We start from the raw sequence: 56764 nt of genomic DNA, 5'->3' as shown, positions 1-56764 counted from the left end.
GCCTGGGAGGAGGCCCAGCAGATCGCCCAGCAGGCGGTGGCCGCCAAGCAGGCCGCCGAGTCCGAGCGCGACCGCGTCACCGCCCGCGAGGGCGAGCTGCTGTCGGCGCTGGAGTCCAGCCGCGCCGAGCTGGTCTCCCTGCACGCCAAGCTGGCCGAGGCCGAGGCCGCGGTGGAGGCGCAGCGCGCCGAGGCCGCCGCCGCCCGCAAGAGCGCAGATGACCTGCGGGCGGTCATGCGGGAGGCCGAGGCGCAGCGGGCCCAGGCCGTCCAGGCGGCCACCAAGGCCGAGGAGGAGCGCAACGCCGCCCGCCGGGCCCAGGCCGAAGCCGAAGCCGAGGCCGCCCGGGCCAAGGCCCGCTGCGAGGAGGCGCTCAAGGAGCGCGACGCCGCGCTGGTCCAGGCCCAGCAGGCCCAGGCCGAACGCGACCAGCTCAGCGCCCGCCTGGCCGAGCAGGCCGGGCAGACCCAGCAGCTGGCCCAGACGGTCACCGAGCTGCAGGCGGCGCTGACGGCGCTGGCCGCCGAGCGGGACGCCGCCCGCGCCGAGGCCGACCGGGCCCGCCGCCAGATCGACCAGCTCACCCAGAACGTCTCCTCCGGCGTGCAGAACGTCGCGCAGGGGGTGCTGTCGTCGGTGACCCCGGCCGCGCCCCCCGTGCCCGGCGGCGCCCCCTCCGCGCCGGCCGCACCGCCGGCCTCCGGCGGGCCGGGCGCTCCGGTGCCACCCTCCCCCGGCACCCAGAGCACGCCTTCGCCCACCCCCGGCGCTCAGGGGGGCGAGAACAGGCCGATCGGCGGAGGGGTGTATGAGGCCCCCGCCGCCGGTTACAACGCCTCCTCCGGCACCTTCGCCCCGCTGCCGTCCCCCTACGCCCCTCCCGCCGCCAACGGCCAGGAGGGAAACGGCCGCGGCCCCAACGGGGAGGCGGACCGGGAGGACCCGCTCTTCGCCCGGCCCTGACCGGCCTTCGTGACGCGTCCGCTGCCCGGATCCGGCCTTCAGGAGGGCAGCGGACGCGGGTCGCGGCGCAGCGGATGGTCGGCGGGCACCTCCACCAGCGCGATCCGCACCCCATCGGGGTCGGCGATCCACATCTCGATCAGCCCCCACGGCTCCTGCCGCGGCTCGCGCAGCACGGTGACCCCCGCCTCGCGCAGCCGCCGGTGCTCGGCGTGCACATCGCGCACCTGCAGCCACAGCATCAGCGCCGCGCCCGGCCCTTCGGCGGAGCGTCCGGAGACCTCCAGCAGGCCCTGCCCGAGGAAGTAGACCACCCCGGGTTCCTCCGGCGGCCCGAACTCCCGGTAGACGGCCAGGCCGAGCACGTCCCGGTAGAAGCGGTGGCTGCGCGCCGGATCGGCCGGACGCAGCAGGATCCGGCTGCTCAGCACGTCCATGGCGACCTCACCGAAAAGAAGGCGACGGCGCCCGGGGCCCGCCTCGGGGGCGCCTGCGGCGGTGCGGCGATCGGCATCGAATGTCCTCCTGCGTCCGTGCGGCGACCTCAAGGTCCATCCAGGTGGCCGGCCTGCTCCGGCCGCGCGGCGCCGCTGTAGGGGGCGGCGAAGACCTCCAGCGTCCGGTCCAGGTGCGCCGTCCACCAGGTCACCAGCGCCGCGTCCGCCGGCGGCGGGCCCTGGCGGTCCCGGCGGCGTTCCAGGTAGTGGCGGCGCAGCGGGCCCAGATCGCACAGCTGCTCCCACCACAGCCGGTGCACCGCCGAGCAGATCTGCCCGGCGTCCAGCGGGAAGGCCGCACGGTGGCCGTCCACGAACGCCTCCACCCGGTCCAGGTCCAGCCCGCGCTCCTCGCCGTACCCGGCGAACAGCGCCACCGCCGCGCGCACCAGGTCCTCGGCGAACGGCGCCACGCGCAGCCCGCCCCATCCGACGACCGCGCTCACCTGGCGGGTCCGGCCGTACAGCAGGTTGCGGGCGTGAAAGCCGCCGTGGATGTAGCCGACCGTGAACGCCTCCGCCTCCGGCGGCTGGTGGTCGGCCAGCTCCCGCAGCAGCTCCCGCCGCTCGCGCAGCCGCCGGCCGGCCAGCGCGGCGAAGTCGTCGCCGTCCTGCGGCAGCGCCGCCAGCAGCCGGTCCGCGGCGGCGATGGCGTCGGCGGCGCGGGGAGTGGGCACCAGCAGGCTCTGCTGCACCGGAGGGGCCAGGCGGTCCAGTTCGGCGTGCAGCCGCCCCAGCAGCCCTCCGAGCTGGCGGCACTGGCCCAGCGACAGCTCCAGGCCGTCGCGCCGCGCCCCCTCGATCCAGGGGTAGACGGCATAGGCCCGGCCCTCGGCCTGCACCAGGGTGCGGCCGGCGCGGGCGGGCAGGGGGGCGGGCACCGGCAGCCCGGCCGCATCCAGCGCCGTGGTCACCGAGTGCTGAAACAGCACCCGTTTGCGGTCGATCTGCCCGTACCGCTTGAGCAGGACGGTCCTGCCGGTGCCGGTCTCCACCCGCCATGCCCGGTGCGGGCCGTCCACCGGCAGCGGGACGAACCGCCGGGCCTCGCCCAGCTCCCAGCGGCGCAGCAGCCGTGGCGGCGGCTCGGCGTCAGGCTCGCGGTCGCGCACGTGGGCACCTCGCTGGCGTCGCGCTGACGAAAACTTCGCACTTGCTCGAACTGGTGTTCAGCCGACGCTACACGCGCCGCTCGGCCGCGTAAAACCCCGGCGCGCCCAGGGCATCGGCGGCATCCCGCCCGATGCAGACCGCGATGAACCTTTTTCCTGGTTCGCCGTCTGCGCAGGCGCTGCGATCTGGGACGGAAAAGGGCTGCCGCGGGGCGGTCTTCGACCGCGGAGCGGGAACAGCTCAGGCGGAACCTTCGGCGGCGCGCCGTCTCCGCCTTCAGGAGGCGGGCCGCAGTGACGACAGTGAGGAGTCGCGATGGACAAGCTCAGCGAGGACGCCAAGGCGCTGCTCCGCCGTCCCCTGCACGGCTGGGCCACCACGGTGCGCCCGGACGGCTCCCTGCACAACACCGTGGTCTGGGTGGATGTGGACGGCGACGACGTCATCATCAACACCGCGGTCGGCCGGGCCAAGGAAAAGCACCTCAAGGCCGACCCGCGGATGGCGGTGAGCGTCAAGGACCCCGACAACGACTACCACTACCTCAGCGTGTCCGGGACGGCCCGCCTGGAGACCGAGGGCGCCGACGCCGTCATCGACCGCCTGGCCAAGAAATATCTGGGCGCCGATCGCTACCCTTTCCGGCAGCCGGGTGAGAAGCGCGTCACAGTTCGGCTGACGCCGGAAAAAGTGATTTACAGCACGGGTGCCTGAGCTGGGCGAACGCAGGACGTGACGGAACTCTCTCCGATTTTTGCGAACGTCGTGCCGCTGATTCTTGTCCCATAGATGTGAGCAGGCGGGCGGGGCCGGACGCCCGCTGTGGATTCATGTTTTTGGGGGATCAGGAAATGCACGACGGAAAGGACCGTGAACCGCTGGTGCAGACGGTGACCTCGGGCCGGGTCGCCGAGGACGACGTGGCGCGCGCCGAGCGCGCGGTGCGCTCGGTGCTGGCCGGGGTGCCGGGCCGGACCGCCTCGGCGCGGGTGACGCTGACGGTGCTGGGCGAGCCGGCGCCGCCGCGGCCCGCGCTGGCCCAGGCGATCGTCGAGCTCGACGGCCGCCGGCTGCGCGCCCAGGCCGCCGCGCGAAGCCTGCCGGAGGCCATCGAGCTGATGCAGCACCGCCTCGCCCACAAGGCCTCCTGGGCCGCCTGAGGCGCCCCGGCATGAGCGCCTGCGAAACGGGCGGCGTGTTCCCCCGGCTTTAGGAACACGCCGCCCGTCTGCGGTCGGTTCGGTGCGCTCAGCCTTTCTCCTCCTGTTGCCCGCCCATTTCCCGGACGATCACGCTCTCATAAGGGCGTGAGGGGTCGGGCCAGTAAGTCAGTGTCGCCAGCGCGGTGCCGTTCTCACCGCGGATCTCGAATCGGTAGCCGTTTTCGGGCTGCTCCAACGCTGCGGCGGCCTGGTCATGGCGGAGCCGGCACATGGTGTCGACCTTGTCGAGCGCCCCTTGGAGGGTCTCGGCGTCGGTGACGAACCTGGCGGGCTCTCCGCTCTCCCAAATCTGGAACATCGGTGCGTCCTGTCGACGGTTGCGGACAACGGTGTGGAAGGGACCGTGCACCCCCGCCTTCGCACAGGGGACAGCTTGCGCCTATTTGCTCCGGTTTTCAACTTCTCTCAGAGCAGTGGTTCCGCGGCCCCGGTCTCATCCACGGCGCCGCCCGGTGACATGGACGGTCCGAAGGGGCGCGGTCACAATCGGTCGATCATCTCCTCCAGCAGCGCGCGGGTCTGGAAGGCGGGGCAGGCGTCCACCGACAGCCGGTCCATGACCTGGCGGTAGCGGTCCACGTCGGCGGGCTTGTCCAGGTACAGCGAGCTGGTGAGCTGCTCCAGGTAGATCACATCCGACAGGGTCTGCTCGCCGAAGCGCAGGATGGAGAACGGGCCGCCGGCCGCGGCGTGCCCGCCGGCCGAGAACGGCACGATCTGCAGCGTGATGTGGTCCAGCTCGGTCATCCGGATCAGGTGGCGCAGCTGGTCGCGCATCACCTCCGGGCCGCCGAGGGGGCGGCGCAGCGCCGCCTCGTCCACCACCGCCCACAGCCGGAGCGGATCCGGGCCGTGCAGCCGGCCCTGCCGGGTCATCCGCAGCCGTACCCGGCGCTCGATCTCCTCTTCCGGGGCGTGGGGGTGGCCCAGCCGGACCACGGCCCGGGCGTAGTCCTCGGTCTGCAGCAGCCCCGGCACGAACTGCACCTCATAGGTGCGGATCAGCGTGGCCGCCTGCTCCAGGCCGATGTAGACCAGGAACCAGTCCGGCAGCACGTCGCCGTACTGGTGCCACCAGCCGGGGGTGTTGGACTGGCGGGCCATCGCCAGCAGGCTTTCGCGCAGCTCGCCGTCCGTCACCCCGTACAGGGTCAGCAGGTCGGCCACGTCCCGTTCCTTGAAGCCGACCCGGCCGTTCTCCATCCGGCTGATCTTGGAGTGGGAGCCGCGGATGGCGTACCCGGCCTCCTCGGTGGACAGCCCGCGTTCCTCGCGCAGCCTGCGCAGCTGGGCGCCGAGCGCGATGCGCAGCGCGGTTGGACCGTTCCGAGGGTAGGCGATCACGTTGGCCGGCGGCTCGTCTGCGGCGTGAGCTGGGCTCATGAGCGCTCCCGGGGGGTCATGCCGGCCGGGCGGGGCGCAGCGGGCCCCGTTGCCGGCAGGCGGGGTCTGATGTCCATGCTGCCACGACACCTCCCATATGAGATGGGCAACGAGCCGGGCCCCGGCGGGTTACGTGTGATCTTTTGATGAAATGCACGTGCATCAGACCTTGCACCTGCACAATGAACGGAGCAGGATAGCCCGCAGGCCCCCCGGCGTGACCCCCCGGAGATCGCGATGAACGCACACCTGACCGACAGCGATCGTGAAGCCCTGTGGTTGGCGCATGAGCTCCGCGAAGAGATGCGGCAGGCGCTTGAGCGGAGAGGGGTGACCAGCGCTCCCGGCGTATCCCCCTTCGTCGACTCCACAGGATGTCCCAGCGTGATCGTGCGCATGGACGCCGAGGCCGCCCGTGCCCTGACGGGCATGCTCGGCGAGCAGCGCGCGATGTCCTCCGTGGCCTCCCCCATGGCGCCGCCCGCGACGGCTCCCGCGGCGCCGCCCCCGGTGCCGCCTCCCGCGCAGCGCCGTGACGACGGCTCGCACGTGTTCCCCGCACGCGAGCCGGTCGGCTACCCCCAGCTTTGATCGCGGCCCGGCGCGTTCGCAGGGACGGCGTGTTCCCCGCTCACGCGTCGCCCCCGCAGATGAGCGCCCGCACCGCCGGCGCTCGTCCTGCGGGCATCGAGCCCTTGCCCGAGGGAGCGGCCCGCCATCGCGCCGGCCGCTCCCCGGAAAGTTCCGCGGCTTCGCCCCAGTGAGCCTTTCCGCCACGGCGCTCCCACCGGCCGCATATTGGGGACGGTGTCATGACCTGCGCCGTCGCGACCTCAGAGCCGTCTCGGCCCCCTGACCACGTCGTGAGAAGGCTCACTCATAAGCGTTCTTCGGCTTTTTGATCCTGCGCAGGCTCTGCCCGTACAGGTCGTGCATGCCCGTGGCCGGCCTGCGGGTCTTCGGCGGCCGGTAGACGCCGACCACCTGGACCCAGGTGCCGTCGGCGGGCTTGTCCAGCCCGTGCACGATCACCTGGAACGGGACGGCGTCACCGGCGCAGCAGGTCATCTTCAGCCGGGTCAGGTACCAGCCGTCGCCCTCTTTGCGGGAGCGCACGAAGCCGGTCAGCCGCACCTGCACGTCCGTCAGTCCGTTGGGCATCCCGGTCTGCGTCTCGAACGAACGGCCGATGAACTCGCCCAGCGTCATGTCGATCGGCTCGCCGGTGGGGACGAGCCGCCGGTAGCCCTCGGCGGGCGGGGAGGGCGGCGCGGCCGGACGGTCGGTGCCGCGGGCGGCGGTGAAGGACCCCAGCGCGGGCGGCGCGATCACGAAGATCGCCAGCGCGGGCAGGCACAGCAGCCACGCCACCCGCGGTCCGTGCCCGTGATCGTGCCCGTGGCCATGGCCGTGGGCGCCGTCGGGGGAGGCGCCGGGGGAGTCGTGCCAGTCGCGACGCAGCCCGGCGGCGCCGAGCGCGGCCATCGCCACCGCCGCGGCGACCAGCAGCGGCCGGAAGCCGGGTTTGACATAGTTGAGGTACTCGTCGGTCGCCAGCGTGATCCACAGCACCGCCGCGCCGAGCGTGATCAGCAGCAGGTTCTGCGCCGGCCTGCTCACTGCAGCACCCCTCCCACGACCAGGCTGACCGTCACCGCGAGCGTGAACGTCAGCGGGACGAAGCGCAGCGCGAAGCGGCGCCCGAAGAACCCGGCCTGCAACGCGATCAGCTTCAGGTCCACCATCGGCCCCACCACCAGGAAGGCCAGCTTGGCGGTGGGGGAGAACTGCGTCAGGCTGGCGGCCACGAAGGCGTCGGCCTCCGAGCAGATCGACATCAGCACCGCCAGCAGCGCCAGCGTCAGCACCGACACCACCGGCACCCCGGCCAGGCCGTCCACCCAGGAGGCGGGCACCACCACGTTGATGGTGGCCGCCGCCATGCCGCCGACCACCAAAAAGCCCCCGGCGTGCATGAGGTCGTGCCGCATCGCCTGCCGGAAGGACTCCCAGCGCGCCGCGGCCCCGGCGGCGGCGAGCGGGCGGGACGGCACGCGCAGCCACTCGCCCCGCCCCAGCAGCAGCCACGCCCAGCCGGCCAGCACGGCCACGATCAGCGAGGCGGCGAACCGGCCGAGCACCATCTGCGGCGAGTCCGGGAAGGCCACCGCGGTGGCCACCAGCACCACGGGGTTGATGGCGGGGGCGGCCAGCAGGAAGGTCAGCGCGGCGGCGGGCGCGACCCCGCGCGCCATCAGCCCTCCGGCCACCGGCACCGAAGCGCACTCGCAGCCCGGCAGCACCGCTCCCATCACCCCGGCCACCGGCACCGCGGCGCCGGAGCGGCGGGGCAGCACCCGCCGCCACACCGCCGGCGGCACGAACGCGGTGATGGCCGCCGACAGCATCACCCCGAAGACCAAAAAGGGCAGGGCCTGCACGCAGATCGCCACGAAGACGGTGGTCCAGGTCTCCAGGGCCGCCGCCTCGATTCGCGGCGCCACCCAGATCCGGCCCGCCGCCATTGCGGCCGCCAGTGCCACGAAGGCCCACAGTGCGCGGGTCCCCGGGCTCATCGTCGTGCCCGGAGCCCACTCCGGCGGCGGAAGCAACTCCTCGTCGTAGGGATCGGCTGTGTTCAGGCCGCTGCGGTCGGTCATGGCGGCCATGCTGCCAGAGCCTTCCCGGCCCGGGGGCCGAATCCCTCCTTGCGGACCGTCCCAAAAGATCTACCTGGACGGCTGAATAAACCCCCGCGTTCGGTCTGTTCTTGGTAACGGCTCCCCCAGTCGCGGTACGGCGGCGGTCAACAGGCCGTCAAGTCCGGCCGCATGACGACAAAGCCGCATAAATCGGGGCCTGCCGCCCGCCAGGTGGCGGCCCGCACCGCCGGCACCGCCGCTGAGCCGCGGCGCCCCGGTCCCTGAGACCCGTGCGGTGATCTTCCCGACTTCTCCTCGGGCCGTGAGGCCGGCGATCGCATGCCCATGCGGGCTTTTTGCGGCGAGTTCGCCCAGCCGTCCACGCGAAAGGAAATCCATTGCGCACGTCCGCCAAGCACATCGCCCTGACCGGTGTCGCCGGAGCCGTCCTGGTCACCGGGGTCACCGCCGGGACGATCGCCAAGGTGAACGCCGCCTCCGCCGCCGGCGGTCAGAGCACGGCGAGCGCCCGGCAGGACTCGGCGGACGCCCGGCGGGCCGCCCCGGGCGATTCGGGTGAGGTGCTGCTGACCGGCACCACCACCGCCTCCTACTTCTGGGACGACGGCTCTGGCATCAGGGGCGACACCGGCGCCCCCGCCAGCGGCAAACCCATGCAGAAGGGCATGTTCGCCAGCCCGAGCTGGCCGATGCTGACCAAGGTCCGCGTCACCTACGGCGGCCGCAGCGTCACCGGTTTCATCGGCGACCGCGGGCCCGGTGAGCCCTCGCACCGGGGCATCATGCTCGACCTGGACACCCACTCGTTCCGCTACCTGCTGGACGGCGGCAAGCCCAAGGACGACTACCACGCCGGCGGTGGCACGGGTCACCTCAAGGGCGTCAAGTACGAGGTCCTGGAGTGGGGACCGGGGCCGGGGGAGAAGGGCGCCCCCAAGCCGTTCGGTTCCTGACCGGAGGACCCCCGCGAGGCGGGCGGCCACGATGGCCGCCCGCCTCGCGCCGTCTCCGCCCCGCTCGGATGATCTTGAACACGGTGTCTTGTGACGCGAAGCGCGGAAAGGTTAGGCTCACCTTCGTTAGGCGAGGCTAACCTAACTGTCGTCGCCTTGGTGGGGATCTCCCCGGACGACTCGCGCGGAAAGGACACCCATGCCCCTCCCCCCGACCTGCGACTCGGCCGATCACGTGCACGATGTGGTGGGCATCGGTTTCGGCCCCTCCAACCTGGCGCTGGCCATCGCGCTGCGTGAGCACAACGCGACGGCGGCCGAAGGGGACCGGATCGAAGCGGTGTTCTTCGAACGGCAGCCGGCCTTCGGCTGGCACCGGGGAATGCTCATCGACGGCGCCACCATGCAGGTGTCCTTTCTGAAGGACCTGGTGACGATGCGCAACCCGACCAGCGAGTTCAGCTTCCTGAACTACCTGCGGGAGCGCGGCCGGCTGGCCGACTTCATCAACCACAAGACGCTCTTCCCCTCCCGCGCGGAATTCCACGACTACCTCGAATGGGCCGCCGGGCACTTCGACGGCCAGGTCGAATACGGCGCCGAGGTGGTGACGGTCCGCCCGGTGCCCGAACAGGGGCCCGCCACGGCCCTGGATGTGGTGGTCCGCCGCGGCGGCTCGGCCGACGAACTGGTCACCCACCGCACCCGCAACCTGGTGATCGCCATCGGGCTGGAGCCGGTGCTGCCGCCGGAGGCCCCGGCCGGCGAGCGCGTATGGCACAGCCACGAGCTGCTGCACCGCACCCCCGCCCTGCACGACCCCAAACGGCTGCTGGTGGTCGGAGCCGGCCAGAGCGCCGCCGAGGTCACCGAGTACCTGCACCGCACCTTCCCGGCCGCCGAGATCTGCGCGGTCTTCGCCAGGTACGGCTACACCCCCGCCGACGACAGCTCCTTCGCCAACCGCATCTTCGACCCGGAGGCGGTGGACCACTTCTACGCCGCCCCCGAGGACGTCAAGCGGATGCTGCTGGACTACCACCACTCCACCAACTACTCGGCGGTGGACATGGACCTCATCGACGAGCTGTACCGGCGCCTCTACCAGGAGAAGGTCACCGGCCGGCGGCGGCTGCGCCTGTTCAACGTCTCGCGCATCGCCGATGTGGAGGCCACCGGCTCCGCCGTCCGCGCCTGCGTGGAGTTCCTGCCGACCGGCGAGCGCACCGAGCTGGAGGCCGACGCGCTGATCTACGCCACCGGCTACCGCGTCGGCGACCCGTCCGCACTGCTGGGCGAAGTGGGGGAGCACTGCCTGCGCCGGCCCGACGGCACGCTGCGGGTGGAACGCGACTACCGGATCGCCACCACCGATGCGCTGCGCTGCGGCATCTACGTCCAGGGCGCCACCGAGCACACCCACGGCATCGCCTCGACACTGCTGTCGGTCACCGCGATCCGGGTCGGCGAGATCGTCCAATCCCTCACCGCCGCCCGCTCCGCGGCCCCCAACCCGCCTTATGCGCTCTCCCGGTGACCCGGACGGCTCCCGGCAGGGAGTGATCATCGGCCTGAGCTGAACCCCCGGCCCGCTATCGCGCCGCCTCCGAAGGCTCCTCGGAGGCGGCGATCGCTTTGGCGGCCGGAGAGCTCGTGCCCTCCGCGGACGCCTCGGCCCTGGAGGAGGCGGCCTCGGCGGCCTGCGCCCGGCCGGTGCTCGCCGGCGGATCCTCCGCCGTCACCTTGCTGCCGTCCGGTGCGATCGGCGCGGTCACCTGGGTGCGCAGGTACAGGGCGAGCACCGCGGTCAGCAGGGCGCCCGCCGCGGCGATCTGCTCCTGGGTGATGTCCCAGCCGAAGGACACGCCCAGCTGCAGCACCGCCGCCAGCAGCCCGGCGGCCGCCGGGATCGCCTTCTCCCTGGCGACGACCCAGGAGACGGCCAGGCCCATCGCCATGGTGGCCACGGCGTTGATGCCCGCCTGCTGCTCTTCGGTCAGCTCCACGCCCCAGGCGACGAGGAACTGCACGGTGATGGCGACCAGGGCCAGCCAGGCGGCCGGATCCCTGCCGAGGAGAACCTTCACTGCCCACCTCCGGGAGGGCTCGGGAGCAAGGACGCCAGGCCCGGTCACTGGGGAAATCGCTACACCGCCCGAATCGTTACGTTCGGTGATCATTCATCTGCGCTTCGTTTCCGCGAGGTGCACGCGAAGGCGAACGGCGCGGCATCCGGCCCCGTGCCAGGAGGCCGCGTGGAAATCAGCCGGGCGCCCGTCCGGGGCGGGTTTCAGGAGGCGATGATGCGCCGGGCCCTGTCGAACAGCGCGAGCGTGATGGAGTGCAGCAGGTCGCCGGTCTCCCGGGGCGCCTTGCCCGCACAGGCCCGCGCGTGCGTGCCCTCCAGCACGATGCCCAGCTTGAAACAGGCCAGCACGGTGTACCAGTCGATGGCCGTCAGATCCCGGCCCGCGACCGCCTCCGGCCGCTCGGCGTAGGCGGCCACCAGCTCGGCGGGGGAGGGCAGGCCGCCCGCCAGCCCCAGCGGCCCGGCGATCTGCGCGCTGCCGTCGCGCTCGTCCGGCCAGGTGGCCAGCAGCCAGCCCAGGTCCAGCAGCGGGTCGCCGATCGTGCACATCTCCCAGTCCACGATCGCCGCCACCTGCGGCCCGTCGTAGCGGAACATCAAGTTGGCCAGGTGGTAATCGCCGTGCATGATCCCCGGCCGCCAGTGCAGCGGCCGGTTCCGCTCCAGCCAGCCGGCCACCTCCGCAAGCCCCGGGATCTGCGGGCCGGGGTAGCCCTCCAGCGCCGAGTACGAATCCAGCTCCGACAGCCACCGGCTGACCTGCCGCTCCAGGAAACCCTCCGGCCTGCCGAAGTCGCCCAGCCCGACCGCCTCGTGGTCGACCGCCCCCAGCGCGGCCAGCGCCCGCGCCGCCTCCAGCCCCATGCGGTGCCGCACGGCCGGGTCGCCGGCGTGCAGGGCGGGCAGCTCGGTGGTGGCGTTGAAGCCCTCCACCGGCGTCATCAGGTAGAACACCGCGCCGTGCATCACCTGCTCGTCCGTGCAGGCGGCGATGACGCGCGGGGCGGGCACGTCGGTGCCGTCCAGGGCCGTCAGCACCCGCGCCTCCCGGCGCAGCACGTCGTTGGTGCGCGCCCGCAGGTGCTTGGGGCCGCGCCGCAGCACGTACTCCCGTCCCCCGCGGCGCAGCCTGACCAGCACGTTCTGGGTGCCGCCGGACAGCGGCCGCACATCCTCCAGCGGCCCGCCGGGCAGGCCCTGGCCGTCCATCCACGCGGCCAGGACCTTCAGGTCCACCACGTCCGGATCGATCTGCGCGCTCACCCCACGGAGGCTAACAGCCGGCCGGTCACGGCGCGTGCAGAGCCGTCCGCCGGGGCATCCGCGATCCCGGCCGCCGGGATATCACCGGCCGGGACCCATTACGTCCTGGTAGATCAATTTTTGATCGACTTTTCCCAGGTGGGGTGTTTCTTGTAGCGTTCGAGCGCTTTCACTGTGCCGCGCCGGTCAGGCGCGCAGGGCTTGGACCAGGAAGGACGCCCACACGGCGTGAGGACATGAGCGTGCTTTTGGCATTCGTCGTGATGCTCGCGACGTGGTTCGTCACCGCGGTATGCCGCTCCGGCAGGAGGCAGGACGGTGGCGGTGGCCACCCCGAGTCCATGACCAAGGTGCTCGAACCCGAGGACGAGGAATACCTGGCCTGGCTGGCCGACCGGCACTGGCCGGCCGACGAGTACCTGGACCTGGAACGGCAATGGCGGGCCGAGCTGGCCATCGAGGGCATGCCCGACCCGCACCCGTGCCCGGGCTGCCGGCGCCGGGAGGAGGACGTGTGGCCGTGCCGGATGTGCGGGCTGCTGCTGCACGCCGGCTGCGGCCACGGCATGCGCAAGCGGCGCGTCGTACGTCCCTACCGGACCCGCGACATGCAGGCCGAGGCGGTCATCGCCGAGTGGATCTGCGTCAACTGCTCCTCGGTCGTCGCCTTGGACCTCGACCAGGAACCCGAAGAGGACTGACCTCCTCCCGGAGGAGACGCGCCGGCCCGCCCCGCGGGCGAGGCGGGCCGGAAGGCCTCAGCGGCGGGGCTGCCCGGGCAGGCCCTTGTCGAGCCCGGCCCGTCGCAGCGCGTCGGCCATCGCGCCGCCCATCAGCGGGCCGCTCTGCCCGCGGCCGCCCCGCGGACCGCCGCGTCCCTGCCTGCCGTCGCGGCGCCCGCCGCCCCGGCCCTGCCCGGAGCGCTGCCGGTCGGCCGGGTCGTCGTCCAGCCGCAGCGTCAGCGAGATCCGCTTGCGCGGGATGTCCACATCCAGCACCCGCACCTTGACGATGTCGCCGGGCTTGACCACCTCGCGCGGGTCGCTGACGTAGTTCTTGGACATCGCCGAGATGTGCACCAGCCCGTCCTGGTGCACGCCCACGTCCACGAACGCCCCGAACGCGGCCACGTTGGTGACCACGCCCTCCAGCACCATGCCGGGCTTGAGGTCCTCCAGCGTCTCCACCCCGTCGGCGAACGCCGCGGTCTTGAACGCCGGGCGCGGGTCCCGGCCGGGTTTTTCCAGCTCGGCCAGGATGTCGGTCACCGTGGGCAGCCCGAAGGTGTCATCGACGAAGTCGGCGGGCTTCAGCGACCGCAGCACCTTGGTGTTGCCGATCAGCGAGCGGATGTCGGTGCCGGTGGCGTCCAGGATCCGCCGCACCACCGGGTAGGCCTCCGGGTGCACCGCCGAGGCGTCCAGCGGGTCGTCCCCGCCGGGGATGCGCAGGAACCCGGCGCACTGCTCGAACGCCTTGGGCCCCAGCCGCGGCACCTCCTTGAGCGCCTGCCGGGTGCGGAAGGGGCCGTTGGCCTCCCGGTGGGCCACGATGTTGGCCGCCAGGCTCTCCCCGATGCCCGACACCCGGGTCAGCAGCGGCACCGAAGCGGTGTTGACGTCCACCCCGACGGCGTTCACGCAGTCTTCCACCACCGCGTCCAGCGACCGCGACAGCTTGGTCTCCGACACGTCGTGCTGGTACTGGCCCACCCCGATCGACTTGGGGTCGATCTTGACCAGCTCGGCCAGCGGGTCCTGCAGCCGGCGGGCGATGGAGACCGCACCGCGCAGCGACACGTCCAGATCCGGCAGCTCCTGGGCGGCGTAGGCGGAGGCCGAGTACACCGACGCGCCCGCCTCCGAGACCACCACCTTGGTCAGCTTCAGCTCCGGGTGCCGCTTGATCAGCTCCCCGGCCAGGCGGTCGGTCTCCCGGGAGGCGGTGCCGTTGCCGATGGCCACCAGCTCCACCGCGTGCTTCTTGGCGAGGGCGGCCAGCACCGCGATCGACTCGTCCCAGCGGCGCTGCGGCTCGTGCGGGTAGATGGTCGCGGTGTCGACGACCTTGCCGGTGCCGTCCACCACCGCCACCTTCACCCCGGTGCGCAGCCCCGGGTCCAGCCCCATGGTGGGACGGGTGCCGGCCGGCGCGGCCAGCAGCAGATCCCGCAGATTGGCGGCGAACACCCGCACCGCCTCGTCCTCGGCCTCGGTGCGCAGCCGGGTCCGCAGGTCGATGCCCAAATGCACCAGGATGCGGGTGCGCCAGGCCCAGCGCACCGTCTCGGTCAGCCACCGGTCGGCGGGCCGCCCCCGGTCGGCGATGCCGAACGTCTCGGCGATCTTGCGCTCGTACCAGGACGGGCCGGGCGCGGCGGCGGCCTCATCGTCGGCCTCCGGCGACAGCTCCAGGTCGAGGATCTCCTCCTTCTCCCCGCGGAACATCGCCAGGATCCGGTGCGAGGGCAGCTCGGTGAACGGCTCGGAGAAGTCGAAGTAGTCGGCGAACTTGGCGCCGGCCTCCTCCTTGCCCTCCCGCACCCGCGAGATCAGCCGCCCGTGCGTCCACATCCGCTCCCGCAGCGCCCCGATCAGGTCGGCGTGCTCGGCGAACCGCTCCACCAGGATCGCCCGCGCCCCCTCCAGCGCCGCGTTCGCGTCGGCCACGCCCTTGTCGGGGTCCACGAACGCCGCGGCGGCGGTCTGCGGGTCCTGGGCGGGGTCGCTCAAGAGCCCGTCGGCCAGCGGCTCCAGCCCCGCCTCCCGGGCGATCTGTGCCTTGGTGCGCCGCTTGGGCTTGTACGGCAGGTAGATGTCCTCCAGCCGGGCCTTGGAGTCGGCCTGGCGGATCTGCTGCTCCAGCTCCTCGGTGAGCTTGCCCTGGGAGCGGATCGACTCCAGGATCGCCTCTTTGCGTTCCTCCAGCTCGCGCAGGTAGCGCAGCCGTTCTTCCAGCCGGCGCAGCTGGGTGTCGTCCAGCCCGCCGGTCGCCTCCTTGCGGTAGCGGGCGATGAACGGCACCGTGGCGCCGCCGTCCAGCAGTTCCACGGCCACCCGGACCTGGTGCTCGCGCACCCCGAGCTCTTCGGCGATCCGCAGGTACAGCGCGTTGCCGGAGCCGCCGGGGGCTCCGGTCTGGGACATCGTCACGATCTCGATCCGCCTTCTGTTCCGTTGACGGCACAGCATTGTGCAGGTGATCGGGCCGCTTGTCGCGCCGATGCCCGTCTTCCGCCGGTCCGTCCGGTGCCGTACCGTCGTGACATGGGAAGGCCGTTGATCCTGCGGCGGCGGCGCGTTCTGACGGCGCTAGCGGCGCGTCCAGTCCGGTTGCAGGAAGTCCGCCACCCGGGCGTGCCGGCCCAGCAGCACCACCTCGCGGAACTGCCACAGCATCGCCCCGGTGGGGGCGTGGATCGTCATCCGCGGGCCCAGCGTCATCTGCAGCAGCCGCCCGCCGTCCAGCTGCGGCACCCAGCGCACCGCGTCGTCGGCGGCCAGCCGGGTCAGCGGGACGTGGTGCACCGAGCGCACCTCGCCGGGGTTGGGACGCAGCGGCCCCGGCTCCGGCAGCGCCAGCACCAGCGGGGCGATGACGAACCCGGAGGCGGCGGGGAAGTCGTCCAGTCTGCCCAGCACGTGCTCCGGCCCGGCGGCCAGGCCGATCTCCTCTTGCAGCTCGCGCAACGCGGCCTGCAGATCGCCTTCCCCCTCATCCACCCGTCCGCCCGGCAGCCCCCACTGGCCGGGATTGCGTCCCCGGTCCGCCCGCTTGATCACGATCACCGACGGGACGTCCGCCTCCGGGACCACGCACAGGGCCACGGCCGCCCGCCGCACTCCCGGACCGCCCTCCAGCGCCAGGCGCCGGTGCGCGGCCAGCCGGTCACGGGCCACGGAGATGAACGCGGGAAGGCCGGTGAGATGGTCGCTGCTCATCGAAGAATCTTCTCAAGCCGCCCCCAATGCGGCACCGGCGGCATGGTCCTCTCCGCCGGGCCGCGGGAAGTCCCGGTGCGCTTTCGGTCAGCTGGTTTCCCCGGCTTCGAGGGCCTCGACGGCCTCCGGTGCGCGCCACGCCGGGGCGCGGCATCGTCTCCGCCTCCGGAATACCCGCCCTGATCTGCGGAAACGATGTGCTTCGAAGAGCGCGGCGCGGCGGATTTCCCCAAAAACCCTCGAACATATGTTCCAGGATGGGATGCTGGTGCGCACCGGATCAGGTGAGGAGGACGACCATGGACCTCAGGCCCTTGATGGCGCCGGCCGCCGAGGCCGCCATCGCGATCGTGGCGGACATCGACGACGCCCGGCTCGGCGACCCCACCCCCTGCCCCGACTTCGACGTCCGCGCCCTGCTGAACCACCTGGCCAAATGGACCGGCGAGCGCGCCTGGGCGGCCGCCCGCAAGCAGCCGCCGCCCGGCTCCGACGGGCCGGACCTGACCGCCGAACCCGGCTGGGCGGCCCGCTACGCCGAGCAGGCCCGGCGCACCGCGGCGGCCTGGTCCGAACCGGACGCCTGGGAGGGCGCCGCCAACCTGACCGGCCAGGCGGAGATGCCCGCCCCGTTCGTCGGCGGCATCCTGTTCGTGGAGTTCCTGGTGCACGGCTGGGACCTGGCCGTGGCCACCGGCCGCAAGGCCGCCTTCGGGGACGACCTGGAGCAGGCGCTGCTGGGGCACGTGCAGACCATGGCCGACACGGCGCGCAAGTTCGGCGCGTTCGGCCCCGAGGTCCCCGTCCCGCCGTCGGCGTCGCCGCTGGAGCGCGCCCTGGGCCTGGCCGGCCGCGACCCGCACTGGACGCCCTGACCGCCCCGCCGGCCGCGGACGAGGCGAGGGAGGTCCCCGGAAAGCCCTAGGCTTATCCCCATGTCGACGTCTCCGATCCGTGTACGCTTCGCACCTTCCCCGACCGGCATGTTCCACGTCGGCGGGGCCCGTTCCGCCCTGTTCAACTGGGTGATGGCCCGGCAGTCCCAAGGGACGCTGGTGTTGCGGATCGAAGACACCGACGCCTCCCGCAACAAGCCCGAGTGGACCGAGGGCATCATCCGGGCGCTGGCGTGGCTGGGCATCGACTCCGGCGAGTACGAGGGCCCCTACTTCCAGTCCCAGAACATCGAAGAGCACCACAAGGCGCTGCACACCCTGCTGGAGCAGGGCCGCGCCTACTACTGCGACTGCACCCGCGAGGACGTGACCGCCCGCACCGGCGACCCCAACAAGGGCTACGACGGCCACTGCCGCGACCGCGGTCTCGGCCCCGGCGAGGGCCGCGCGGTCCGCTTCCGCACCCCCGATGAGGGGCAGACCGTGGTGGTCGACCTGATCCGCGGCAAGCCCACCTTCGAGAACCGGGTGCTGGAGGACTTCGTCATCGCCCGCTCCAACGGGACGGTGCCGTTCCTGCTGGCCAACGTGGTCGACGACATCACCCAGCGCATCACCCACGTGGTCCGCGGCGAGGAGCACCTGTCCAACACCCCCAAGCAGCAGCTGCTGTGGGAGGCGCTGGGGCACCGCCCGCCGGTGTGGGCGCACGTCCCCGTGATCGTCAACGAGAAGCGCCAGAAGCTGTCCAAGCGCCGCGACAAGGTCGCCCTGGAGGACTACCAGGCCGAGGGCTACCTGCCGGAGGCGATGCGCAACTACCTGATGCTGCTGGGCTGGGCCCCCTCCGGGGACCGCGAGGTGGTGCCCTGGGAGGTCATCGAGCGGGAGTTCCGCATCGAGGACGTCAACGCCTCCCCGGCGTTCTTCGACGTCAAGAAGCTCCGGGCGATCAACGGCGACTACATCCGGGCGCTGTCGGTGGAGGAGTTCATCGACGCCTGCCGCCCGTTCCTGGAGAAGGCCCCCTTCAAGGTCGACATGGACGTCTTCGCCCGCCTGGCCGAGCTGGCCCAGACCCGCGTGGCGGTGCTGTCGGAGATCATCCCCATGGTCGACTTCGCCTTCCTGGACGAGCCGGTCTTCGACGAGCAGTCCTGGAACAAGGCCATGAAGGACCCGGCCGCCCAGATCCTGGCCGCCGCCGAGGACGCCTACCGCGACGCCCCCTGGCAGGCCGACGAGCTGAAGACCCGCCTGGAGCAGGTCGGCGCAACCTTCGGCCTCAAGCTCGGCAAGGCCCAGGCCCCCGTCCGCGTCGCCGTCACCGGCCGCACCGTCGGCCTCCCCCTGTTCGAATCCCTGGAAGTCCTGGGCCGCGAGGCCACCTTGACCCGCATCGCCGCCGCCCGCGCCCGCCTGGAGAGCTGACCCGCCCGCTCACGCCGTCCGCCCGCCTCACCCAAGACCGGGCGGACGGCGTGAACGTGCACTGAACCTTTTCACATCCTCTGGCCGGGTCCCGAAGCGGCCGTCCAGTGGCTGCGTGACCTGCGCGAAGAGTGGCCGGCCGCGCTGGAGCGGCTCACCGGCGCCGAACTGGACGCCACCGCTCCCTTCCCCTGGCGGGACGACCCCGCGCACACCGTCGCCCACATGATCGCCTGGGTGAACGCCGAGCTGGTGAAGAACGTCGCCGAGATCGGCCGGCTTCGCCTGCTGCGCGCCGCCGCCCCCAAATACAGCGTCCCGGCCGCCTCCACCTTGCCCCGGGACGGGCCGTGGACCTTCCGGGCACCGTCATACCGGGGCAGTCCGGACGCTCCATCTTGTGATGCGGCCCGAATGCTCCAGTGACCACCCGGGCTGGAGAACAGGCGAGCGGCCCTCGGGGGCGCCGCGTCAGAGGGCCGGGCCGCCGGGGCCGGGCAGCCTGTCGAGGGTGCCCTGCAGGGCGTCCACTCGGCGGGCCAGTTCCTCCACCGCAGGGCGCAGGTGGGCCGGGGATTCCTTCAGCACCGTGTCGACCTGTTCGGAGATCTCCGCCACGCGGGAGGTCAGCTCGCCATGCGGCAGCGGCAGCGGGCCTTCGGGGACCTCGGCCCGAGCCCGCAGCAGGGCCGCCTGCTCGCGGAGCAGGGCCGCCTGTTCGCGCAGTTGGCGGTTCTTGCGGTGCAGCTCCACGAACACCGACACCTTGGCGCGCAGCACCCACGGGTCGAACGGCTTGGCGATGAAGTCCACCGCGCCGGCGGCGTACCCGCGGAAGGCGTAGTCGGGGTCGCTGTCGACCGCCGTCAAGAAGATGATCGGCACGTCCCGGGTCTTCTTGCGGCGTTTGATGTCACGGGCCGTTTCGAACCCGTCCATCCCCGGCATCACCACATCCAGCAGGATCACCGCGTACTCGTCGGTGAGCAGCGCCTTGAGCGCCTCTTCTCCGCTGCGGGCGCGCACCAGGTCCTGGTCCAGGGAACTGAGGATCGCCTCCAGCGCGACGAGGTTCTCCTCACGATCGTCCACGAGAAGGATCTTGGCCTTGTCATCCACGCCTGGGGTCTCCTGATCATGGTCGGCGCCGGGCGGGCCCGGCGCTCAGCGCGCCGCGGAGCGCCGCAGCCACGTTCGCATGATGTCCAGCAGGTGATCCACGTCCACCGGTTTGGGGATGTAGTCGGACGCCCCCGAGGCCAGGCTCTTCTCCCGGTCGCCCTTCATCGCCTTGGCGGTGATGACGATGATCGGCAGGTCGGTGAACTGCGGCATCCCGCGGATCGCCTCGGTGGTGGCGTACCCGTCCAGGCCCGGCATCATCACGTCCATGAGCACCAGCGCCACGTCCGGGTTGCGCTGCAGCAGGTCGATGCCGGCCTGGCCGTCCTCGGCGTACAGCACCTCCATGCCGTAGCCCTCCAGCACGCTGGCCAGTGCGAAGACGTTGCGCACATCGTCGTCGACGATCAGCACTTTGCGGCCGGACAGCACCGCATCCAGATGCTCGGCCGGCGGGTCCTCCAGGAAGCCCGCCGACCGGGCCGCGCCGCCGACCGCCGGACGCTCGGAGGAGACCGGCGGGTCGATCGCCACGGCGGCGGGCGGCGGATCCTGCGGTACGGCCGCTGCGGGCGGCTCGGCCGCCGCCGGCTGGGCGGTCCCGCTCTCCCGGTACTGGACGGGCAGGTAGAGGGTGAACTTGCTGCCCTTGCCCACCCGGCTTTGGGCGTGGATCTCCCCGCCCAGCAGGTGGGCGATGTTGCGGCTGATCGACAGGCCCAGCCCGGTGCCTCCGTAGCGGCGGCTGGTGGTGCCGTCCGCCTGCTGGAACGCCTCGAAGATCACCTGCAGTTTGTCCTCGCTGATGCCGATCCCGGTGTCGCTGACCTCGAAACCGATCACCAGCGGCGCCTCTCGCAGCGCCGGCGCGGTGAACTCCACGCCCTCGGCGGGTGCGATGGTCAGCCGCACCCGGCCTTCGGAGGTGAACTTGACCGCGTTCGACAGCAGGTTGCGCAGCACCTGCTGCAGCCGCTGCTCGTCGGTGAACAGCACCTCGGGCACCTGCGGGGAGACCTCGACGGCGAAGTCCAGCCCCTTGTCGACCGCCAGCGGCCGGAACGTGGCGTCCACGTAGTCGACCAGCTTGGTGAACGCCAGCGGCTGGGGGTGCACCTCCATCTTGCCGGCCTCCACCTTCGACAGGTCGAGGATGTCGTTGATCAGCTGCAGCAGGTCGGTGCCGGAGTCGTGGATGGTCTTGGCGAACTCCACCTGCTTGGGGGTCAAATTGCCCTCGGGGTTCTCCGACAGCAGCTTGGCCAGCACCAGCAGGCTGTTGAGCGGCGTGCGCAGCTCGTGCGACATGTTCGCCAGGAACTCCGACTTGTAGCGCGACGACAGCGCCAGCTGCTCGGCCCGCTCCTCCAGGGTGCGGCGGGCCTGCTCGATCTGGAAGTTCTGGATCTCGATCGCCCGGTTCTGCTTGGCCAGCAGCGCCGCCTTCTCCTCCAGCTCGGCGTTGGAGCGGCGCAGCTCGGCCTGCTGACGCTGCAGCTCATCGGAGCGTTCCTGCAACTGCTGCGCCAGCCGCTGGGACTCGGCCAGCAGCGCCTCGGTGCGGGAGTTGGCGTTGATGGCGTTGATGGTCACCCCGAGGTTCTCGGTGAACTGGTCGAAGAACGCCAGGTGCGTGTCGGTGAACCCGCTGAAGGAGGCCAGCTCGATGGCCCCCTGCACCTGGCCTTCGAACAGGATCGGCAGCACGATGACGTGCGTGGCCGGCGCCTGCCCCAGCCCCGAGCGGACGGTGACGTAGTCGGGCGGCGCATCGTCGACCAGGATCGTGCGCCGCTCCAGCGCCGCCTGCCCGACCAGGCCCTCGCCCATCCGGAACGCCACCGCGTCCGGCTCGGCCCGCACCCCGTACCCGGCGATGAGCGCCAGCTCGCTCTCCCCGTCCGCACCCGGACGGGCCAGGTAGAACGCGCCGTAGTTGGCCGAGACGGTCTGGGCCAGCTCACTCATGATCAGCTGCGCCAGCTGCGTGACGTCCCGGTGGCCCTGCAGCATCCCGCCGATGCGGGCCAGGTTGGACTTCAGCCAGTCCTGCTCCCGGTTGGCCCGCGTGGTCTCGCGCAGCGTCGCCACCATCAAATTGACGTTGTCCTTCAGCTCGGCGACCTCGCCGGCGGCCTCCACCGTGATCTCCCGGCTCAGATCGCCGCTGGCCACCGCGCTGGTGACCGCGGCGATCGCCCGCACCTGGGTGGTCAGGTTGGAGGCCAGCTCGTTGACGTTCTCGGTCAGGCGCTTCCAGGTGCCCGAGACCCCCTCGACCTTGGCCTGCCCGCCCAGGCGTCCCTCGGTGCCGACTTCGCGGGCCACCCGCGTCACCTCGTCGGCGAACGCCGACAGGGTGTCGACCATCGTGTTGATCGTCGTCTTCAGCTCCAGGATCTCCCCGCGCGCATCGACGTCGATCTTCTTGGTCAGGTCCCCGTGCGCCACCGCCGTGGTGACTTGTGCGATGTTGCGGACTTGGTAGGTGAGGTTGGAGGCCATGCCGTTGACGTTGTTGGTGAGGTCTTTCCAGACCCCCGACACGCCGCGCACCTGCGCCTGTCCGCCCAGGCGCCCTTCGGTGCCGACCTCCCGTGCCACTCGGGTGACTTCGTCGGCGAAGGCCGACAGGCGGTCGACCATGGTGTTGAGGGTGTCTTTGAGGTCGGCGATTTCGCCTTGGGCGTCGACGGTGATCTTTTTGGAGAGGTCTCCGTTGGCGCGTGGACTTGGGCTTGGCCGCCGAGGCGTCCTTCGGTGCCGACTTCGCGGGCTACTCGGGTGACTTCGTCGGCGAAGGCCGACAGGCGGTCGACCATGGTGTTGAGGGTGTCTTTGAGGTCGGCGATTTCGCCTTGGGCGTCGACGGTGATCTTTTTGGAGAGGTCTCCGTTGGCGACGGCGGTGGCCACCTGAGTGATGTTGCGGACTTGGTAGGTGAGGTTGGAGGCCATGCCGTTGACGTTGTTGGTGAGGTCTTTCCAGACGCCGGAGACGCCGTGGACTTGGGCTTGGCCGCCGAGGCGTCCTTCGGTGCCGACTTCGCGGGCTACTCGGGTGACTTCGTCGGCGAAGGCCGACAGGCGGTCGACCATGGTGTTGAGGGTGTCTTTGAGGTCGGCGATTTCGCCTTGGGCGTCGACGGTGATCTTTTTGGAGAGGTCTCCGTTGGCGACGGCGGTGGCCACTTGTGCGATGTTGCGGACTTGGTAGGTGAGGTTGGAGGCCATGCCGTTGACGTTGTTGGTGAGGTCTTTCCAGACCCCCGACACGCCGCGCACCTGCGCCTGCCCGCCCAGGCGCCCCTCGGTGCCGACCTCGCGGGCCACCCGCGTCACCTCGTCGGCGAACGCCGAGAGCTGATCGACCATCGTGTTCACGGTGAGCTTGAGTTCCTGCAGCTCACCCACGGCCTCCACGGTGACCTTGCGGGTCAGATCGCCCTTGGCGACCGCCGTCGTCACCGCCGCGATGTCCCGCACCTGCGCGGTCAGCCGTCCCGCCATCACGTTCACCGCGCTGGTGACCTCGCGCCAGCGGCCCGACTGGCCGCGCAGCGGCGCCTGCCCGCCCAGCCGGCCCTCCACGCCGACCTCCCGGGCCACCTGGGTGACCTCCCAGGCGAAATTGTCCAGCTGCTCGACCATGTGGTTGACCGACTTGGCCATCCGCAGCACCTCACCGCGCATGGGACGGCCGCGGAACCGCAATTCCAGCCGCTGAGAAAGATCACCGGCGGCCACCGCCTCGACCACCCGGGCGATTCCGGTGGACAGTTCGGTCAGCTTGTCGATGATCGCATTGGCGTCCTCGACGGTGCTCACCCACGCGCCCCGCGCGGCCGGCGGCGACAACCGCTCCCGCAGATGACCTTCACGGCCCAGCTCCCGGCGCACCCGGGCCATTTCGCCGGCCACATGAGCACCGTTGGCACGAATCTCCTCCACGAGCGCGGCGGCCTCGGCCAACGCCCCGTCGGCGGGCACCTCCACCGACGCCCGAAAACGACCGTCGCGCAGCGCGGCCAGCGCCTTGAGCAGCGGAGCAAGATCGGCATCGCTGTAGCGCGGCGTGGCGTCCCGCTGCGAAACGGCCGGACGTCCCGTGCGAGAGGCGGTCTGCGGCATAGTCTTTTCCTCCTGGCCCGCGCTCACCGAGTCCGGGATCTGCGGACACTCCCGTTGGGCCGTACATTTGCAGTCTGTCACGATGACTGGGATCCATATCGCCTCTTGAACCGGGGAGAACAGGTGGAACGACGAACCTCGTCGGCCACATTCCCGCCTGAGGCCACCTCGGTGGCCGCCGCGCGGCGCTTCGTCCGCCGCACCCTCAGCGACTGGGACATGGAGCAGGTGGTCGACGACGCGATGCTGGCCACCAGCGAGCTGGCGACCAACGCGGTGACCTACGCCGGAACCTCCTTCGAAGTCAGCTGCACCCTGGAGGAGGAAGGGGTGCGGATCGAGGTGCTCGACCGTCACCCCGCCCGCCAGATCGCCATGCCCTCCCTGGAGGCGACCAGCGGACGGGGCCTGCCGTCCATCGACCGGCTCGCCGCGTCCTGGGGCGTGACCTACAACGGCCTCACCAAGGGCGTGTGGTTCCGGCTGCCCAAGACCGCCGACCCCACCCCGCGGCGTTCCGAGCGCCCCGCCCCGCCCACCGGGGACGCCGCGCCCGCCCCGATGGGCGGAGAAGGCGGGACGCGCCCCCGGACGGGGGAGACCTCCCTGGACTCGGCGGTGGCGACGGTCCGGGACATGCTGGACGCCGACGGGGCCGCGGTGCTGCTGGCCGACCGTGAGGGCGAGCTGGTGCCGGGCGCCTCCACCGGCGCCGTCTCCTGGCCGCCTCCCGGCCGGCTCACCGTCGCCGGGCTCGGCCCGCACGCCCGCGCCGGCCTCCCCTGGACGGCCGACGCCTCCGACCCGCTCGCCGCCGCCCTGGGCGCCGCCTCCCTGGCCGCCGCGCCGCTGCAGACCCAAAGCGGGCTGCTCGGGGTGGTGGCCGCCGTGTCCGCCGCACCCGGGCGCTTCGATGAGGCCGCGGGCAGGCGGCTGGGCCGTATCGCCGACGAGCTGACACTGGTTTTGGAACGTGCCCGGCTGGGAGAGCTGGAACGCTCCTGGCGGGGCTGGCTGAGCTTCGTGGCCGAGGCCAGCGACCTGCTGGCCGGCACACTGGACTCCGAACGCACCATGGCCCTGGTCACCCAGCTGGTCGTGCCCCGCCTGGCCACCTGGTGCGCCGTCTACACCGTCGACGAAGGCGGCATCGTCCGTCCCGCCTACGTCTGGCACGCCGACGAGACCCGCGTCGACGCCCTGCGCGAACTGCTGGAGGCCGCCGACGCGGCGCCGCCGCTGGACTCCTCCGGCCCCTGGAACGGATACGCCGCGGCGGCCCCCGACGCCGCCCGCGCGGCGGCCGGTTCCCTCGCCGGCGACCAGGCGTACGCGTTCCCGCTGGTCGCCCGGCGCCGCCGCATGGGCGCCATGGTCATCGGCCGCCCCGCCGGGGAACGCTTCCCCCAGGGCGCGCTCGACCTGGCCGAAGAGCTGAGCCGGCGGGCCGCGCTGGCCATCGACAACGCCCGGCTCTACACCGCGCAGACGGCCATGAGCAGCGCGCTGCAGCGCAGCCTGCTGCCCCCCGGCATCCCCGACATCCCCGGCCTGGAGGTCGCGGTCGTCTACCAGCCGGCCGGCGAGGGCAGCGAGGTCGGCGGGGACTTCTACGACGTGTTCGCCTGCGGCGACCTCAGCGAGTCGGCCCCGGCCTCCCGCTGGCGTTTCGCCATCGGCGACGTGTGCGGCACCGGCCCCGAGGCCGCCGCCGTCACCGGCCTGGCCCGGCACGCCCTGCGCATCCTGGCCGCCGAGGACATGCCCGTCCCCGACGTGCTGGCCCGGCTCAACCGGCTCATCCTCGCCGAAGGGGAACGCGCCCGGCTGCTCACCCTGCTGCACGGCGAGATCACCCCGCTGCCCGGCCGCGCCGGCGTCCGCATCGACCTGGTCAGCGCCGGGCACCCGCCGCCGCTGGTGCTCGACCCGGGCGGCACGGTCCGCGAGGGCGCCGGAGCCCAGCCGCTGCTCGGCGTGTTCGAGGACGTCGACTTCACCCTCGACACCCTGGAGCTGCGCAGCGGCCAGGTGATGCTGTGCGTCACCGACGGGGTGACCGAGCGGCGCGCCGGCGACCGGCTGCTCGGCGACGGCGAGGGCCTGGAACGCCTGCTGGCCGGATGCCGGGGGCTCAGCGCCGGCGCCGTCGCCGCCCGCATCCAGCGCGCGGTGCGTGACTTCGGGCCCGAGCCCTCCAACGACGACGTCGCCTTGATCGTGCTGCGCGCCTCGTGACGGGACGCCCGGCGGCGCGTTCGAACAGGCCTTGTATATGGCATTACGGCATGCCGTATACAGCTGGATGTTCTATGGTGAACAGCGATGGGCCTTGCCTTGCACACAACGCGCCATGACGACCGCGTGACCGTGACGGTACGCGGCTCCATCGACCTGCACTCCTCCGACGAGCTGCGAGAACGGCTGAAATCCTTGGTGGAGGCGGGTCACCGGCAGATCGTCGTCGACTTGGCCGCGGTCGATTTCTGCGATTCCTCCGGGTTGAACGTGCTCGTGCGCACCTACAAACAGGCCCGGGAGCAAGGCGGCGTCCTCACGGTGACCGGCGCGTACGGCAGGGTCGAGAACGTCCTGCGGACCACCGGACTCGACCGTTTTCTCATAGGCACACCACCCGAGGGATGAGCCGGTGTCCGAGACCACCCTTCGCACCGCCCCCCAGAGCGAGGCGGTGGAACTGGCCCGCAGGCTGTCGGCGCGCACCATGCGCACCTGGTCGCTGCTGGACCGGGAAGAACAGGTGACCGCCATCGTCGCCGAGCTCGTCGCCAACGCCGTCCGCCACGCCGGCACCGTCTTGGAACTGCGCCTGCAGCGCCGCCCCGACGCGGTCCGCGTCGAGGTCCGCGACCGCGCCTCCACCATGCCCAAGATGACCGTCCCCGCCCCGCTGGACGAGTCCCACCGGGGCCTTTTCATCGTCGATCGCTTCGCCAGCTCCTGGGGCGCGACCCCTGTTACCGGCGGCAAAGTCGTCTGGGCCGAAGTCGCCATCTGACAACACCGCCGAACTTTCTACGCGAACGGGGAAACCGCGAAAACACGCGCCGCAAAAGACCGGCGCGCTGAACTTCCGAACATTTCACCGCGAGCTTCACGAACGCACGGCCACCGGCCCGCCCCGCCTGCGGCGGCCACCATCGGCGGGCGGGCCGGAAGGCCCTGAAAGGCTCACTGGGAACCGCGGTACATCTCCGCCACTATGAATGCCAGATCCAGCGACTGGCTGCGGTTCAGCCGCGGATCACAGGCCGTCTCATAACGCTGATGCAGATCCTCTTCGACGATCTCCTGCCCGCCGCCCACGCACTCGGTGACGTCATCACCGGTGAACTCGATGTGAATGCCCCCCGGGTGGGTGCCCAGCGACCGGTGCACCTCGAAGAACCCGGCGACCTCGTCCAGCACGTCGTCGAACCGGCGCGTCTTGTGCCCGCTGGGCGCCTCGAAGGTGTTGCCGTGCATCGGGTCGCACATCCAGACCACCGGCCCCCCGCTCTGGGACACCTTTTCGACCAGCGGCGGCAGCACCTCCCGGATCCGCCCCGCACCCATCCGGGTGATGAACGTCAGCCGGCCCGGCTCGCCGTCGGGATTGAGCCGCTCGATCAGCGCCAGCGCGTCATCGGGAGTCGTCGTCGGCCCCAGCTTCACCCCGATCGGGTTGCGGATCCGGCTGGCGAACTCCACATGCGCCCCGTCCAGCGCCCGCGTCCGCTCACCGATCCACAGGAAATGCGCCGACACGTCATACGGCAGCCCGGTACGGCTGTCGATCCGGGTCAGCGCCCGCTCGTACTCCAGCAGCAGCGCCTCATGCGAGGAGTAGAACTCCACGCTGTGGAACTCCTCGGGGTCGGCCCCGCACGCCTTCATGAACGCCAGCGCCCGGTCGATCTCCCCGGCCAGCCGCTCATAGCGCTGCCCGGCCGGGCTGGAGGCGACGAAGTCCTGGTTCCAGGCGTGCACCTGCCGCAGATCGGCGTACCCGCCCTTGGTGAAGGCCCGGCACAGGTTCAGCGTCACCGCCGAGCAGTGGTAGGCCTGCAGCAGCCGCCGCGGATCGCTGCGCCGCGCCTCCGGCGTGAACTCCGCCCCGTTGACCGCGTCCCCCCGGTAGGACGGCAGCGTCACCCCGTCCCGCACCTCCACCGGCTTGGAACGCGGCTTGGCGAACTGCCCCGCCATCCGCCCGATCTTGACGACCGGGACGCTGCCCGCATAGGTGAGCACCACGGCCATCTGCAGCAGCGTCTTGAGCTTGTTGCGGACGGCGTCGGCGGTCGAACCGGCGAACGTCTCGGCGCAGTCACCCCCCTGCAGGACGAACGCCTCGCCGCGCGCCACCTCGGCCAGCCGCTCCTTCAGCTGGTCGCACTCGCCGGCGAAGACCAGCGGGGGAGCCTTGGCCAGCTCCGCGGTCACCGCCCGGACCTCCTCCGGGTCGTCCCACTCCGGCTGCTGAACTGCGGGGAGCGCGCGCCAGGCGTCCAGATCTCCCAGGTCACTCGTCGTAGTCACGGTCCAAGGCTAGGTCACCGCGCGCAACGACACGCCCCACGCCCCGCCCGCCGTCCGCGGCTCAGGCCGCCTTGGTGGGCACCTGCGCGGGCGACTTGCGCCGCGGAGAACGGGGAGCGTGCCCGATGCGCTCGGCGGCGGGCCGGGAGTTCCGCGCCCGCGGAGCCTGACGGGCCTGCGGGGCCTGAACGGAATGACCGGTGGCGCGACCGGCACGGTCGGCTTCGGCCGCCAGCTGCCGGAGCCGCCGCAGCGAACGGTCGGTGATCTGCCGCACCCGGTTGTGACTCAGCCCGTACCGCGCCCCGATCTGGGCGTAGGACAGCGGCTGCCCGTCTTCTATCCCGAAACGGGCGCGCAGGATCGCCGACTCCCGCTCCGGCAGCCGGTCCAGCAGCCGGGCCAGCCCCGCGATGTCGTCCAGCGCCAGCACCTCGGCCTCCGGGCTGACCCCCTCCGGGTCCTCCAGCAGATCGCCCATCGGGGTCTCCCCGGCGTCGTCGACGGCCGCGTCCAGGCTGGCCGGATCACGCCGCCAGCGCAGCAGCTCATCCACATGGTCGACGGCCGCCCCCAGCGCCTCGGCCAGCTCCTCGCGCGTCGGCTCGCGCCCCAGCTCCCGGCCCAGCTGCCGCTCCGCACGGCGCAGCCGGGACAGCTCCTCCTCCACGTGCACCGGAAGGCGGATGGTCCGGGCGGTGTGGCTGAGCCCGCGTCCGATGGACTGCCGGATCCACCAGGTCGCATAGGTCGAGAACTTAAAGCCCCGCCGGTAGTCGAACTTCTCGACCGCCCGCATCAACCCCAGGTTGCCCTCCTGGATGAGGTCGATCAGCGGAAGCGCGTCGGTGGGGTACTTGCGCGCGATCGAGACCACCAGACGCAGGTTGGCCTCGACGAACCGCTGCTTGGCGCGCACCCCCGCGGCGACGAGTTCCTCGAGCTCCTGCCGGGTCACCCCCGGGGGCACCCGGTCCTCTTCCAGCAGGTGTTCGGCGTACAGTCCGCCCTCGATGGCCTTTGCCAAATCGACCTCCTCCTGCGCGTCGAGCAGGTGGGTGCGGCCGATCCTGTCGAGGTACGCTCCGACGAGGTCCTTGTCCTGCGTCTCGACACTGTCGCCCTTGGTGCGGGTAGCAGCCATCCTGACCCTTCTTTGGTCGAACTCCCTGACCGGACAACGCTAATTACGGCCCTGTGATTCCCGGCCGGGGAATACTGGGGGCGGGGTCACCGCTCTATAGGGCTGATACCCGAGATGAGGAGACTGCGACATGGCGACCGTCACACTGACCGCCGACAACTTCGACAAGACAGCCCAGGGCGAAGGGATCGTCCTGGTCGATTTCTGGGCGGCCTGGTGCGGTCCCTGCCGCCGCTTCGCCCCGGTCTTCGAAAGCGCCTCCGAGCGCCACCCCGACATCACCTTCGCCAAGGTGGACACCGACGCCGAGATCGAGCTGGCCGAGCGGTTCGGCATCTCCTCGATTCCCACGATCATGGCCATCCGGGACGGCATCATCGTCTACGCCGAACCCGGCGCGCTTCCCGAGGCCGTGCTGGAGGACGTGATCCAGCAGGTCCGCGACCTCGACATGGACGAGGTCCGCAAGCGCCTGGAGGACTGAGAAACCACCCGCCCCCCGAGGCCGTCCGGGCGCACGGACCGCGAAGATGAACCCGTGCTGACCGACGTCGTGGAGACACTGGCCTGCCCGCTGTGCCGGGACGGCCTGACGGTGGCGGACAAGAGCCTGCGCTGCGCCGCCGGGCACAGTTTCGACATCGCCCGTCAGGGCTATGTCAACCTGCTGCCCGGCAATGCGCGCGCGGGCACGGCCGACACCCCCGAGATGGTCCGTTCCCGTGCGGCGTTCCTGAGCGCCGGGCACTTCGGCGGCCTGGCCGACCTCCTCGCCGAACGAGCCGGGGCCGCCCTCGCCGCCGGCGCCTGCGTGCTGGACGCCGGCGCCGGCACCGGCTATTACCTCGCCCGCCTGCTCGACCGCGTCCCGGGCGCCGTGGGCCTGGCCATCGACGTCTCCAAGCACTCCCTGCGCCGCGCGGCCCGCGCCCACCCCCGGATCGGCGCGGTGGTCGCCGACCTGTGGAGGCCGCTGCCGGTGCGCACCGCGGCGGTCGAGGCGATCCTCAACGTCTTCGCCCCCCGCAACGGCGCAGAGTTCCACCGCGTCCTCAAACCGGACGGCACGCTGTACGTGGTCACGCCCACCGCCCGCCACCTCGGTCGGTTGGTCCCGGACCTGGGCCTGCTCAAGGTCGACGCCCGCAAGCATGAGCGGACCGGCCGGGCGCTGGGCGAGCACTTCCTCTTGGCCGGCACCGAGGACTACGAGACCGAGGTACGGCTCAGCCATGACGAGGTCGCCACGCTGGTGGAGATGGGTCCCAGCGCCCGCCATCTTTCTCCGCAGGAACTGCGTGCCAAGGTGGGGAAGCTGCCCGACCCCGTATTGGTCCCGCTCTCTGTCACGATCTCGGCCTACCGGCCTCGCCGCTGAGGCAGAACGCTCCTGCTCCCATAGCGCGTCCGCAGTTGACCGATTTGACTGCTTTTCTGGTGAGTGCACCGGCAGGGACTACAGGCGCTTTTGCTGGGGATCTCTCAACGGGTTGGGGTACCACCTCTTCTGTAGCGCCTTTCTAAGCGTCCGGCGAGGCGGCTGAGTCCTTAATCTAAGGCGCTGTTCCTGCAGGTCGAGGTAGTCGCCACGCCCGGGGACGAGACTGCGACTTGCGAAGGCACGGCACCGGGCGCCGTCCGGGCTCCCACCCCTGGCAGCCGGGACCAGGTGTTGGAAAGGCCCAATGAGGTTTTCTCAAGGAGTCGGTGCCGCAGAGAGGCGGCATCGACCCGGAGGTTGGCGCATGAGCGCTGGCGAAGGCAGGGAGCGGACGGCACAGGAGGTGCCGAAGGCCTGTGGTCGCCATCGGGGACGGGAGCGTTCACGGGAAGCGGCCGGGTGCGTCTTCGCTCTGGTGGGAGTCGGTACGGCAGGGAAGCATGCTCTCCTTTTTGTTGAAAACCTCAGTGCTCTGATGTCAGGAGCGGTTCGGTCAGCGCTCACTGCTCGTCGGTCGGGGCAGAAGGCAGGAGCCCTTGTGCATCCTTGCCCGCTGCCTAGAAACAGGCCGCAGGTATACGGGCGTCCGCCTGCGGCTCCGAGGGACGGAGCCGTTCACACATCCCAGGCCTCTACCGGGAGAGCTCGACGCGCTTCACGATCAGAGGCTGGGCGGAGAGCACAGCAGCCTTGGAGGCGCCAAGAGCCAGCCGGCCCTTGGCCGAACAGTCCATCCGACTGCCCCTAGCCGTCTGACCTCGGCAGTTGATGGAAGCGGAATGAGGGTGAGCAGCGGGGATGGGGATGGGAGGGCCACGTGGGAGCACGGTGAGCCGGCTGAGGCTGGTTTGACGTTTGTGTTGATCTTGCTTAGAGTTCTCGTGCCCTCCGGGGAGCGGGGCCGCCGGTAGTGAGGCGGTCGGCTCGAGGCGGGGGTTCTCTCTGGGGAATCTCGTTCGACGGGGTGTTCGGGCGGGGGTATCCTGGAGAGGTGAGCCCAGACGGGATGCGGGACACCGGGTGAGGTGGCCGGCCCGACGGGACTCCCACACCGGGTTCGGTCTTTGATCGTTGCGGCTCGTCGGCTGTGTCGGCGGGTGTGGGTGTGGGGCTGGGCGAGGTTCCTGGTCGGTGAGGTCGATTTGATCGGTCTCTTGACTGGGGCTAGGATCCCGGTAGTGTTGAAGGGTTGCCCCGGGGTCGGGGCCCGTGGTTGCGGGTCGCTGGTCCGGTGGGTGTCCGTTTCTTGAGAACTCAACAGTGTGTCAAAAGCCAGTGCCTTGTGTCAGCCTCTGCCTGGTGTGGGTGGGGGTTGTGGTTCCTCGTCAGAGGATGATGTTGTTGGGATCGTTTGATCTCGTCTGAAGGTTTGGCTCACCTGGTGTTTGTGCCGGGTGGGTGTGTGGCCTTTGGTGGAGAGTTTGATCCTGGCTCAGGACGAACGCTGGCGGCGTGCTTAACACATGCAAGTCGAGCGGAAAGGCCCCTTCGGGGGTACTCGAGCGGCGAACGGGTGAGTAACACGTGAGTAACCTGCCCTCGACTCTGGGATAAGCCTGGGAAACTGGGTCTAATACCGGATATTCACCTCCTGTCGCATGGTGGGGGGTGGAAAGTTCCCTCTTTTTGGGGGTTCGGTCGGGGATGGGCTCGCGGCCTATCAGCTTGTTGGTGGGGTGACGGCCTACCAAGGCGACGACGGGTAGCCGGCCTGAGAGGGCGACCGGCCACACTGGGACTGAGACACGGCCCAGACTCCTACGGGAGGCAGCAGTGGGGAATCTTGCGCAATGGGCGAAAGCCTGACGCAGCGACGCCGCGTGGGGGATGAAGGCCTTCGGGTTGTAAACCCCTTTCAGCACCGACGAAGTTTGGACGGTAGGTGCAGAAGAAGCGCCGGCTAACTACGTGCCAGCAGCCGCGGTAATACGTAGGGCGCGAGCGTTGTCCGGAATTATTGGGCGTAAAGAGCTCGTAGGCGGCTTGTCGCGTCTGTCGTGAAAGCCCACGGCTTAACCGTGGGTTTGCGGTGGATACGGGCAGGCTAGAGGCAGGTAGGGGAGCATGGAATTCCCGGTGTAGCGGTGAAATGCGCAGATATCGGGAGGAACACCGGTGGCGAAGGCGGTGCTCTGGGCCTGTTCTGACGCTGAGGAGCGAAAGCGTGGGGAGCGAACAGGATTAGATACCCTGGTAGTCCACGCCGTAAACGTTGGGCGCTAGGTGTGGGGTTCTTCCACGGATTCCGCGCCGTAGCTAACGCATTAAGCGCCCCGCCTGGGGAGTACGGCCGCAAGGCTAAAACTCAAAGGAATTGACGGGGGCCCGCACAAGCGGCGGAGCATGTTGCTTAATTCGACGCAACGCGAAGAACCTTACCAAGGCTTGACATCACCCGAAAACCTGCAGAGATGCAGGGTCCCTTCGGGGGCGGGTGACAGGTGGTGCATGGCTGTCGTCAGCTCGTGTCGTGAGATGTTGGGTTAAGTCCCGCAACGAGCGCAACCCTCGTTCCATGTTGCCAGCGGGTTATGCCGGGGACTCATGGAAGACCGCCGGGGTCAACTCGGAGGAAGGTGGGGACGACGTCAAGTCATCATGCCCCTTATGTCTTGGGCTGCAAACATGCTACAATGGCCGGTACAGAGGGCTGCGATACCGTGAGGTGGAGCGAATCCCTAAAAGCCGGTCTCAGTTCGGATCGAAGTCTGCAACTCGACTTCGTGAAGTCGGAGTCGCTAGTAATCGCAGATCAGCAACGCTGCGGTGAATACGTTCCCGGGCCTTGTACACACCGCCCGTCACGTCACGAAAGTCGGCAACACCCGAAGCCCGTGGCCTAACCCGTAAGGGGGGGAGCGGTCGAAGGTGGGGCTGGCGATTGGGACGAAGTCGTAACAAGGTAGCCGTACCGGAAGGTGCGGCTGGATCACCTCCTTTCTAAGGAGCACTTGTCCAACCTGCCGGCACTTGTGTGGTGTTGGTGTGGTTCAGGGTTTCGGTCTACGGGGCCGTGGGTGCCTCGGACCGGTGCTCGCAAATCGTGGAACACTGGCTAGTCAACCTGCCTGGGTTGCTGCCCGGTCAGTACTACCCGCATCCGACGGTGTCGGATGGCTCCTCTTGACTGAGGGGTCGGAGCCTTGCTTCTCCCTGTGCGGGGGGTGGGGTTCGGGGTGTGGAACCTCCGGTGTCGGGGGCTTGGGTGGGTTGGGCACACTGTTGGGTCCTGAGGAAACGGGCCTCTTTGGGGGTTGGTTTTCTCGGACTGTTCGGGGCCACGTGCCTGGCGCTCTGCCTGGTGGTGGGGTGTGTGGGTGTGGTTGTCCGGTTGTTTTTTGTGAACTGCATAGTGGACGCGAGCATCTGTTGATTGCCCGACCACCTGTTTCCTCCCTTTTTTGTGGAGGGGTTGGTGTTGGTAAGTTGGTAAGGGCATACGGTGGATGCCTTGGCACCAGGAGCCGATGAAGGACGTGGGAGCCTGCGATATGCCTCGGGGAGCCGGCAACCAGGCTGTGATCCGGGGATTTCCGAATGGGGTAACCTGGCACCTGTCATGGGGTGTCGCCGCCGTCTGAATGTATAGGGCGGTTGGTGGGAACGCGGGGAAGTGAAACATCTCAGTACCCGCTGGAAGAGAAAACAAATTGTGATTCCGTGAGTAGTGGTGAGCGAAAGCGGAGGAGCCTAAACCGTGCGCGTGTGATACCCGGCGGGGGTTGCGTGTGCGGGGTTGTGGGAGCGCCCAGCTGGGTCCGCCGGCCTGGCGGGGAGTGAGAAACCGTGTGTGTAGCCGAACGATCTGGGATGGTCGACCGTAGACGGTGAGAGTCCGGTAGGCGAAACGCATGCGGCTCCCGGGCGTTGTCCCGAGTAGCACGGGGCCCGTGGAATCCCGTGTGAATCTGCCACGACCACGTGGTAAGGCTAAATACTTCCTGGTGACCGATAGCGGACTAGTACCGTGAGGGAATGGTGAAAAGTGCCCCGGTGAGGGGTGGTGAAAGAGTACCTGAAACCGTATGCCTACAAGCCGTCAGAGCCGTTGGCCCTGCCTTTGGTGGGGTTGGTGATGGCGTGCCTTTTGAAGAATGAGCCTGCGAGTCATGGTGTGTGGCGAGGTTAACCCGTGTGGGGTAGCCGTAGCGAAAGCGAGTCTGAAGAGGGCGTTTGAGTCGCATGCTGTGGACCCGAAGCGGGGTGATCTAGCCATGGGCAGGGTGAAGCGCCGGTAAGACGGTGTGGAGGCCCGAACCCACCAGGGTTGAAAACCTGGGGGATGACCTGTGGCTAGGGGTGAAAGGCCAATCAAACTCCGTGATAGCTGGTTCTCCCCGAAATGCATTTAGGTGCAGCGTCGCGTGGTGCTTGCCGGAGGTAGAGCTACTGGATGGCCTAGGGGCCTTACCGGGTTACCGAAGTCAGCCAAACTCCGAATGCCGGTAAGTTGAGCGCGGCAGTGAGACTGCGGGGGATAAGCTTCGTGGTCGAGAGGGAAACAGCCCAGATCATCGGCTAAGGCCCCGAAGCGTGTGCTAAGTGGTAAAGGATGTGGAGTTGCCGTGACAACCAGGAGGTTGGCTTAGAAGCAGCCATCCTTGAAAGAGTGCGTAATAGCTCACTGGTCAAGTGATTCCGCGCCGACAATGTAGCGGGGCTCAAGCACACCGCCGAAGCCGTGGCATCTCGTGTTCTCCTTGGGAGGGCGCGGGGTGGGTAGGGGAGCGTCCTGTAGCCGGTGAAGCCGCCGAGGGATCGAGTGGTGGAGGCTGCGGGAGTGAGAATGCAGGCATGAGTAGCGAGTCACACGTGAGAATCGTGTGCGCCGGATGACTAAGGGTTCCTGGGGCAGGCTGTTCCGCCCAGGGTAAGTCGGGACCTAAGGCGAGGCCGTGAGGCGTAGTCGATGGGCAACGGGTTGATATTCCCGTACCCGCTGGTATGCGCCCATATCGAACCTCCGGATGCTAACCACCCGAACCGCCCCTGCGACCTTCGGGTCGTGGGTGTTTGCGGGGAGGCTGGGACCCGACGGGGTAGTAGGTAAGCGATGGGGTGACGCAGGAGGGTAGCTCAGCCCAGGCGGTGGTTGTCCTGGGGTAAGCATGTGGCCCGCGCGGTAGGCAAATCCGCCGCGCATTGAGGGTGAGGTGCGATGCCGAGCCGTTTTAGGCGAAGTGAGTGATCCCATGCTGCCGAGAAAAGCCTCTAGCGAGCATGCCGGCGGCCCGTACCCTAAACCGACTCAGGTGGTCAGGTAGAGAATACCGAGGCGTTCGGGTGAACTGTGGTTAAGGAACTCGGCAAATTGCCCCCGTAACTTTGGGAGAAGGGGGGCCCTGTCTGGTGAACCCACGTGCTGGGGGAGCTGGGTGGGGTCGCAGTGGCCAGGGGGAAGCGACTGTTTACTAAAAACACAGGTCCGTGCGAAGTCGTAAGACGCTGTATACGGACTGACGCCTGCCCGGTGCCGGAACGTTAAGAGGACCGCTTAACCCCTTCGGGGGTGAAGGTGAGAATCTAAGCGCCGGTAAACGGCGGTGGTAACTATAACCATCCTAAGGTAGCGAAATTCCTTGTCGGGTAAGTTCCGACCTGCACGAATGGCGTAACGACTTCCCCGCTGTCTCAACCACAGGCCCGGCGAAATTGCAGTACGAGTAAAGATGCTCGTTTCGCGCAGCAGGACGGAAAGACCCCGGGACCTTCACTACAGCTTGGTATTGGCGTTTGAGGTGGCTTGTGTAGGATAGGTGGGAGACTGTGAAGCCTGGACGCTAGTTCGGGTGGAGTCGTTGGTGAAATACCACTCTGGTCATTTCGAGCGTCTAACCCGCGCCCGTGGATCCGGGTGGGGGACAGTGCCTGGTGGGTAGTTTAACTGGGGCGGTTGCCTCCTAAAGGGTAACGGAGGCGCCCAAAGGTTCCCTCAGCCTGGTTGGTCATCAGGTGGTGAGTGCAAGGGCACAAGGGAGCTTGACTGTGAGACGGACGTGTCGAGCAGGTGCGAAAGCAGGGCCTAGTGATCCGGCATCTCCGTGTGGAAGGGGTGTCGCTCAACGGCTAAAAGGTACCCCGGGGATAACAGGCTGATCTTCCCCAAGAGTCCATATCGACGGGATGGTTTGGCACCTCGATGTCGGCTCGTCGCATCCTGGGGCTGGAGTAGGTCCCAAGGGTTGGGCTGTTCGCCCATTAAAGCGGCACGCGAGCTGGGTTTAGAACGTCGCGAGACAGTTCGGTCCCTATCCGCTGCGCGCGTAGGAGACTTGATGGGGGGCTGTCCCTAGTACGAGAGGACCGGGACGGACGAACCTCTGGTGTGCCAGTTGTCCCGCCAGGGGCATGGCTGGTTGGCTACGTTCGGGAGGGATAACCGCTGAAAGCATCTAAGCGGGAAGCCTGCCCCGAGATGAGGTCTCCCTCCCCGCTCGTTTGGGTGGGGGTAAGGCTCCCAGGAGATGACTGGGTTGATAGGCCGGGCATGGAAGCCCTGTGAGGGGTGGAGTGGACCGGTACTAATAAGCCGAGTGGCTTGCCTACACCGTTGGGTGGTTGGGCAGTCAACAGGTGTTCGTGTCCCTGTGTGGTTCACAGGAAACAACCCCGCACCCGCAAGGGGTGGGTGTGGTCCTGGTTGATAAGTGAACAGCGTGAGCGAGTGTTCCCACTGTTCCCGCCCTGTTTTGTAGTGTGGGGTGGGGGGAGCGTCCATGATGGGTTTCCTCACCGGCCCGCCGGTGGGTCTGGCCCCTTCCCCGGGGAGTGGGGAGGGTGTGGTCGGCCTCTTGGGGGGTTGGGGTGGGGGTTGGGCGTTCCGGTGGTTATGGCGGAGGGGAAACACCCGGTCCCATTCCGAACCCGGTAGTTAAGCCCTCCAGCGCCGATGGTACTGCATGGGAGACTGTGTGGGAGAGTAGGTCACCGCCGGAACACACACGTCGAAAAAGGGCCTGTCCCCCTCGAGGGTGAAAACCCTCGAGGGGGGCGGGTCCTTTTTTTGTTTTTCGTGGGAGGGGGTCTGGTCCTATGGGTGGTGGGGCGGGGTCTCCTCTTTTTTGTTGTTGTCGTGTTTGCGGGTTGGTTTTTCTTGCTGGTTTCGGGCGGGGTTTCCCCTTCCGGGAGGCCTGGGGGCGGGACCTCTTCTCTTTTTGCCATGCCTGCGGGGGTGGGTTTCGGCTTCTGGGGGTTTTTGGGTTCGGGAAGCCCAGGGTCGAACCCCCCTTTTCGGGGGGGGCGGGGGTGGTGTGCCGCCCCCGGATTTCAGGTGGGGCTGAGAAAGGGGCGGGGGTGCGTTCGAAGAGCCCAGAGGGCGGGTCTGCGACCGTGTGAGCGGGGGGCGGGTTTCGGCTCCTGAGCGGGGCTGAGAGGGACGGGCTCCGGGAAACACGGGGACCGGGGGTCCCCCCTTTTTTTGTGTTGTTGGGCGAGGGGGGGCGGGTTGGTGTGCCGATCCCCGATTCAGGCTGGGTTTTGTTTGCTCTGTCGCTTGGTTTGAGGCGGTGTCGTGTGGGGGTGAGGTCCCTCATCGTTTCGGCAGACTGACGGGAGCTCCCCGGGTGGGGTGGGCGGTCAGCATGGCCACCGCCTCCCCACAAGGGTGAGGGAGCGGGGTTCTTCTCGGCTGCTGGCCCAGCACACCAAGGACTCGATAGCGGCCACCATGCCGGCCGCCAGGGAACTGCCGGCCACCTGCACCCGCGGGCCGCTCTCCAACAGGCCCGTGACCAGTCTCCACCGCCCGCTCCTCGACCTGGCGCAACACCCGCAACAGCTCGGGCGGCCACAGCGCCTCTCCGAACAGGACACGGCGCAGGCGGGGATCGTCGCGGTGGCTGTCGCTAACCGCCCGGAAGAACAGGCGGATCTTGTTCCCAGGGACTCGGGCAGCGGCTCCTCCAGTCGGCGGCGCATCGTCGCGATCCCGGCCCAGACGTGGGCGGTGGCCGGTTCGGCGAGGATGGCGTCCTTGTTCGGAAAGTACTGGTACAGGGATCCGATGGAGTGCCCGGCGGTCTCGGCGATGCGGTTGGTGGTGCCCGCGGCGTACCCCTACTCGGAGAAAACGCGAGCAGCGGCCTTCAGCAGCCGCTGCCGGGTCTCGACCGCACGTTGCCGACGTGGGATTTTCCTGGGCTGCAGGCGCCTGGTGGACACCGCTTCGACCTCCGTGAAAGCGAGTAGTCGGCAAAGCGAGTTGGAACAGAACGCGGTGCAGACTCGCCGAGCCGTCTTCTGCGAGCAGGGACCGGACCCGGGCGCCCTGCGGTCAAGAAACGGCACGCCCAGGCCCGGGACGAGGCGGAAGCAGCCGTTATCGAAGCCCACTCCCCGACAAAAGACGCCGCGCCACACGAAACAGAGATCACCTCAGCCCGTCATGGCGACCAAGGCATCGAGCTGGGTGGAAAGCGTCGAGGAAGCCGGCAGGCGATTATCGACCTCCAGATGCGGCACGGGCGGGGGAACACCAGGGCGCATCCGAGCCAGGAAGTCCTCGAAGGCGGCCAGCTTACCGGCATCACGAGACAAGCCACGTGTCGTGAGGCGGTGACGCAGGGTTTCAGCGTCGGTTCGGATCCACACCAGATACACCGGCGGGCCGCCCAGTTCCGTCACCCAGGCTCGCCAGCGCTTGGCGTCGTGGATCTGACCGGTGAATGGACCCGACAGTATCACCGGGCAGCCGTGGGAGCGGATCTGGCGGGCGGTGGCGGTCATTCCCGCGTACTCATGCCGCTTGATGTGCTCGTCGTACCAGGGGCCCTCCCGCTCGCCTTGGTCGCGTCCGTGCGCGGCGAGAGTGGCGGCCACGAAGGACCCGTACATGGTGTCCTTGTCCAGCAGAGCGGGGACGGGGCGCAGCCGGGCCAGCAGGCCGTCGGCGACGGTGCTCTTGCCGCTGCCGGGCGGGCCGGCGACCACCCAGACCGGGGCGTTCACGCGGGGATCCGCCGGGTGTCGGTGGCCAGCTTGGCGATGCGCTCCTCATCGACCTGGTGGCCGAGGCCGGGCTGGGTGAGCGGCACCCCGACCACGCCGCCGTGGGAGCGGACCGGCGGGGAGACGAAGGCCGGTCCGCCGGCCGGGTCGGTGACGTCGCTGGGCAGTGTGCAGCCCGGCAGCCCGGCCAGCGCCACCGCCGCGGCCTGGCCGATGCCGAACGCTCCAGAGCCGCCGCACCACACGTCCCAGCCGGCGGCGTAGGCGCGGTCGTGGGCGCCGCGGGCGGCGGTCAGCCCGCCCATGAGGCTGATGTCCAGGTGCAGCATGCGGCCCGCGCGCTGCTCGATGGCGGCCTCCAGCATGTCCAGATCGCTGATCTGCGGGCATACCGCGGTCTCCAGCCGCTGCTGGAGCCGGGCGTGGGCGGCCAGGTCCCCGGCGGGGAAGGGCCGTTCAATGGCCACCAGCCCGTAGGCGTCCAGCGCCTGCAGGGTCTCCAGGTGCTCCTCGGACTCGGTGTAGGAACCGCAGGCGTCGACCACCACCGCCAGGGCCGGGTAGGCGGCCCGTACGGCCCGTACCGGTTCGATGTCCCAGCCGGGCCGTACTTTGAGCGTCACCCGGGTGTGGCCGCTGCCCACCGCCTGGTTGACCCGGCTGATCAGGGCGTCGATGAGGAACGGCGCGGTGTCGATGCGGGTGCCGGTCACGATGGAGGTGCGGGTGCCGCCGAGGGCGTGGGCCAGCGGCAGTCCTTTGAGGCGGCACCACAGGTCCCAGCAGGCGATGTCCACCGCGGCGGCGGCCGGCCGGGTGCCGAACTCGACGGTGGCCGACACGTCCTCCGGGCGCTCCCATTCCAGCCCCAGCAGCGCCGGGGCGAGCCGTTCGGAGATGTCGGCCCAGGTGGAATCGGGCGGCTCGGGGAAGGCCACCTCGCCCCAGCCCGTCGTGCCGTCCTCGTTGGTCAGCCTGACCAGGATGCTCTGCGGGCGCCGTCCCCGCGGCATCGCCACCTTGAACGCCTGACAGTCCTGGATTCGAGGCACCGGCACCCGCCTTCCCGTTCACCTGCGCGTTCACCTCCATGATCCCCCTTGCGGGGACCGGAAGGGACGGGGCGGGCCCGGCTGATCAGCCCGCGGCGCCGCTCAGGAAACGGTCGATCAGGTCGGCGGCCCGGCGCAGATCGGTGACGGGGGCGATGCGGTCGGCCCAGGACCACCAGAACCAGCGTTCCTCCTCGTGAGCGCCGCGCTCGCACAGCACGGTGCCGTGGCGCTCGGGGTCGGTGCGGTTGAGGACGTCCAGGCGCGGAATCCCAGCGGTGACGATCATGGTCAGGTAGCCGCGGTCGGTCAGCTCCCGGCCCAGTTCGTCGAGGTGGGCGAGGCCGATGTGCTCCTCGCTGATCGTGCGTGCCATCGCTACCCCCGAATCGTGTTCGTTGTGGGTCTCGTGGTCTGGCGGAACAAAGTTGGCTGTATAACGTTTGATGCGACTCGAACCCGGCTGGTTGCCGGGTCTTCGCTGCGGGAGCCACCGGCGATTGATCGCCGCAGCGGGGGTAAGGGCCCCTCGGCAGAGCACCGGGAGGGCGCCATGACCGAACCTGATCCGCGGTCCCGTTTCGAGGACGAGGGCATACCCGACCTGCAGGACGGCACTCCGCAGCAGCAGTGGGCCGAGGACCCCCAGGAGATGCCGCTGCCCGGCGAGGAGCCGGTGGCCGTCGACCGGTACGGCACCACCGCCGAGGAACAGGCCGCCGGTGAGCCCATGGACTACAAGCTGGCCAGAGAACAACCCGAGTCTCAGACGGCTGATGAGACGGCCGACGTCTCTCAGACGGCCGGGCGGATCGTTGAAGAGGACGAGGGCGCCCACCCCGACACCGAGGAGGACGCCGTCGCCCGCGATGTCGGCCCCGACTCCGGCGGCTACACGGCCGAGGAGGACGCGATGCGCATCGAACCGGGCTGAGCGGCGGTCAGCGCCGCGCAAAGCGCAATGGGCGCCGCCGGTAGCCGCCGTCCTCCAGCCCGGCCCGGCGTTCGAAGGGGTTGTAGGAGGCGTGGTCGCCGCACAGCGCCATCGACAGGCCCGCGCACACCAGGTACAGCACGATCATCACCGGCCCCAGGCACCAGGCGTACTGGGTGGCGTGCCGCGCCTCGTGCGCCAGCAGCGAGGGCCGCCGCCGCAGGATCGACCCGTCGTCCCGCACCAGCACCACGTTGCCCACCGTGAACGCCGGGGCGGCCGGCAGCGGCAGCCGGTAGCCGGTGCCGATCAGCAGCCCGTGCGGGCCGCGTCGCAGGCCGCCGGAGCCGCCGGCCCGTGCCAGCAGCATCCCCAGCGGCGTGGAGGCGTTGACGATGTTGACGATCTGGCGGAGGCGGTACCGGCGCTCCATGCCCCGGGTCTATCAGGACGGGCAGGTCTCGTCCAGCGAGACCGGCTTGGTCTGCGGAGAGGGGCTGGGCGAGGGAGAGGACTGGTCGGCGGTGGTCTCCGGCTTGGGGGAGGCCGAGGACGGCGAGGGAGCGGGGGAGCCGCTCTCGCGTGCCCGCTCGCTCTCGGCGATGGCCTCGGCGGCCAGCTTCCGGATGAGCTCGAAGTCGGGGTTGCCGGTGTTGATCAGCGGGGGGATGAACTGCAGGCTGTCGATCCTGGCGCCGTCGCGCATCTTGGCCGACAGCTTCACCAGCGCCGGCAGCAGCTCGGCGGGGATGTCGGTGGAGATCGTCCGGCGGGCGGCGGAGGCCAGCTCGTGGAAGCGGGTCAGCACCAGTTGCGGGTTGGCCTGCCGGGCCACCGCCCGCAGCAGGCACTTTTGCCGGCCCATCCGCACGTAGTCGTCGCTGTTGGTGCGCGAGCGGCCGTACCACAGGGCCTCTTTGCCCGACAGCACCCGGGTGCCGGCCTTGACGCGCCCCTCGCTGAACCGGCCGTAGACGATGTCCTCCGGCACGGTCATGCGCACTCCGCCCATCGCGTCGATGAGGTCGGCGAAGCCCTGCATGTCGACCAGGATGTAGTAGTGCACCGGCAGGCCGAGGATCTCGGCGAAGGTGCCCTTGATCAGCTCGGGGCCGCGCCGGTCCTTGGGGACGCCGGGCACCACGTCGGGGTGGTTTTCGGCGTAGTCGTAGACCTCGTTGAGCAGCCCCGGGGTCATCGGCCCGTCCCCGGTGAACCCGTAGGGGAAGCGGTCGCGGGCCGGGCCGGGCGGCAGCGGGACGTTCTCCAGGTTGCGCGGCAGGCTCAGCAGGACGGTGTCGCCGGTGCGGGTGTCCACGCTGGCCAGCGTCATGCTGTCGGTGCGCACCCCGATGCGGTTGGGGCCGGCGTCCCCGCCCAGCAGCAGCACGTTCACCCGCCGCAGCCCGTCCCAGGGGTCGTCCCGGTCGATCCGGCGGCCGCCGGCGGTGCCGGAGCGGAAGATGCTGGAGAGGGTGTGGTTGGAGTCCTGGGCGATGCGGACGCCTTCCGCCACCGGCAGGGCCACCAGCGAGCACAGCACGGTGACCGCGGCGATGCCGGCGGTGCGGCGCAGCGCGCCCAACCCGGCGGGCCGCACCACCTGGTAGGAGCGGATCACCACGGCGACCCAGACCAGGCCCAGCACCGCCAGCGCCCCGGCGCCGCGGGTCAGCCACTGCGACTGCACGGCCAGCTCGGTCAGGTCGCCGCCGAAGACGGTCACCGCGATCACCACGGTGGTCACCAGCGCCATGAACAGGGCCATCAGCAGCACGCCGGCCAGCCGGCGGCCCGCCCACAGGTGCGCCACGCCCCACAGCAGCCCGGAGGCGAGCGTCAGCCCCAGCGCGCCGGACAGGCTGCGTGCTCTCCCGGCGTTCGGGTCGCCCGTCTCACGGGACGAGGCGCGGCCACGGGCCGCTTTCCTGGCCATGTAAGCTCCGATCCCCCAGGCGCGGTGAGATAAGCCACCGCCTACCTACTGGACGCGCAAGACCGCTCCACGGGTTGCGTGGTTTTTCACCAAACGCGAACTGTTCCCGTATAGGTGCACGTGAAGGTAAGAATACGCAATTGGGAAGCGCGATTCTCACCGGCCTCGATCATCTTTGACCCGGCCGGCGGCGCGTCCGGGCGCCGGTCACCAGCTGGTGGTCAGCGGCATGCCCTCGGCAAAGCCGGAGGAGCTTTGCACGCCCACCAAAGCGCGCTCGTGGAACTCCTCCAGATTCCGGGCGCCGGCGTACGTGCAGGCGCTGCGCAGCCCCGCCACGATCGAGTCGATCAGGTCTTCCACGCCCGGCCGCTGGGGGTCCAGGAACATCCGGGAGGTGGAGATGCCCTCTTCGAACAACGCCTTGCGGGCCCGCTCGAAGGGGGTGTCGTCGGCGGTGCGCAGCCGCACCGCCCGGGCCGAGGCCATGCCGAAGCTCTCCTTGTACAGCCGGCCGTCGGCGGTGTGCTGCACGTCGCCGGGGGACTCATAGGTCCCGGCGAACCATGAGCCGATCATGACGTTGGCGGCGCCGGCGGCCAGGGCCAGCGCCACGTCCCGGGGGTGGCGGACGCCGCCGTCGGCCCACACGTGGCGGCCCAGCCGGCGCGCCTCGGCCGCGCACTCCAGCACCGCCGAGAACTGCGGCCGGCCCACCCCGGTCATCATCCGGGTGGTGCACATGGCGCCCGGGCCCACCCCGACCTTGACGATGTCGGCGCCCGCCTCGATCAGGTCGCGGACGCCCTCGGCGGTGACCACGTTGCCGGCCACCACCGGCACCTGCGGGTCCAGGGCGCGCACCGCCCGCAGCGCGGAGATCATCTTCTCCTGGTGGCCGTGCGCGGTGTCCACCACCAGCAGGTCGGCGCCGGCCTCCAGCAGCGCCTCGGCCTTGCCGGCCACATCGCCGTTGACGCCGATGGCCACCGCGATGCGCAGCCGTCCGGACGCGTCGACGGCGGGCTTGTAGAGGGTGGCGCGCAGCGCGCCGGTGCGGGTCAGCACGCCCACCAGCCGCCCGTCGGCGTCCACCACCGGGGCCAGGCGGTGGCCCCGCTCGTGCAGCCGGTCGAACGCCTCCTGGGGGGCCAGCGTGTCCGGCAGCGTGACCAGGTCGCGGGACATGATCTCGCGCACCTGGGTGAAACGGTCCACGCCCTGGCAGTCGGCCTCGGTGACCACCCCGACCGGGCGGTCGTCGTCGTCCACCACGATCACCGCGCCGTGCGCCCGCTTGTGCAGCAGCCCGAGCGCCTCCCCGGCGGTCCCGGAGGGGGACAGCCGGATCGGGGTGTCGAAGACCAGATGGCGCTGCTTGACCCAGGCGATGACGTCGGCGACCACCTCGATGGGGATGTCCTGGGGGATGACCGCCAGCCCGCCGCGGCGGGCGATGGTCTCGGCCATCCGGCGCCCGGAGACCGCGGTCATGTTGGCCGCCACCAGCGGGATGGTGGTGCCGCTGCCGTCGACCGTGGTCAGGTCGACATCCAGCCGCGATCCCACCGACGAGCGGCGGGGGATCATGAAGACGTCGTTGTAGGTCAGGTCGTGAGCGATGCGCTCGCCGTTCAGCAACTGCACGGTCGTAGTCCCACACCCATCTGGCCGGAGGCTTTCAGTCTAGAAGGCCCGCGCGAGGGCGGCGTCCCGCCGCCGTGCCGCGGGTGGCCCGCTGGGGCGACGTTACGGAAGATCCTGACCGGCTTGTGAAGGCGCACATGCCCCCCAGCGTGGCGAGATGGTGAGATTTCACGGGTTCTGGTGTTACCTCTTGACGAAAATGCCGCCTCATTGCACGTTTCTTACAAGTGCCTCAGGCGGTCGGTCGTCCCGTCGGGCGAGGCGACAGGTGAACACCGGGAGAGACGCATGTATGTCAAGCGCCGGTACCCGGTGCTGCCTGGGGACGGTCTGCCGCCGGACGGCGTCCGGGTGCCGGTCATCTGTGCCCCGTCGGTCCGGACGGGCGTCGGGAACCGGTGGCCGGCCCGCGTGGACCCGGCCACAGTCGGGCGCCGGCCTGTGCCGTGCCACGGCCGCGCGCCCGGTGGCGTCGCGTCATTCGGCACCGCCCGGGCGGTGCGTCCGACGCATCGGCGGCGGAGTGTGGGGACGAACACGTTCAAGTCGGAATTTGACGGGTCGCGGCCCGAAAATGAAATGATCTTGCGGGCAGCGACAAGGCGATTCATTGCAGTCGAGGAGGAGACCCGTGCTGGATGCGGTCGACACCGTGCTCGTCCGCGAACTCCAGCGGGACGGCAGGGCCACTTTCCAGGCCCTGGCCGACCGCGTGGGGCTGTCTCGGACGGCGGTGCGGGCCCGAGTGCAGCACCTGCTGGAGACGCAGGTCGTGCGGGTCGTCGGCATCGTGCATTCGGCGGTGGTGGGCACCCAGGCGGTCGGTCATGTGTCGATCACCGTGGACGGGTCGGCCCGGCAGGCCGCCGAGAGCATCGCCGCGCGCCCATGCGTCAGCTTCGCCGCGCTCACCGCCGGGCCGTGCGATCTGGTGGCGCAGGTGCGCACCCGCGACGATGAGGCCCTGGCCGCGGAGGTGGACCAGCTGCGGGCCATCGCGGGCGTGCGGTCGGCCGAGGTGTTCCGCTCGGTGGCCACCGTGCGGGACGCCTACTCGGTGGTGCGCGAGCTCGGTGACATCGCGCTCGACGACATCGACTGGCGCCTGCTGCAGGAGCTGCAGCGCGACGGCCGCGCCCCCTACACCCGGCTGGCGCAGATCATCGGCCTGTCGCAGGCCGCGACGCGGGCCCGGGTGGTGCGGCTGATGCGCTCGGGGGTGATCCAGGTGACCGGGCTGGCCGACCCGCTGGCGCTCGGCGCCGCCGAGCTCGGCGGGTTCGGGGTGGTCGTCGACACCGGAGGCGTGCGCAAGGTGGCCGAGGCGGTGGCCGCCCAGCCGGGGGTGCGCTATGTGGCCGCCGGGTTCGGCCGTTACGACATCGTGGGGCTGGCCGAGGCGTCCTCCCGCGAGGAGCTGGTGAACATCCTGGACGCCATCCGGGCGGTGCCCGGGGCGACGGTCCGGGACTCCTGGCACCACCTGGAGGTCATCAAGGAGTCCTACGCCGCCGAGCTGCCCGACAAGCCCCAGGAGGCGGGCCGGGCGGCGGGCTGAGGGCCGGTCACCGGCGAGACAGCGCGAGCTCCTCCAGATCAAGTTCGGTCAGCACCCGCTCCAGGACCTCATCGTCGATGCGGCGTTCATCGCGCATGCGGACGAACGCCTCCCGTTCGGCCGCCAGCATCTCCCGGCGCAGCCGCCGGTAGGCGCCGGTGGGGACTTCGGCGCCGTCGGGTCCGGCGGCCCCGCCCAGCCGTTCCCAGGCGCTGAGCCGCCGGTGCTCGACCAGGTCGCGCAATTGCCGCACGACCCGTTCGTCGAGGCGGTCGCGCTCTTGCTCCACCAGCGCCTCCAGCCGCCGCAGCGCGGCGTTGGCGGCGATGTGCTGGGCCTCCGCCTCGGACACCGCGTCGGTGCGGCGTTCGTCTTCGTCGTTGACGCCCAGCCGCCGGATCAGCGCCGGGAACGTCATGCCCTGCAGCAGCAGCGTGCCCAGCACGGTGGTGAACGTCAGGAACAAGATCAGGTGCCGTTCGGGGAACGGCGCACCGCCCGCCGTGTTCGTGGGGATGGCGAACGCGGCGGCCAGCGACACCACTCCTCGCATGCCCGCCCACGACACCACCGTCATCTCCCGCCACATCGGCCGCCGGGGCCGTCCGCCGGCTGCGCGCCGGCGCAGGAGCGGCAGGTGCGGCGCCCGCGCCGTGGCGAACACCCACAGAAAACGCGTGGCCACCACCACGCCGAACACCGTCGCCGCCCACCACAGCAGGCTGAAGGGGCTTCGTTCGGACAGGCCCGCCATCACCGCCGGCAGCTGCAGCCCGATCAGCAGGAAGACCACGCTCTCCAGGATGAAGATCGTCACTTTCCAGAACGCCTGGCCGATCACCCGGGTCGAGGCCGGCGACCTGGCGAAGCGGTGCCCCAGGTACAGCCCGCTGACCACCACCGCGATCACCCCGGAGGCGTGCACCGCCTCGGCGACCAGGTAGGCGGCGAACGGAGCCAGCACCGCCACCGCGTTCTCGGCCACCGGGTCGCGCAGCCGGGTGCGCAGCCACTGCAGCGGCGGTCCGGCCGCCAGCCCGATGGCGGCGCCGCCCAGCGCCGCATACAGGAACTCCCAGCCGCCGCTCAGCAGCGTGAAGCCCTCCCCGGCCGTCGCGGCGACCGCCACCCGGAAGGCCGTCAGCGCGGTGGCGTCGTTGAACAGGCTCTCCCCGACCAGCACGGTGACCACCCGGCGCGGCAGGCCCAGCCGTTTGGCCACGCTCACCGCCGCGACCGCATCCGGCGGCGCCACGATCGCGCCCAGCACGAACGCGGCCGGCAGCGGCATGGCCGGGACGATCAGGTAGACGGCGTATCCCACCGTCACGGTGGTGAACAGCACCAGCCCGACCGCCAGGTAGCCGATGGCCCGGCCGCTGTCGCGCAGGTTGGGCAGGGAACTCTCCCAGGCCGCCGAGAACAGCAGCGGCGGCAGGAACGCGAACAGCACGAACTCCGGGTCCAGGGCGAACTCCGGGATCCCGGGCGGCAGCGCCATCACCAGCCCGGCGGCCACCAGCGCCAGCGGAGAGGGCATCCCCGCCCGGCGGGCGGCGGTCGCCACCCCCACCGCCACGACGGGCACCGCCAGCAGCCACAGCGCGTGTGTCGCGTTCATCGTCTCCTCCGGCCCCGGTTGCCGCCATAGCGGGGGACACGGAAGGAACATCCCCTCGGGCTAGAGGTGTTCCCGCACCCGGCCCTCGCCGCGGCGCTCGCGGGCGTCCTCCTTGGCGAAGGCCAGGAAGTCGCGGACCACCGGCGGCAGCCGCCGGTGGGCGTGCACCAGGCCGATCGTCCGGCTCAGCGGCGGGGTGAAGGAACGCACCACCAGCCCTTGGGTGTCCTCCAGCCGGCCGCGGTACCACAGCAGGGAGCCGGCTCCCTGGCGCACCTGCTCCAGCCAGGAGTCCTGGTCGTCGGTCTCCACGGCCGGCACCGGGGTGACGCCGATCCGGGCCAGCAGGGCGTCCAGCCCGGCGCGGTGCGGGCCGCCCCGGGCCGGCAGCACCAGCCGCATGCCGTCCAGCGCCGCCGGCGCCAGCGGCTCGCGCACCTTCAGTCCCGGCGGGGAGACCAGCACCAGTTCGCGGTGCTCCAGGGGATGGACGGCCAGGTCGGAGGGGACCGGCAGGTCGGTCAGGGCCACCTCGGCCCGCCCGGTCCGCACGACCGACGTCAGCGCCTCCCGCCCGCCGCAGCGCACCACCCGCACCCGGACGGCCGGCTGGTCGCGGGCGAAGCGGGGCAGCAGCCGGCCGGTCAGCTCGGCCTCCAGTGCCGCGGTGGTGGCCACCCGCAGCTCGGCGCCGCGCCCGTCGGGGCGGGTGACCGCCAGCGCCTCGATGGCCTCCACGGCCGCCAAGGCGATCCGGGCATGGTGGACCACCTGCTCGCCGACGGGGGTCAGCACCACACCGCGCCCGGAGCGGGCGAACAGCTCCACCCCCAGTTCGCGTTCCAGTTCGCGGACGGCCCGCGAGAGCGCGGGCTGGGCGACGTAAAGCGCCGCGGCCGCCGACGTCATGGTCCCGTGGTCGGCGGTCGCCACGACGTAGCGCAGCTGCCGCAGATTCATGCCAAGACCGTATGGCAATGAACCGATGCGGTCTTGGACATAGTCGGAATCGGGTTTGGCAGCCGCCCTGCTCACCGGGCCGGCACCTTGCCGGGAGCGCTCCCAGGCCCGCGGCACAAGCGGACAGACGGCGAGATAAGGGCATTGAGCTCACTCAGGCGACGGCTCTGTGAAGACCGCGCAAGGCCTCGCGCAACATTTCCGCGTGGCCGATAGAGGACGCGTAGTCGGCCAGGGCCGCGCACAGGAACACCGCCAGCGTCCGCGCCCGCAGCTCGCCCTCCCCCTTCAGCGCCCTCTCCGCCGGCGGCCCGTAGGCCGCCAGCAGCGCCGCCCGGGCCGTCCCGCTGAAGGCGCTGTAGGCCACCGACAGGTCCACCGCGGGATCGGCCAGGCACACATCGCCCCAGTCGATGACGCCGCAGGCCCGGCCGTCGGGATCGACCAGCAGGTGACGCGGGTGCAGGTCGCCGTGGCACACCACGGGCTCGGCCCGCGACGCCCCCGCCTGCGCGCCCTTGCCCAGCAGCGCCGCCATGGCCTCGGCGGCGGGCGCCGCGGGCTTCCACAGGCCGCGTCCGGCCAGCCGGTCCAGCAGCTTACGGGCCAGGGGCGCCCGCACGGACGGATCCCCCCGGCGGAAGGGGTCGTGCGGCAGCGCCGCGCCGACCCGTCCGACCAGGCGGGGGTCGTGCAGCGCCCGCAGGAATTCCCCCAGCGCGGCCGCCGCCGCCACCCGCCGCCGTTCGGGCAGCCCGCAGGTCATCAGCTCCCGTCCGGGCAGATGCCGCGCGCCCCAAAACGGCCAGGGGTAGCCGCCGGCCGGGCGGCCGGTCAGCTCCGGGACGGGGACGGCCAGCGGCAGGCGCGGCGCCAGCTTAGGCAGCAGCGCCATCTCGCGTTCCGTCCCCGCCAGCGCCACCGCCCGGCGCGGGAAACGGAACACCCACTGCTCGCCCACCAGGAACACCGTGTTGTCCCAGCCGGAGGCCAGCTCGCGAACCGGGGCGCCGGCCAGGGCGGGGAACTGGGCGTGCACCAGGGCGGCGGCCTGAGCGGTGTCCACGGCGTGCTCGGCGTCCCACCCGGCCGGAGCAGTGGCCGTACCGCTCATCGGGACCTGCTTTCAAAGGGAGGAAGCAAGGGGAACACAGGTTATCCGACGGCCGGGAAACGAAGCGGCGGCCTGCCGTCGGACGCGGGGCGACCTCCGAAGAGGCCACCCGTGGTGTCCTGTGCGGCATGCCGCCGTGGCCTTGCTGCAAGCACCGAGAAGGCAGCCGCGGCCGGGCCCGCCGGCCGTTCCGGCGTGCTCAGGCCGCTCCGCCGCCCCTTACACGATCCGCTCGTCCACAAAGCACCACCGCCAGTCCTCACCCGGCTGAAAGGAGCGGATGACCGGGTGGCCGGTGGCGGCGAAGTGCCCGGAGGCGTGCCGTCGCGGCGAGGAGTCGCAGCAGCCGACGTGGCCGCAGGTCAGGCACAGCCGCAGGTGCACCCACCGGGTGCCCTCGGCCAGGCACTCCTCGCAGCCCTGCGGCGTGCGCGGCTCGACCTGCGGAACCGGCAGGTCGCGGACGTGCTCGCAGCCGTTCATATACGGCATCCTCGCACGGTGCCGGTCCGCCTTGGGGCGGCGGGGTCACCAGTGCTCGGGGCTGAACGGCTCGTCCTCGGGACGGGGGGAGTTCGACAGCAGCCGCAGGTCGGACTCCACCATCATCGTCACCAGCTCCTCGAAACCGACCCGCGGTTCCCAGCCGAGCTGCTCGCGGGCCTTCTTGGGGTCGGCGCACAGCAGGTCGACCTCGGCCGGGCGGGTGTAGCGGGGGTCCAGCACCACGTAGTCCCGCCAGTTGAGCCCCACGCTGCTGAAGGCCAGCTCCACCAGGTCGCGCACGGACTGGGTGCGGCCGGTGCCGATCACGAAGTCCTCGGGCTTGTCCTGGGACATCATCATGTGCATGGCGCGGGCGTAGTCGCCGGCGAAGCCCCAGTCGCGCCGCGCCTCCAGGTTGCCCATGCGCAGTTCCTTGGCCAGCCCCAGCTTGATGCGGGCCACTCCCAGCGACACCTTGCGGGTGACGAACTCCGCCCCCCGGCGCGGTGACTCGTGGTTGAACAGGATGCCGCTGACGGCGAACATCCCGTAGGACTCGCGGTAGTTCTGGGTGATGTAGTGGCCGTATGTCTTGGCGACCCCGTAGGGGCTGCGGGGATGGAACGGGGTCTTTTCGTTCTGCGGGGTTTCCCGCACCATCCCGAACATCTCTGAGGAGGAGGCCTGGTAGAAGCGGATCTGCCCAGAACCCGGGGTGCGGGACTGGGTGACCCCGGACACCACCCGGATCGCCTCCAGCATGCGCAGCACGCCCATCCCGGTCACCTCGGCGGTCAGCTCCGCCTGCTGCCAGGACATGGGGACGTAGGAGATCGCGCCCAGGTTGTAGACCTCATCGGGCTGAACCCGTTCTACCGCCGAGATCAGGCTGCCCTGGTCCAGCAGGTCACCGGTGGTGATGTGGACGTCCTTGATGTGCTTGCGAAGACGCGCCACATGCGGGTTGGCTTGACCGCGGACCATGCCCCAGACCTCATACCCCTGCTCCAGCAGGTGCTCGGCGAGGTAGGAACCGTCCTGCCCGGTGATACCGGTGATGAGCGCTCGCTTGGACAGCGGAACCTCCCTGGCCGATATGGGTGGTCATCGGGCTGTTTGCTCGATGGTGGACTGAAGTACGAGATTAGCGATCAATGTCCAGTGCTGACGAGTCCTGTCCACCATAAACCGAATCCTCTTCGGTGCTCTCCCGGAGGGTGGGCCCGTGACCAGGGCCGCCCCCGCGACCGGCTAGGCTGTGAGCCGCTATGAGGGTGCCGTCATGCCGCCGGTGAGCGGTCCCGCGGGGGCCGTGGTGATCAACGGCCGTCCGCTCGGCCGGTTCGCGATCATGGCGGTGGTCAACCGCACCCCCGACTCCTTCTTCGACCGCGGAGCCACCTACGAGTTCCGGGCCGCGCTGGCGGCGGTGGACCGGGCGGTCGCCGAGGGCGCCGACATCATCGACATCGGCGGGGTCAAGGCCGGCCCCGGCGCCGAGGTGGACGTGGCCGAGGAGCTGCGCCGGGTGGTGGACGTGGTGGCCGCCGTCCGCGAACGCCACCCCCACGTGGTGATCAGCGTGGACACCTGGCGGGCCGAGGTCGGCCGGGCCGTCGCCGAGGCCGGCGCGGACCTGCTCAACGACACCTGGGGCGGGGTGGACCCCGAGCTGGCCGAGGTCGCCGCCGAGCACCGCCTGGGACTGGTGTGCGCGCACGCCGGAGGGCTGCGGCCGCGCACCCGCCCGCACCGCGTCGGCTACGACGACGTGGTGGCCGACGTGATCGCGCACGTCACCGCCGAGGCCGAACGCGCCGTGGCGCTCGGCGTGCCCCCGGAGGGCATCCTCATCGACCCCGCCCACGACTTCGGCAAGAACACCCGCCACTCCCTGGAGATCACCCGGCGGCTGGGCGAGCTGGTGGCCACCGGCTGGCCGGTGCTGGTCGCGGTCTCCAACAAGGACTTCATCGGGGAGACCCTCGGCCGCCCGGTGCAAAAACGCGGCGTGGGCACCACCGCGGTGCTGGCGGTGTCGGCCTGGCTGGGGGCCCGGGTGTTCCGCGTCCACGACGTGGCCGCCGCCCGCCGGGCGCTGCGGGCCGTCGAGGCCCTGGCCGGGCGGGCGCCCGCGCCGCGGGCGCGGCCGTGACCTGGGCCCGGCCTCAGCGCGGCGCGGCCTCGCGCCGCCTGGCCCGGTAGGCCGCCACGTGCATCCGGTTGCCGCAGGTGCGGCTGTCGCAGTAGCGGCGGCAGCGGTTGCGGGACAGGTCCACCAGCACCCGCGAGCAGCCGGGCGCCTCGCAGACGCGCAGCCGGCCCAGCTCACCGGTCACCACCACGCAGGCCAGCGCCATGCCGCCGTCGGCGGCCAGATGCTCGGCCACCGGAGCGCCGGGGGCGAAGAAATGCACATGCCAGTCATGGCCGTCGTGGTCGGTCAGGTGCGGGGTGGTGCGCACCTCTCCCACGATGCCGTTGATCAGCTCCACCGCCCCGGCCACGTCGGGGGCGTGGAAGACGGCCCGGAACCGGGCGCGCAGCGCCCGCACCCGCAGCAGGTCCTCGCCGGTCGGCTCCGGGACGTCACTGAAGTTGTGGCGCTCGATGAAGGCCCGCAGCGCCGCCACATCGGGCAGCCCCTCCTCGCCGCAGCTGTCGGGGGCCGTGTTGACCAGGTCCACCACGGTGCCGAGCGCGTGCTCGGTGTCATGAGTGAAGATCACATCATCTCCAGTCTCCCGGCCGGCGGTCCCACCTCCGGCGGGCCGGACGGAACATCCGGCCCGCCCGATCATGCGGCACGGACCTGCCGGAGGCCCCCAGGCCCCGCCGGTCTGCTCCGGCGAGCCGCCGTCAGGGCCTGCGGCACGGCCCCGGCGGGCCTTTTCAGCGCGAATACAGCGGGTCGGCGACCACCGGATAGAAGGAGCCGGGATGCTGGACCCGCATCACCATCGCCGTCCCGTCCAGCACGTAGTCGGCCTTGACCGGACGGAACATCGAGTCGCAGGCCCAAGGGTTGTAAAAGCGTCCCACCGTGGCCCCGTAGCGCAGATGCACCACGTCGTAGCTGCCCGACGGCATGGCCTCCAGGCCCAAGCCGTCGGCCAGGCTGAGGGGGAAGCGGAACTCCGTGGGCGCGTCCGGACCGTGCAGCACCGTCAGCAGCCGCACCCCCGTGGAGGTGGTCTGCGCGACGATGTCGGTGTCCACCTCCACCCCGACGAAGACCCGCAGGCTCGGCCGCAGCACCGTGGGCAGCTGGTCGCCGCCCGAGCAGTCGATGCCGATGTGGATGCGCTGCCCGTCCCTGGTCGGCGCCCATACGCCGTCACGCGTGCGCTGGCCCCAGCTGACGTCCGGGTTCTCCAGCTCCTGGGGTTCGTGCTTGCCCCGGGCCACGAGGACCCGTGACACGGCGTTCATCGCCGCCGCGGCCCCGTCTTGCGCGTGCCTCATGGCGGGCCCTCGCCTCCTGTGTCATTCATCACGCTCTGTCGTGCCGCTGTTTTCATTTATCACGGCCACGCCCGGCACGACCTGTTTTGAGGGATATTCAGGTGTTTCTGTCATATGCGCCGTGCGATTTGGGACCTTACACCACCCGCCCGCCGGAGCCGGGGGCACGTCCCGATCGTTATCGCCTCCGCGAGATCACCGGGAGGACCACCGCCGAGCGGTGCGCGGGGCCGTGCAGCACCTCCTGGTCGGCCGGCAGCAGCCGGACGGCCTCGCCCAGCGGCTCCCCGGTGCCCGGGTTGCGGGCGAAGCGGGGGAAGGCACCGCCGCTGACCTGCACCCGGACCCGGTGACCGGCCCGGAAGCGGTAGGCGGTCGGCCACAGCTCCACCCGCACCGAGCGCACCCCGTCGGCGTCGGCGGGGAAGCGCCCCGGGGTCACCCGCTGCAGCCCGTCGCAGACGTTGAGCGAACGGCCCCGGGGATCGACGTCGCAGACCCGCACGAACACATCGGTGTGGGCCCGGCTGGAGCGCAGCTCGATCCGGGCGCTCACCGGGCCGATCACCTCCAGCGGGGCGGCCAGCGGGGCAGAGGTGAAGACCAGCACGTCCGGCCGGGCCTCCAGGGCGGCGTTGTCCTTGCGCCCGGCGGCCTTGCCGTCCAGCAGCGGCCCGCCCACCGCCGGCGTGGGATCGGCCGGGTCGTAGCGGAAGCGGCTGGCGGACTCGGTGGCGGGGGAGTGCGGCGCCAGGGCGCCGCCCGGCTGCAGATACCAGTGCTGCGCCTGGGCGCCCGGCGGCGGCCAGCAGGGATAGTCCCGCCACTCCTCGGCGCCCTGGACGTACAGGCGCACCGGTTCGGCCCGCAGCGCCCGGCGGTCACCGGTCACATGGGCGCGGAACCACACCAGCGCCTCGTTCATCGCCGCGCCCAGCGCCGCCCGGTCCGAGTGCACCCACGGCCCGATCGTCAAATGCGGCTCGCGCCCGGCCGCCCGCAGCGCCGCATAGTCCTCCAGCTGCGATACCAGGAACAGGTCGTGCCATCCGGCCACCATCGACACCGGCGCCTGCACCCGCCCCACCCGGGCGCGGTGATCGCGCTCGGGCTCCCAATAGGGATGCCCCCGCTCGGTGGCCGTCAGCCACTGCTGGAACCACTCCACCCGCCGCCCGGTGGCCAGCCTGTCGGCCTCCGACAGCGGCAGGTGCCCCATCGCCGCCAGCACCCGCCGCCGCCCCCACAGCCGGTGCCGCAGCGCCTGCAGCGGGCCGTCCTGCCGGGCGGCCATCAGCGCCGTCCAGCTGAGCGTGCCGCGCAGCGTATAGGAGTCGCCCAGATAGGTCTGGTCGCGGAACTGGGAGGCCGTCAGCAGCGGCACCATGGCGGTGATGCGGTCCCCGGCGTCCGGCGCCATCGCCCACTGCGCATACCCCAGGTAGCTGGGGCCGAAGGTGAGCAGGTTCCCCGCGAACCACGGCTGCTTTTCGATCCACTCCAGCGTGGCCAGGCCGTCGGCCCGGTCGTGCCCGAACGGGTCGAACCGCCCGCCCGAGCCCCCGGTGCCCCGGCAGGACTGCACCAGCACCTGGTAGCCCCGCTCGGCGAACGGCCGGCACAGTCCCGCACCCGTCAGCCCGCCCCGCCCGTAGGGGGTGCGGATCAGGATCGTCGGCGCGCCCGGCACCCGCCGCGGGGCGTACCGGTCGGCCAGCAGCACCACGCCGTCGGGCATCGGCACCCGCAGCCCCCGTTGGACCTGGACGTCACGGGTCAGCGCGGGCGGCAGCCCCAGCACCCGCTCGGCGATCCGGCTCAGCAGCGCCATGCCGACACCATAGATGATCAAGGTCTCCGGAAAACGCGTTGCATCCGGCCGGGGAATGACGCATCGTTATAGTCGTCCGAACGCGAAGGGGTGAGCCACCGGTTAGGCGGCTGGTCTCCAAAACCAGCGGAAAGCAGGTTCGACTCCTGCCACCCCTGCCGATTCAGGAATATTTTCGTGGGACCGTGGTGTCAACGGGAACACGCCTGCCCTGCAAGCAGGAGTTGAGGGTTCGAGTCCCTCCGGCTCCACCAGGCCGCCCCCTGTCCGGCCCTGTGATCAGGGAAGATGTGGGACGTTCCGGACGGGACTCGGCGGTTTCCGCCTGAAAAGAATGGGGCGCGCTCCCCGCCGTCGATGATGCGGCGGCACTTCAAAAGCAAAGCGAGAATCACTTTTCAGCGTCGCGCCTGAACGTTC

General features: G+C 70.5%; 46 protein-coding genes, 2 tRNA genes, 3 rRNA genes and 1 pseudogene (1 of these 52 only partly in view). 23 read left to right on the top strand and 29 right to left on the bottom strand.

All coding sequences use genetic code 11. The annotated features are described in order from the left end of the window. Window positions 1–963 carry the 3' portion of a chromosome segregation ATPase gene (locus BUE48_RS13225; RefSeq protein WP_286989975.1) on the top strand. Its footprint begins 570 nt before the window's first position, so only the last 963 of its 1533 coding nucleotides appear in the window; its start codon lies beyond the left edge, outside the window; its stop codon occupies window positions 961–963. 38 nt (window positions 964–1001) lie between these two features. Here the strand turns inward: BUE48_RS13225 and BUE48_RS13220 are convergent, their stop codons facing one another. Together BUE48_RS13220 and BUE48_RS13215 are read right to left on the bottom strand one after the other, a co-directional pair. After that, window positions 1002–1400: a VOC family protein gene (locus BUE48_RS13220; RefSeq protein WP_012853000.1), complete on the bottom strand. Its 399-nt coding sequence runs from the start codon at window positions 1398–1400 to the stop codon at window positions 1002–1004. Window positions 1401–1507: 107 nt separating this feature from the next. Continuing rightward, a complete protein-coding gene (locus BUE48_RS13215; protein WP_012852999.1) occupies window positions 1508–2572 on the bottom strand; it encodes a phosphotransferase enzyme family protein in 1065 nt (354 codons plus the stop codon). A 316-nt stretch (window positions 2573–2888) separates the two neighbouring features. On the opposite strand from BUE48_RS13215, the gene BUE48_RS13210 reads away from it, so the two are divergent. Both BUE48_RS13210 and BUE48_RS13205 read left to right on the top strand, forming a co-directional pair. Beyond that, window positions 2889–3287, top strand: a complete 399-nt coding sequence (locus BUE48_RS13210; protein ID WP_012852998.1) for a PPOX class F420-dependent oxidoreductase — start codon at window positions 2889–2891, stop codon at window positions 3285–3287. A 137-nt stretch (window positions 3288–3424) separates the two neighbouring features. Continuing rightward, window positions 3425–3733, top strand: a complete 309-nt coding sequence (locus BUE48_RS13205; protein ID WP_012852997.1) for a hypothetical protein — start codon at window positions 3425–3427, stop codon at window positions 3731–3733. A gap of 88 nt (window positions 3734–3821) precedes the next feature. Here BUE48_RS13205 and BUE48_RS13200 read toward each other — a convergent pair whose 3' ends face one another. Further along, complete coding sequence (locus BUE48_RS13200) at window positions 3822–4094, bottom strand: hypothetical protein (RefSeq protein ID WP_012852996.1); 273 nt, start codon at window positions 4092–4094, stop codon at window positions 3822–3824. A 182-nt stretch (window positions 4095–4276) separates the two neighbouring features. Then, a complete protein-coding gene (locus BUE48_RS13195; RefSeq protein ID WP_286989972.1) occupies window positions 4277–5179 on the bottom strand; it encodes a Sco1979 family transcriptional regulator in 903 nt (300 codons plus the stop codon). Window positions 5180–5416: 237 nt separating this feature from the next. On the opposite strand from BUE48_RS13195, the gene BUE48_RS13190 reads away from it, so the two are divergent. Continuing rightward, a complete protein-coding gene (locus tag BUE48_RS13190; protein WP_012852994.1) occupies window positions 5417–5770 on the top strand; it encodes a hypothetical protein in 354 nt (117 codons plus the stop codon). Between the two features lie 282 nt (window positions 5771–6052). On the opposite strand, the gene BUE48_RS13185 is transcribed toward BUE48_RS13190, so the two are convergent. Together BUE48_RS13185 and BUE48_RS13180 are read right to left on the bottom strand one after the other, a co-directional pair. Continuing rightward, entirely contained in the window at window positions 6053–6799 is a 747-nt protein-coding gene (locus tag BUE48_RS13185) for a TIGR03943 family putative permease subunit (RefSeq protein WP_012852993.1), read from the bottom strand. Continuing rightward, entirely contained in the window at window positions 6796–7848 is a 1053-nt protein-coding gene (locus BUE48_RS13180; protein ID WP_286989969.1) for a permease, read from the bottom strand. Before BUE48_RS13180 ends, BUE48_RS13185 begins: the two co-directional genes overlap by 4 nt. Window positions 7849–8219: 371 nt before the next feature. On the opposite strand from BUE48_RS13180, the gene BUE48_RS13175 reads away from it, so the two are divergent. Both BUE48_RS13175 and BUE48_RS13170 read left to right on the top strand, forming a co-directional pair. Next, on the top strand, window positions 8220–8795 hold the full coding sequence (locus BUE48_RS13175; RefSeq protein ID WP_012852991.1) for an RlpA-like double-psi beta-barrel domain-containing protein: 576 nt from the start codon (window positions 8220–8222) through the stop codon (window positions 8793–8795). A gap of 199 nt (window positions 8796–8994) precedes the next feature. Next, on the top strand, window positions 8995–10332 hold the full coding sequence (locus tag BUE48_RS13170; protein WP_012852990.1) for a lysine N(6)-hydroxylase/L-ornithine N(5)-oxygenase family protein: 1338 nt from the start codon (window positions 8995–8997) through the stop codon (window positions 10330–10332). A gap of 55 nt (window positions 10333–10387) precedes the next feature. Here the strand turns inward: BUE48_RS13170 and BUE48_RS13165 are convergent, their stop codons facing one another. Further along, window positions 10388–10882, bottom strand: a complete 495-nt coding sequence (locus BUE48_RS13165) for a hypothetical protein (RefSeq protein WP_012852989.1) — start codon at window positions 10880–10882, stop codon at window positions 10388–10390. A 203-nt stretch (window positions 10883–11085) separates the two neighbouring features. Continuing rightward, on the bottom strand, window positions 11086–12147 hold the full coding sequence (locus tag BUE48_RS13160) for a phosphotransferase family protein (RefSeq protein WP_012852988.1): 1062 nt from the start codon (window positions 12145–12147) through the stop codon (window positions 11086–11088). Window positions 12148–12488: 341 nt separating this feature from the next. Between BUE48_RS13160 and BUE48_RS13155 the strand changes: the two genes are divergently transcribed. Continuing rightward, window positions 12489–12848 (top strand): hypothetical protein, encoded by a 360-nt coding sequence (locus BUE48_RS13155; protein ID WP_286989968.1) that lies wholly within the window; start codon window positions 12489–12491, stop codon window positions 12846–12848. Between the two features lie 57 nt (window positions 12849–12905). Here the strand turns inward: BUE48_RS13155 and BUE48_RS13150 are convergent, their stop codons facing one another. Together BUE48_RS13150 and BUE48_RS13145 are read right to left on the bottom strand one after the other, a co-directional pair. Continuing rightward, a complete protein-coding gene (locus BUE48_RS13150; RefSeq protein WP_012852986.1) occupies window positions 12906–15293 on the bottom strand; it encodes a Tex family protein in 2388 nt (795 codons plus the stop codon). Between the two features lie 165 nt (window positions 15294–15458). Continuing rightward, window positions 15459–16088: an NUDIX hydrolase gene (locus tag BUE48_RS13145; RefSeq protein WP_012852985.1), complete on the bottom strand. Its 630-nt coding sequence runs from the start codon at window positions 16086–16088 to the stop codon at window positions 15459–15461. Between the two features lie 299 nt (window positions 16089–16387). Between BUE48_RS13145 and BUE48_RS13140 the strand changes: the two genes are divergently transcribed. The 3 genes from BUE48_RS13140 (at window position 16388) to BUE48_RS13130 (ending at window position 18841) form a co-directional block, all read left to right on the top strand. Continuing rightward, complete coding sequence (locus tag BUE48_RS13140; protein WP_286989967.1) at window positions 16388–16963, top strand: TIGR03086 family metal-binding protein; 576 nt, start codon at window positions 16388–16390, stop codon at window positions 16961–16963. 60 nt (window positions 16964–17023) lie between these two features. Then, window positions 17024–18415, top strand: coding sequence for a glutamate--tRNA ligase (gene gltX, locus BUE48_RS13135; protein ID WP_012852983.1), 1392 nt, complete (start codon window positions 17024–17026; stop codon window positions 18413–18415). A 75-nt stretch (window positions 18416–18490) separates the two neighbouring features. Continuing rightward, window positions 18491–18841 (top strand): DinB family protein, encoded by a 351-nt coding sequence (locus tag BUE48_RS13130; RefSeq protein ID WP_286989983.1) that lies wholly within the window; start codon window positions 18491–18493, stop codon window positions 18839–18841. Between the two features lie 45 nt (window positions 18842–18886). Here the strand turns inward: BUE48_RS13130 and BUE48_RS13125 are convergent, their stop codons facing one another. Both BUE48_RS13125 and BUE48_RS13120 read right to left on the bottom strand, forming a co-directional pair. After that, entirely contained in the window at window positions 18887–19534 is a 648-nt protein-coding gene (locus BUE48_RS13125) for a response regulator (RefSeq protein WP_012852982.1), read from the bottom strand. 45 nt (window positions 19535–19579) lie between these two features. Beyond that, a pseudogene (locus BUE48_RS13120) lies at window positions 19580–23667 on the bottom strand (HAMP domain-containing protein). 123 nt (window positions 23668–23790) lie between these two features. Here BUE48_RS13120 and BUE48_RS13115 point away from each other — a divergent pair. From BUE48_RS13115 to BUE48_RS13105, 3 genes are all read left to right on the top strand, one after another. Continuing rightward, window positions 23791–25905, top strand: a complete 2115-nt coding sequence (locus tag BUE48_RS13115; RefSeq protein ID WP_041439674.1) for a SpoIIE family protein phosphatase — start codon at window positions 23791–23793, stop codon at window positions 25903–25905. 87 nt (window positions 25906–25992) lie between these two features. Next, the gene (locus BUE48_RS13110) at window positions 25993–26313 is read left to right on the top strand and encodes an STAS domain-containing protein (protein ID WP_012852979.1); all 321 of its coding nucleotides are present in this window, start codon (window positions 25993–25995) and stop codon (window positions 26311–26313) included. A gap of 4 nt (window positions 26314–26317) precedes the next feature. After that, complete coding sequence (locus tag BUE48_RS13105; RefSeq protein WP_012852978.1) at window positions 26318–26686, top strand: ATP-binding protein; 369 nt, start codon at window positions 26318–26320, stop codon at window positions 26684–26686. 173 nt (window positions 26687–26859) lie between these two features. Here BUE48_RS13105 and BUE48_RS13100 read toward each other — a convergent pair whose 3' ends face one another. Together BUE48_RS13100 and BUE48_RS13095 are read right to left on the bottom strand one after the other, a co-directional pair. After that, window positions 26860–28209 (bottom strand): class II 3-deoxy-7-phosphoheptulonate synthase, encoded by a 1350-nt coding sequence (locus BUE48_RS13100; RefSeq protein ID WP_012852977.1) that lies wholly within the window; start codon window positions 28207–28209, stop codon window positions 26860–26862. A gap of 61 nt (window positions 28210–28270) precedes the next feature. Then, complete coding sequence (locus tag BUE48_RS13095) at window positions 28271–29353, bottom strand: sigma-70 family RNA polymerase sigma factor (RefSeq protein ID WP_012852976.1); 1083 nt, start codon at window positions 29351–29353, stop codon at window positions 28271–28273. Window positions 29354–29483: 130 nt separating this feature from the next. Here BUE48_RS13095 and trxA point away from each other — a divergent pair, with 130 nt between their 5' ends. The 5 genes from trxA to rrf all read left to right on the top strand — a co-directional run bounded on the left by trxA (window position 29484) and on the right by rrf (window position 37730). Further along, the gene (gene trxA / locus BUE48_RS13090) at window positions 29484–29837 is read left to right on the top strand and encodes a thioredoxin (protein ID WP_012852975.1); all 354 of its coding nucleotides are present in this window, start codon (window positions 29484–29486) and stop codon (window positions 29835–29837) included. Window positions 29838–29891: 54 nt separating this feature from the next. Then, entirely contained in the window at window positions 29892–30731 is an 840-nt protein-coding gene (locus BUE48_RS13085) for a putative RNA methyltransferase (protein WP_286989964.1), read from the top strand. 1472 nt (window positions 30732–32203) lie between these two features. Next, a 16S ribosomal RNA gene (locus BUE48_RS13080) occupies window positions 32204–33734 on the top strand. 479 nt (window positions 33735–34213) lie between these two features. Next, window positions 34214–37340 (top strand): 23S ribosomal RNA (locus tag BUE48_RS13075). Between the two features lie 273 nt (window positions 37341–37613). Beyond that, window positions 37614–37730: ribosomal RNA gene (rrf, locus tag BUE48_RS13070) — 5S ribosomal RNA — on the top strand. Together the 16S, 23S and 5S rRNA genes form the textbook arrangement of a ribosomal RNA operon. Window positions 37731–38369: 639 nt before the next feature. Here rrf and BUE48_RS24500 read toward each other — a convergent pair. The 4 genes from BUE48_RS24500 to BUE48_RS13055 all read right to left on the bottom strand — a co-directional run bounded on the left by BUE48_RS24500 (window position 38370) and on the right by BUE48_RS13055 (window position 41168). After that, window positions 38370–38822: a hypothetical protein gene (locus BUE48_RS24500; protein WP_502694612.1), complete on the bottom strand. Its 453-nt coding sequence runs from the start codon at window positions 38820–38822 to the stop codon at window positions 38370–38372. A gap of 345 nt (window positions 38823–39167) precedes the next feature. Next, the gene (locus BUE48_RS13065; RefSeq protein WP_286989962.1) at window positions 39168–39740 is read right to left on the bottom strand and encodes a P-loop nucleotide/nucleoside kinase family protein; all 573 of its coding nucleotides are present in this window, start codon (window positions 39738–39740) and stop codon (window positions 39168–39170) included. Next, window positions 39737–40753 (bottom strand): enolase C-terminal domain-like protein, encoded by a 1017-nt coding sequence (locus BUE48_RS13060; protein WP_286989961.1) that lies wholly within the window; start codon window positions 40751–40753, stop codon window positions 39737–39739. The genes BUE48_RS13065 and BUE48_RS13060 overlap by 4 nt, the downstream gene beginning before the upstream one ends. A gap of 124 nt (window positions 40754–40877) precedes the next feature. Further along, window positions 40878–41168: a hypothetical protein gene (locus tag BUE48_RS13055; protein WP_012852970.1), complete on the bottom strand. Its 291-nt coding sequence runs from the start codon at window positions 41166–41168 to the stop codon at window positions 40878–40880. A 177-nt stretch (window positions 41169–41345) separates the two neighbouring features. Here BUE48_RS13055 and BUE48_RS13050 point away from each other — a divergent pair, with 177 nt between their 5' ends. Then, entirely contained in the window at window positions 41346–41726 is a 381-nt protein-coding gene (locus BUE48_RS13050; RefSeq protein ID WP_286989959.1) for a DUF5709 domain-containing protein, read from the top strand. A gap of 7 nt (window positions 41727–41733) precedes the next feature. Here the strand turns inward: BUE48_RS13050 and BUE48_RS13045 are convergent, their stop codons facing one another. From BUE48_RS13045 to BUE48_RS13035, 3 genes are all read right to left on the bottom strand, one after another. Continuing rightward, window positions 41734–42159: a hypothetical protein gene (locus BUE48_RS13045; RefSeq protein ID WP_012852968.1), complete on the bottom strand. Its 426-nt coding sequence runs from the start codon at window positions 42157–42159 to the stop codon at window positions 41734–41736. Between the two features lie 12 nt (window positions 42160–42171). Next, window positions 42172–43662: an LCP family protein gene (locus BUE48_RS13040; RefSeq protein ID WP_286989958.1), complete on the bottom strand. Its 1491-nt coding sequence runs from the start codon at window positions 43660–43662 to the stop codon at window positions 42172–42174. Window positions 43663–43869: 207 nt separating this feature from the next. Further along, window positions 43870–45309 carry a GuaB1 family IMP dehydrogenase-related protein gene (locus BUE48_RS13035; RefSeq protein ID WP_012852966.1) on the bottom strand — a complete coding sequence of 480 codons (1440 nt, stop codon included), beginning with the start codon at window positions 45307–45309 and terminating at the stop codon, window positions 43870–43872. 631 nt (window positions 45310–45940) lie between these two features. Between BUE48_RS13035 and BUE48_RS13030 the strand changes: the two genes are divergently transcribed. Beyond that, window positions 45941–46867, top strand: a complete 927-nt coding sequence (locus BUE48_RS13030) for an Lrp/AsnC family transcriptional regulator (protein ID WP_012852965.1) — start codon at window positions 45941–45943, stop codon at window positions 46865–46867. 7 nt (window positions 46868–46874) lie between these two features. Here the strand turns inward: BUE48_RS13030 and BUE48_RS13025 are convergent, their stop codons facing one another. From BUE48_RS13025 to gmd, 5 genes are all read right to left on the bottom strand, one after another. After that, window positions 46875–48488, bottom strand: coding sequence for a Na+/H+ antiporter (locus BUE48_RS13025; protein ID WP_012852964.1), 1614 nt, complete (start codon window positions 48486–48488; stop codon window positions 46875–46877). 60 nt (window positions 48489–48548) lie between these two features. After that, window positions 48549–49448, bottom strand: a complete 900-nt coding sequence (locus BUE48_RS13020; RefSeq protein WP_012852963.1) for a LysR family transcriptional regulator — start codon at window positions 49446–49448, stop codon at window positions 48549–48551. A gap of 154 nt (window positions 49449–49602) precedes the next feature. Next, a complete protein-coding gene (locus tag BUE48_RS13015; RefSeq protein WP_286989956.1) occupies window positions 49603–50562 on the bottom strand; it encodes a phosphotransferase in 960 nt (319 codons plus the stop codon). Window positions 50563–50781: 219 nt separating this feature from the next. Then, entirely contained in the window at window positions 50782–51045 is a 264-nt protein-coding gene (locus BUE48_RS13010) for a ubiquitin carboxyl-terminal hydrolase 14 (RefSeq protein ID WP_012852961.1), read from the bottom strand. 45 nt (window positions 51046–51090) lie between these two features. Continuing rightward, on the bottom strand, window positions 51091–52125 hold the full coding sequence (gmd, locus tag BUE48_RS13005; RefSeq protein WP_012852960.1) for a GDP-mannose 4,6-dehydratase: 1035 nt from the start codon (window positions 52123–52125) through the stop codon (window positions 51091–51093). 205 nt (window positions 52126–52330) lie between these two features. Here gmd and folP point away from each other — a divergent pair, with 205 nt between their 5' ends. Further along, window positions 52331–53203 (top strand): dihydropteroate synthase, encoded by an 873-nt coding sequence (gene folP / locus BUE48_RS13000; RefSeq protein WP_286989954.1) that lies wholly within the window; start codon window positions 52331–52333, stop codon window positions 53201–53203. 13 nt (window positions 53204–53216) lie between these two features. Here the strand turns inward: folP and BUE48_RS12995 are convergent, their stop codons facing one another. From BUE48_RS12995 to BUE48_RS12985, 3 genes are all read right to left on the bottom strand, one after another. Further along, window positions 53217–53777 (bottom strand): CGNR zinc finger domain-containing protein, encoded by a 561-nt coding sequence (locus tag BUE48_RS12995; RefSeq protein ID WP_012852958.1) that lies wholly within the window; start codon window positions 53775–53777, stop codon window positions 53217–53219. Between the two features lie 163 nt (window positions 53778–53940). Beyond that, window positions 53941–54513, bottom strand: coding sequence for a hypothetical protein (locus BUE48_RS12990; RefSeq protein WP_012852957.1), 573 nt, complete (start codon window positions 54511–54513; stop codon window positions 53941–53943). Between the two features lie 178 nt (window positions 54514–54691). Beyond that, a complete protein-coding gene (locus BUE48_RS12985; protein WP_286989952.1) occupies window positions 54692–56344 on the bottom strand; it encodes a CocE/NonD family hydrolase in 1653 nt (550 codons plus the stop codon). 86 nt (window positions 56345–56430) lie between these two features. On the opposite strand from BUE48_RS12985, the gene BUE48_RS12980 reads away from it, so the two are divergent. Next, a tRNA-Trp gene (locus BUE48_RS12980) sits at window positions 56431–56502 on the top strand. Window positions 56503–56523: 21 nt separating this feature from the next. Continuing rightward, window positions 56524–56598: transfer RNA gene (locus tag BUE48_RS12975), tRNA-Ala, on the top strand. Window positions 56599–56764 lie beyond the last annotated feature (166 nt).

The sequence above is a fragment of the Thermomonospora sp. CIF 1 genome (assembly GCF_001896795.1).
GTDB classification, from domain to species: Bacteria; Actinomycetota; Actinomycetes; order Streptosporangiales; family Streptosporangiaceae; genus Thermomonospora; species Thermomonospora curvata.
This window is presented reverse-complemented; position numbering and strand designations above follow the sequence as displayed.

Excerpts from the sequence above, each read along its gene's own strand:
- BUE48_RS13150 (WP_012852986.1), bottom strand. The coding sequence starts at position 15,293 with ATGTCCCAGACCGGAGCCCCCGGCGGCTCCGGCAACGCGCTGTACCTG.
- BUE48_RS13055 (WP_012852970.1), bottom strand. The coding sequence starts at position 41,168 with ATGGCACGCACGATCAGCGAGGAGCACATCGGCCTCGCCCACCTCGAC.
- BUE48_RS13205 (WP_012852997.1), top strand. The coding sequence starts at position 3,425 with ATGCACGACGGAAAGGACCGTGAACCGCTGGTGCAGACGGTGACCTCG.
- BUE48_RS13210 (WP_012852998.1), top strand. The coding sequence starts at position 2,889 with ATGGACAAGCTCAGCGAGGACGCCAAGGCGCTGCTCCGCCGTCCCCTG.
- BUE48_RS13200 (WP_012852996.1), bottom strand. The coding sequence starts at position 4,094 with ATGTTCCAGATTTGGGAGAGCGGAGAGCCCGCCAGGTTCGTCACCGAC.
- BUE48_RS13045 (WP_012852968.1), bottom strand. The coding sequence starts at position 42,159 with ATGGAGCGCCGGTACCGCCTCCGCCAGATCGTCAACATCGTCAACGCC.
- BUE48_RS13110 (WP_012852979.1), top strand. The coding sequence starts at position 25,993 with ATGGGCCTTGCCTTGCACACAACGCGCCATGACGACCGCGTGACCGTG.
- BUE48_RS13095 (WP_012852976.1), bottom strand. The coding sequence starts at position 29,353 with ATGGCTGCTACCCGCACCAAGGGCGACAGTGTCGAGACGCAGGACAAG.
- BUE48_RS13040 (WP_286989958.1), bottom strand. The coding sequence starts at position 43,662 with ATGGCCAGGAAAGCGGCCCGTGGCCGCGCCTCGTCCCGTGAGACGGGC.
- BUE48_RS13195 (WP_286989972.1), bottom strand. The coding sequence starts at position 5,179 with ATGAGCCCAGCTCACGCCGCAGACGAGCCGCCGGCCAACGTGATCGCC.
- BUE48_RS13180 (WP_286989969.1), bottom strand. The coding sequence starts at position 7,848 with ATGGCCGCCATGACCGACCGCAGCGGCCTGAACACAGCCGATCCCTAC.
- trxA (WP_012852975.1), top strand. The coding sequence starts at position 29,484 with ATGGCGACCGTCACACTGACCGCCGACAACTTCGACAAGACAGCCCAG.
- BUE48_RS13220 (WP_012853000.1), bottom strand. The coding sequence starts at position 1,400 with ATGGACGTGCTGAGCAGCCGGATCCTGCTGCGTCCGGCCGATCCGGCG.
- gltX (WP_012852983.1), top strand. The coding sequence starts at position 17,024 with ATGTCGACGTCTCCGATCCGTGTACGCTTCGCACCTTCCCCGACCGGC.
- BUE48_RS13170 (WP_012852990.1), top strand. The coding sequence starts at position 8,995 with ATGCCCCTCCCCCCGACCTGCGACTCGGCCGATCACGTGCACGATGTG.
- BUE48_RS13010 (WP_012852961.1), bottom strand. The coding sequence starts at position 51,045 with ATGAACGGCTGCGAGCACGTCCGCGACCTGCCGGTTCCGCAGGTCGAG.
- BUE48_RS13050 (WP_286989959.1), top strand. The coding sequence starts at position 41,346 with ATGACCGAACCTGATCCGCGGTCCCGTTTCGAGGACGAGGGCATACCC.
- BUE48_RS13190 (WP_012852994.1), top strand. The coding sequence starts at position 5,417 with ATGAACGCACACCTGACCGACAGCGATCGTGAAGCCCTGTGGTTGGCG.
- BUE48_RS13020 (WP_012852963.1), bottom strand. The coding sequence starts at position 49,448 with ATGAATCTGCGGCAGCTGCGCTACGTCGTGGCGACCGCCGACCACGGG.
- folP (WP_286989954.1), top strand. The coding sequence starts at position 52,331 with ATGCCGCCGGTGAGCGGTCCCGCGGGGGCCGTGGTGATCAACGGCCGT.
- BUE48_RS13155 (WP_286989968.1), top strand. The coding sequence starts at position 12,489 with ATGACCAAGGTGCTCGAACCCGAGGACGAGGAATACCTGGCCTGGCTG.
- BUE48_RS12985 (WP_286989952.1), bottom strand. The coding sequence starts at position 56,344 with ATGGCGCTGCTGAGCCGGATCGCCGAGCGGGTGCTGGGGCTGCCGCCC.
- BUE48_RS13060 (WP_286989961.1), bottom strand. The coding sequence starts at position 40,753 with ATGCCGCGGGGACGGCGCCCGCAGAGCATCCTGGTCAGGCTGACCAAC.
- BUE48_RS13140 (WP_286989967.1), top strand. The coding sequence starts at position 16,388 with ATGGACCTCAGGCCCTTGATGGCGCCGGCCGCCGAGGCCGCCATCGCG.
- BUE48_RS13145 (WP_012852985.1), bottom strand. The coding sequence starts at position 16,088 with ATGAGCAGCGACCATCTCACCGGCCTTCCCGCGTTCATCTCCGTGGCC.
- BUE48_RS13025 (WP_012852964.1), bottom strand. The coding sequence starts at position 48,488 with ATGAACGCGACACACGCGCTGTGGCTGCTGGCGGTGCCCGTCGTGGCG.
- BUE48_RS13015 (WP_286989956.1), bottom strand. The coding sequence starts at position 50,562 with ATGAGCGGTACGGCCACTGCTCCGGCCGGGTGGGACGCCGAGCACGCC.
- BUE48_RS12990 (WP_012852957.1), bottom strand. The coding sequence starts at position 54,513 with ATGAGGCACGCGCAAGACGGGGCCGCGGCGGCGATGAACGCCGTGTCA.